The sequence below is a fragment of the Streptomyces panacea genome (genome assembly GCF_040560175.1).
Taxonomy (GTDB): domain Bacteria; phylum Actinomycetota; class Actinomycetes; order Streptomycetales; family Streptomycetaceae; genus Streptomyces; species Streptomyces panacea.
In genome coordinates this window covers 1-41,674 of the sequence record NZ_JARJHW010000053.1, presented here as the reverse complement: position 1 = coordinate 41,674, position 41,674 = coordinate 1, and the positions used below count along the sequence as shown (strand labels likewise).

At 71.7% G+C, this 41,674-nt stretch carries 35 protein-coding genes; 21 read left to right on the top strand and 14 right to left on the bottom strand.

The annotated features are described in order from the left end of the window. The 3 genes from P3L51_RS15540 to P3L51_RS15530 form a co-directional block, all read left to right on the top strand. Positions 1-1,269 (top strand): S1C family serine protease (locus P3L51_RS15540; RefSeq protein WP_354605797.1); only part of this gene is annotated, 1,269 nt, incomplete at its 5' end. A 126-nt stretch (positions 1,270-1,395) separates the two neighbouring features. After that, entirely contained in the window at positions 1,396-1,872 is a 477-nt protein-coding gene (locus tag P3L51_RS15535; RefSeq protein WP_354605796.1) for a sec-independent translocase, read from the top strand. Between the two features lie 115 nt (positions 1,873-1,987). After that, positions 1,988-2,671, top strand: a complete 684-nt coding sequence (locus P3L51_RS15530; protein WP_354605795.1) for a hypothetical protein — start codon at positions 1,988-1,990, stop codon at positions 2,669-2,671. Positions 2,672-2,747: 76 nt separating this feature from the next. Here P3L51_RS15530 and P3L51_RS15525 read toward each other — a convergent pair whose 3' ends face one another. From P3L51_RS15525 to P3L51_RS15515, 3 genes are read right to left on the bottom strand one after another with little or no spacing between them, the layout of a single operon-like run. After that, positions 2,748-3,908 carry an Mrp/NBP35 family ATP-binding protein gene (locus P3L51_RS15525; protein WP_354605794.1) on the bottom strand — a complete coding sequence of 387 codons (1,161 nt, stop codon included), beginning with the start codon at positions 3,906-3,908 and terminating at the stop codon, positions 2,748-2,750. Positions 3,909-3,950: 42 nt separating this feature from the next. Further along, on the bottom strand, positions 3,951-4,553 hold the full coding sequence (locus tag P3L51_RS15520) for a DUF1003 domain-containing protein (RefSeq protein ID WP_354605793.1): 603 nt from the start codon (positions 4,551-4,553) through the stop codon (positions 3,951-3,953). Next, positions 4,543-5,817 carry a magnesium transporter MgtE N-terminal domain-containing protein gene (locus tag P3L51_RS15515; RefSeq protein ID WP_354605792.1) on the bottom strand — a complete coding sequence of 425 codons (1,275 nt, stop codon included), beginning with the start codon at positions 5,815-5,817 and terminating at the stop codon, positions 4,543-4,545. Before P3L51_RS15515 ends, P3L51_RS15520 begins: the two co-directional genes overlap by 11 nt. A gap of 343 nt (positions 5,818-6,160) precedes the next feature. On the opposite strand from P3L51_RS15515, the gene P3L51_RS15510 reads away from it, so the two are divergent. Then, the gene (locus P3L51_RS15510) at positions 6,161-6,877 is read left to right on the top strand and encodes a hypothetical protein (RefSeq protein ID WP_354605791.1); all 717 of its coding nucleotides are present in this window, start codon (positions 6,161-6,163) and stop codon (positions 6,875-6,877) included. 17 nt (positions 6,878-6,894) lie between these two features. Here P3L51_RS15510 and P3L51_RS15505 read toward each other — a convergent pair whose 3' ends face one another. Then, a complete protein-coding gene (locus tag P3L51_RS15505; protein WP_354605790.1) occupies positions 6,895-7,419 on the bottom strand; it encodes a hypothetical protein in 525 nt (174 codons plus the stop codon). Positions 7,420-7,537: 118 nt separating this feature from the next. Further along, the gene (locus P3L51_RS15500; RefSeq protein WP_354605789.1) at positions 7,538-8,653 is read right to left on the bottom strand and encodes a magnesium and cobalt transport protein CorA; all 1,116 of its coding nucleotides are present in this window, start codon (positions 8,651-8,653) and stop codon (positions 7,538-7,540) included. Between the two features lie 476 nt (positions 8,654-9,129). Here P3L51_RS15500 and P3L51_RS15495 point away from each other — a divergent pair, with 476 nt between their 5' ends. From P3L51_RS15495 to P3L51_RS15480, 4 genes are all read left to right on the top strand, one after another. Further along, positions 9,130-9,741, top strand: a complete 612-nt coding sequence (locus P3L51_RS15495; RefSeq protein WP_354605788.1) for a suppressor of fused domain protein — start codon at positions 9,130-9,132, stop codon at positions 9,739-9,741. Between the two features lie 200 nt (positions 9,742-9,941). Continuing rightward, positions 9,942-10,580: a DUF6758 family protein gene (locus P3L51_RS15490; protein WP_354605787.1), complete on the top strand. Its 639-nt coding sequence runs from the start codon at positions 9,942-9,944 to the stop codon at positions 10,578-10,580. A gap of 141 nt (positions 10,581-10,721) precedes the next feature. Continuing rightward, the gene (locus P3L51_RS15485; RefSeq protein WP_354605786.1) at positions 10,722-11,591 is read left to right on the top strand and encodes a PHP domain-containing protein; all 870 of its coding nucleotides are present in this window, start codon (positions 10,722-10,724) and stop codon (positions 11,589-11,591) included. Positions 11,592-11,721: 130 nt separating this feature from the next. Beyond that, positions 11,722-12,327, top strand: a complete 606-nt coding sequence (locus P3L51_RS15480; protein WP_354605785.1) for a MarC family protein — start codon at positions 11,722-11,724, stop codon at positions 12,325-12,327. Between the two features lie 81 nt (positions 12,328-12,408). Here the strand turns inward: P3L51_RS15480 and P3L51_RS15475 are convergent, their stop codons facing one another. Further along, positions 12,409-12,561: a DUF8834 family protein gene (locus P3L51_RS15475; RefSeq protein WP_187280063.1), complete on the bottom strand. Its 153-nt coding sequence runs from the start codon at positions 12,559-12,561 to the stop codon at positions 12,409-12,411. Positions 12,562-12,737: 176 nt separating this feature from the next. On the opposite strand from P3L51_RS15475, the gene P3L51_RS15470 reads away from it, so the two are divergent. Then, entirely contained in the window at positions 12,738-13,649 is a 912-nt protein-coding gene (locus P3L51_RS15470; protein ID WP_354605784.1) for an NYN domain-containing protein, read from the top strand. Between the two features lie 12 nt (positions 13,650-13,661). On the opposite strand, the gene P3L51_RS15465 is transcribed toward P3L51_RS15470, so the two are convergent. Next, complete coding sequence (locus tag P3L51_RS15465; protein WP_354605783.1) at positions 13,662-14,519, bottom strand: alpha/beta fold hydrolase; 858 nt, start codon at positions 14,517-14,519, stop codon at positions 13,662-13,664. 122 nt (positions 14,520-14,641) lie between these two features. Further along, positions 14,642-16,459 (bottom strand): DEAD/DEAH box helicase, encoded by a 1,818-nt coding sequence (locus P3L51_RS15460; protein ID WP_354605782.1) that lies wholly within the window; start codon positions 16,457-16,459, stop codon positions 14,642-14,644. 530 nt (positions 16,460-16,989) lie between these two features. Here P3L51_RS15460 and P3L51_RS15455 point away from each other — a divergent pair. Then, a complete protein-coding gene (locus P3L51_RS15455; RefSeq protein WP_354605781.1) occupies positions 16,990-17,772 on the top strand; it encodes a ferritin-like fold-containing protein in 783 nt (260 codons plus the stop codon). A 55-nt stretch (positions 17,773-17,827) separates the two neighbouring features. Here the strand turns inward: P3L51_RS15455 and P3L51_RS15450 are convergent, their stop codons facing one another. The 4 genes from P3L51_RS15450 to P3L51_RS15435 form a co-directional block, all read right to left on the bottom strand. Further along, a complete protein-coding gene (locus tag P3L51_RS15450) occupies positions 17,828-18,097 on the bottom strand; it encodes a hypothetical protein (RefSeq protein WP_354605780.1) in 270 nt (89 codons plus the stop codon). A 168-nt stretch (positions 18,098-18,265) separates the two neighbouring features. Further along, a complete protein-coding gene (locus P3L51_RS15445) occupies positions 18,266-18,493 on the bottom strand; it encodes a DUF3107 domain-containing protein (protein ID WP_023538836.1) in 228 nt (75 codons plus the stop codon). Between the two features lie 135 nt (positions 18,494-18,628). Then, positions 18,629-19,279, bottom strand: a complete 651-nt coding sequence (locus tag P3L51_RS15440; RefSeq protein ID WP_354605779.1) for a TetR/AcrR family transcriptional regulator — start codon at positions 19,277-19,279, stop codon at positions 18,629-18,631. Positions 19,280-19,479: 200 nt separating this feature from the next. Then, positions 19,480-19,734 carry an Rv3202a family protein gene (locus tag P3L51_RS15435; protein WP_354605778.1) on the bottom strand — a complete coding sequence of 85 codons (255 nt, stop codon included), beginning with the start codon at positions 19,732-19,734 and terminating at the stop codon, positions 19,480-19,482. A 172-nt stretch (positions 19,735-19,906) separates the two neighbouring features. Between P3L51_RS15435 and P3L51_RS15430 the strand changes: the two genes are divergently transcribed. The 7 genes from P3L51_RS15430 (at position 19,907) to moeZ (ending at position 28,763) form a co-directional block, all read left to right on the top strand. Continuing rightward, the gene (locus tag P3L51_RS15430; RefSeq protein ID WP_354605777.1) at positions 19,907-20,962 is read left to right on the top strand and encodes an alpha/beta fold hydrolase; all 1,056 of its coding nucleotides are present in this window, start codon (positions 19,907-19,909) and stop codon (positions 20,960-20,962) included. A gap of 8 nt (positions 20,963-20,970) precedes the next feature. Then, entirely contained in the window at positions 20,971-22,365 is a 1,395-nt protein-coding gene (locus tag P3L51_RS15425; RefSeq protein WP_354605776.1) for a DUF3152 domain-containing protein, read from the top strand. A gap of 209 nt (positions 22,366-22,574) precedes the next feature. Continuing rightward, positions 22,575-24,452, top strand: a complete 1,878-nt coding sequence (locus tag P3L51_RS15420) for a DUF3492 domain-containing protein (RefSeq protein ID WP_354605775.1) — start codon at positions 22,575-22,577, stop codon at positions 24,450-24,452. Beyond that, positions 24,445-25,593, top strand: coding sequence for a hypothetical protein (locus P3L51_RS15415; RefSeq protein WP_354605774.1), 1,149 nt, complete (start codon positions 24,445-24,447; stop codon positions 25,591-25,593). Before P3L51_RS15420 ends, P3L51_RS15415 begins: the two co-directional genes overlap by 8 nt. A gap of 181 nt (positions 25,594-25,774) precedes the next feature. Further along, on the top strand, positions 25,775-26,764 hold the full coding sequence (locus P3L51_RS15410; protein ID WP_354605773.1) for an SDR family oxidoreductase: 990 nt from the start codon (positions 25,775-25,777) through the stop codon (positions 26,762-26,764). Continuing rightward, the gene (locus P3L51_RS15405; protein ID WP_354605772.1) at positions 26,752-27,513 is read left to right on the top strand and encodes a spherulation-specific family 4 protein; all 762 of its coding nucleotides are present in this window, start codon (positions 26,752-26,754) and stop codon (positions 27,511-27,513) included. The genes P3L51_RS15410 and P3L51_RS15405 overlap by 13 nt, the downstream gene beginning before the upstream one ends. Positions 27,514-27,584: 71 nt before the next feature. Continuing rightward, complete coding sequence (gene moeZ / locus P3L51_RS15400) at positions 27,585-28,763, top strand: adenylyltransferase/sulfurtransferase MoeZ (RefSeq protein ID WP_354605771.1); 1,179 nt, start codon at positions 27,585-27,587, stop codon at positions 28,761-28,763. Positions 28,764-28,861: 98 nt separating this feature from the next. Here the strand turns inward: moeZ and P3L51_RS15395 are convergent, their stop codons facing one another. Next, a complete protein-coding gene (locus tag P3L51_RS15395; protein ID WP_435594451.1) occupies positions 28,862-30,532 on the bottom strand; it encodes an alpha/beta hydrolase in 1,671 nt (556 codons plus the stop codon). Between the two features lie 79 nt (positions 30,533-30,611). Further along, the gene (locus P3L51_RS15390) at positions 30,612-33,401 is read right to left on the bottom strand and encodes a lysylphosphatidylglycerol synthase domain-containing protein (RefSeq protein WP_354605770.1); all 2,790 of its coding nucleotides are present in this window, start codon (positions 33,399-33,401) and stop codon (positions 30,612-30,614) included. A 206-nt stretch (positions 33,402-33,607) separates the two neighbouring features. Here P3L51_RS15390 and P3L51_RS15385 point away from each other — a divergent pair, with 206 nt between their 5' ends. From P3L51_RS15385 to P3L51_RS15370, 4 genes are all read left to right on the top strand, one after another. Then, positions 33,608-34,012 carry an MGMT family protein gene (locus tag P3L51_RS15385; protein ID WP_435594450.1) on the top strand — a complete coding sequence of 135 codons (405 nt, stop codon included), beginning with the start codon at positions 33,608-33,610 and terminating at the stop codon, positions 34,010-34,012. A 230-nt stretch (positions 34,013-34,242) separates the two neighbouring features. Continuing rightward, positions 34,243-37,659, top strand: a complete 3,417-nt coding sequence (locus P3L51_RS15380; protein ID WP_354605768.1) for an ATP-dependent helicase — start codon at positions 34,243-34,245, stop codon at positions 37,657-37,659. A 131-nt stretch (positions 37,660-37,790) separates the two neighbouring features. Then, entirely contained in the window at positions 37,791-38,726 is a 936-nt protein-coding gene (locus P3L51_RS15375; protein ID WP_354605767.1) for a hypothetical protein, read from the top strand. A 231-nt stretch (positions 38,727-38,957) separates the two neighbouring features. Further along, the coding region (locus P3L51_RS15370; protein ID WP_354605766.1) for an ATP-dependent helicase at positions 38,958-41,674 on the top strand (2,717 nt) is incomplete at its 3' end.

Sequence of the window (41,674 nt, the reverse complement as noted above, 5' to 3'; positions counted from 1 at the left end):
CAGCCTCTCGCGCACCCGCAGACGGGGACCCAGCAGCTTCCCCCGCCCCAGGGCGCCCACCCGCAGCATCCCCAGCCCACCCAGTGGCTCCAGTACGACCCCTGGAGCACCCCCGGGCAGCAGCAGACGCTGTCGTACCCCGACCCGGGGGAGCCCCGGAAGCAGCGCCGGGGCATCGGCTTCGTGGGCGCGCTGGCGCTCGCGCTCTGCATCGCCGTCATCGGCGGTGGCGTCGGCGCGTACATCGAGCGCAACGGCGGCCTCACCAGCGTCGAACTGCCCCAGGCGGGCAACGACGGCGGGGGCCGCCCGGCCGACAGCGTCGCCGGGATCGCCTCCAGCGCCCTGCCGAGCGTCGTCACCCTCCATGTCAGCGGCGGCGGCGAACAGGGCACGGGCACCGGCTTCGTCCTGGACCGCACGGGCCACATCCTGACGAACAACCACGTGGTCGACCCCGCCGGTGACTCCGGCGACATCTCGATCACCTTCAGCGGTGGCGAGACCGCCAAGGCGAAGCTCGTCGGCAAGGACAGCGGCTACGACCTCGCCGTCGTGAAGGTCACCGGAGTCTCCGGACTCAAGCCGCTGCCGCTCGGCAATTCCGACAACGTCCAGGTCGGCGACCCGGTCGTCGCGATCGGCGCGCCCTTCGACCTCCAGAACACCGTCACGGCGGGCATCATCAGCGCCAAGGAGCGCCCGATCACCGCCGGCGGCGAGAAGGGCGACGGCAGCGACATCAGCTACGTCGACGCCCTCCAGACCGACGCGCCGATCAACCCCGGCAACTCCGGTGGCCCGCTGGTGAATTCGAAGGCGCAGGTCATCGGAATCAACAGCGCGATCCGCGGCGCCGACGGCGGCGGTACGCCCGACGGTGCCCAGGCCGGTTCCATCGGCCTCGGCTTCGCGATACCGATCAACCAGGGCAAGCGCGTCGCCGAGGAGCTGATCAACACCGGCAAGGCGTCGCACCCCGTGATCGGTGTCACGCTCGACATGGAGTACACGGGCGACGGCGCCAAGGTCGGTGCGAAGAGCGCCGGCGGCGGACCTTCGGTCGAGGAAGGCGGCCCGGCCGCGAAGGCGGGCATCAGGACCGGCGACATCATCACCGAGGTGGACGGCCAGCGGGTGCACAGCGGCGAGGAGCTGATCGTGAAGATCCGTTCGCACCGCCCGGGTGACGAACTGGAGCTGACACTGACCCGCGGAGGTAAAGAGCGGACCATGACTCTGGTTCTGGGCAGCGCGGAAGGCAGGTGAGTGTCGAATGAAGGTACCGTCCGGCCAGGTCCGCCGGGTACCGTGGAGCGGCCCGGGCCTCGACCCATCACAGGCCAGGCCGACAAGGTCTCGCCTGCGGGCACGGAGAACACAAGGAGCAGCTAGGTGTTCAATGACATAGGCGCGCTCGAGCTGGTGACGCTCGTGATTCTCGCCGTGCTCGTCTTCGGCCCGGACAAGCTGCCCAAGGTCATCCAGGACGTTTCCCGTTTCATCCGGAAGGTGCGCGAGTTCTCCGACAACGCGAAGGAGGACATCCGCTCCGAGCTGGGACCGGAGTTCAAGGACTTCGACTTCGAGGACCTCAACCCCAAGAAGTTCGTCCGAAAGCAGTTGTCGGAGCACGAGGACGACCTGGGGCTGAAGGAGATCCGCAGTAGCTTCAACCTCAAGAAGGAAATCAACGACGTCGCGGACTCGGTCCACGACAAGGGCGGCGACACCGCCGCGAGCGGGGGCGGCGCGAGTGACGCCGTGGCGCCGAGCCTGACGAAGAGCCCTTCCGGCACCTCTGACCTGCTCAAGAAGCCGGAAAAGCCCCAACAGGCCGATCGCCCCCCGTTCGACGCAGACGCCACCTGAGCCCACCCTGCCCGGCGAGTTGGTAACGGGTGGCTATCCTCCATCTGTCCGGTAGTGAGACGTCCGTGAGGGCGGGCCGCTCCGGACTCCGAGATAGAGGAGGCGGTCCGGACAGATGGAGACGACAAGTCGGGTAGGGGCCCAGGGCGCGGCCGGCACGGCGGACGGGGTGTCGGGTGCCCGGCGCACGGTCGAGGGCTATCTGCGGGCCACCTTCCCCTGGTACGGACTGGACGACGCGTTCACCGGCCCCAGATGGCTGATGCAGGTGGGCACGGCGGCGGACGGCACCGTGCAGCACGGCTCCACGGGACACGGCGAGGAGCCGTCGATAAGACCGGACGCGTCAGGCGCGGAGAAGGAACGCTTCGCGGCCGTCGTCACGGTCGTCGCGAGCCCCGTACGGCACAGCGGTGACGGCACGGGCGTCCTGGACGCCACGACGGTGTCCTCCGCGGCCTGGCTGGCCGGTTCGGCGCTGCTGCAGTCGACCTGGCCCGCGCAGCTCGACCACACGCTGCGCGACGACTGGCTGGACCAGCAGACCGAGACGGCCTTCGAACTGGCCGACGACCTGGAGGGCTCCGCCTGGTCGGTTCTCTCGCTCCCCGTGGACGGCGTCCCGACGCCGTTCCACTATCGCGAATCCGAATTCGGCTGGGTCCTCGCGGGCTCGACGGGCCCTACCGACCCGGCCGGGGGCGGCGGGGTGCACATCGGCGCGTACGGGCGTGGCATGAGCGCGTACGGCCTCGGCTTCTCGGTGATCGAGGACATCAACTCGTACGTCCCCCAGTAACCGGGGAACACCGCCCGGCGCACGGGTAAGGGGCGTCTGCCATGGCAGACGCCCCTTACCCGTGCCGTCAGAACAGTCAGAACTTGTTACGCGGCGTCAGACCCAGCGTCATGCCCGCCAGGCCGCGCTGCCGCCCGCCCAGCTTGCCCGCGATCGACCTCAGCGCCGCGCCCGCGGGGGAGTCGGGGTCGGAGAGCACGACGGGCGTGCCGTCGTCGCCGCCCTCCCGCAGCCGTACGTCGATCGGGATCGCGCCGAGCACCGGCACCGAGGCGCCGGTCGTCCGCGTCAGCCCGTCGGCGACCCGCTGGCCGCCGCCCGTCCCGAACACGTCGATGATCTCGTCGCAGTGCGGGCACGGCAGGCCCGCCATGTTCTCGACCACGCCGACGATCTTCTGGTGGGTCTGTACGGCGATGGACCCGGCCCGCTCCGCGACCTCGGCGGCGGCCTGCTGCGGCGTGGTGACCACCAGGATCTCGGCGTTCGGCACGAGCTGCGCCACCGAGATCGCGATGTCGCCCGTCCCCGGCGGCAGGTCGAGCAGCAGCACGTCCAGATCGCCCCAGAACACATCGGCCAGGAACTGCTGGAGCGCGCGGTGCAGCATCGGTCCGCGCCACACCACCGGGGAGTTGCCGGGAGTGAACATGCCGATCGAGATGACCTTCACGCCGTGCGCCGACGGCGGCATGATCATGTTCTCGACCTGGGTGGGCTTCCCGTCGGCCCCCAGCATGCGCGGCACGCTGTGCCCGTAGATGTCCGCGTCGACGACGCCGACCTTCAGACCGTCGGCGGCCATCGCCGCTGCCAGGTTGACCGTCACCGACGACTTGCCGACGCCGCCCTTGCCCGAGGCGACCGCGTACACGCGGGTCAGCGAGCCGGGCTTGGCGAAGGGCACCTCGCGCTCGGCCGTACCGCCGCGCAGCGACGAGGCCAGCTCCTTGCGCTGCTCGTCGCTCATCACGTCGAGCGTGACGTCGACCCGGGTGACGCCGGCGACGGAGGCGACGGCCTCCGTCACGTTCGTGGTGATCGTCTCGCGCATGGGACAGCCGGACACCGTGAGATAGATCGTGACAGCCACCGCGCCGTCCGCCCCGATGTCGACCGATTTGACCATGCCGAGGTCGGTGATCGGCCGGTGGATCTCGGGGTCGTTCACCGTCGCCAGTGCTGCGCGTACCGCGTCTTCCGCGGGAGCGACGGTTCCGTGCGTGTCGGTAGCCATAGGGAGATGGTACGGCGCGGCGCGCACGCTCCGGAAAGCGCGTCAGCGCTCCGGGCGGTCGGATTCGTCACGTCGCCGCGTCGGTTCGGCGGGCGGCAGGACATGTTGCTCGGCCAGCTCACGCACCAGGTCCTGGAGCTCCGAGCGGATCCAGTCACGGGTGGCGACCTCACCGAGCCCCATCCGCAGCGAGGCGATCTCGCGGGTCAGATACTCGGTGTCGGCGATGGAGCGCTCGTTCTGCTTGCGCTCCTGCTCCTGGGTGACCCGGTCCCGGTCGTCCTGGCGGTTCTGCGCCAGCAGGATCAACGGGGCCGCGTACGAGGCCTGGAGGGACAGCGCCAGCGTCAGGAAGATGAACGGGTACTCGTCGAAACGCACCGCCGGCGGCGCGAAGATGTTCCACAGAACCCACACGATGATCGTCAGCGTCATCCAGACGATGAAGCGACCCGTCCCGAGGAACCGCGCGATCCGTTCCGAGAGCCGGGCGAAGGCCTCGGGGTCGTAGTCCGGCAGCAGCCTGCGCCTCGGCGTGCGCGGCTGATCGAGCCGTCCGCGCGGCCCACGCGCCACGGCGCTCGCTCCCGGGACCGCCGTGGCCCTTTCCCTCGACGGGTCCTTGTCCGGGCGCTCAACCGCCACTCGTGGCCTCCTCCAGGCCGTGGAACCCGGTCTCCCGCCAGTCGTCGGGCAGCAGGTGGTCCAGGACGTCGTCGACGGTCACGGCGCCGAGCAGCGAGCCGCTCTCGTCGACGACCGGCGCGGCCACCATGTTGTACGTGGCGAGATACCCGGTGATGTCGGGCAGCGGCGTATCGGGCGCCAGCGGCGGCAGGTCGCTCTCCACGATCGAGCCGACCAGAGTGAACGGCGGGTCGCGCAGCAGCCGTTGGAAGTGCACCGTGCCCAGGTACTTGCCCGTCGGTGTCTCGTCCGGCGCCCGGCACACGTAGACCTGCGCGGCCAGCGCGGGCGAGAGCGTCTGCCGGCGTACCCGCGCCAGCGCGTCGGCGACCGTCGCGTCCGGCCGCAGCACGATCGGCTCGGTCGTCATCAGGCCGCCCGCGGTCCGCTCCTCGTACGCCAGCAGCCGGCGCACGTCGGCGGCGTCGTCGGGGCGCATCAGCGCCAGCAGCCGCTCCTTGTCCTCCTCGGGCAGCTCCGAGAGCAGGTCGGCCGCGTCGTCCGGGTCCATCGCCTCCAGGACGTCGGCGGCCCGGTCGTCGTTCAGCTTGCCCAGGATCTCCACCTGGTCGTCCTCGGGCAGCTCCTCCAGGACGTCGGCGAGCCGGTCGTCGTCGAGGGCCGCCGCCACCTCCGCGCGCCGCTTCGGCGTCAGATGGTGCAGCACGTTGGCCAGGTCGGCGGGGCGCAGCCGTTCGAAGGTCGCGACGAGATTCTCGGCGCCCTGGCCGTCCTCCTCCAGCGTGAAGCCGGTGACCGCCGACCAGTCGACGGTCAGCGTCTCGCCGCGCCGCCGCAGCGCGCCGGCCTTGCCGCGCCGGACGAAGACCTTCCCGATCTCCCACTCGCGGCGGGCGGGCAACTGCTGGACGGCGACATCGAGGACGGTCACCTGCTCGTCGCTCTCCACGAGCTGTACGCGACGGTCGAGCAGCTCGCCCAGGACCAGCCGCTCCGTGGGACGTTGCTCGAAGCGCCGCATGTTGACCACGCCGGTCGTGATCACCTGACCCGAGGCGACGCCCGTGATGCGCGTCATCGGCAGGAAGATCCGGTGCCTGCTGAGCACTTCGACGACCATGCCGAGCACCCGGGGCGGACGGCCGCCGACGCGCAGCATCGCCACGAGATCGCGTACCCGTCCCACCTGGTCGCCGTTGGGGTCGAAGACCGGCACGCCGGCGAGGTGCGAGACGAAGACCCGGGAGGCGCCCGACGCCATCACGCGCTCCTCCCTGTCCGCGACAGTCTCTGTCTGTCGGTGTCTGTCTCTGTCTGTCCGTATGTGGTGTCTCCGGCCTTGACCGTGACGCCCGTGACTGTCCCCGTATCGACCGCGACAACGGGTTCAGGCTAGCCCGTACCGCTCCGTGCCGCCCTGGCGGATCCGTCCGTACGGTACGGGCGATCCGTCGCCGGGGCTCGTTGTCGATGGGCGTGGTCGGCACGGGTACGCTGCGGTCTGCCGTCCCCCCTCACGTATGAGAGGCAGTGCGTTCGTGACCCTTCTTCGGTCCTCCGCCCGACTTTGCCGGGCCGCGATTCCCGTGGCTCTCTGCGTCGGGATGACCGTCGCGCTCACGGCGTGCGGCAGCGACGAGGATCCGGACGCGGGGACGAACGGCGTCGGCAAACTGTCGGCCGCCGGGATCGAGAAGAAGGCGAAGACCGCCGCCGAGAGCGCGGACGCGGTGCGCCTGGCCGGCACGGTCGTCACCGACGGGCAGACGTACAAGCTCAACATGTCGCTCAAGGAGGCCGGCGGGACCGGGTCGGTCAGCAGCAAGACCGGCGGCACCTTCGAGCTGCTGCGCGTCGAGGACGAGCTGTTCCTGAAGGCGGACGCGGGCTTCTGGAGCCACGCGGACGACAAGGGCGGCGACGGCGGGTCGGGCGAGGCGCCCAGCGAGGCCGACTCCGAGGCCGCGGAGAAGCTCGACAACAAATACGTGAAGGTCCCCGAGGACGATCCGGCCTACGACCAGCTGCGGGGCTTCACCGACAAGAGCGTGCTGCTCGACGGGCTGCTGGGGCTGCACGGCAAGCGCGGCAAGGGCGACCGCGCCGAGATCGGCGGCGTACGCACGATCACGGTCAACGGCGACGGAGGCGCGGGCGGCTCGCTGAACGTGTCGCTGGAAGGCACGCCGTACCCGCTGCAACTGGCCCGCGCGGGTGACGCGGGGACGCTCACGCTCACCGACTGGGGCAAGGACTTCCCCCTGGAGGCGCCGGCCGAGGGCGAGATGGTGGACTACGGCAGCACGCTGCCGAGCACCTGAGTCCCGCCCGGCGGCCGTCAGTCCTTCTTCTTCCGCTTGAACAGCAGCCGCGGCACGGCCGCCGGGGCCGGCTGACGCGTCGTCGCCGATGTCGGCAGCGGCGTCGCTGCCTGCGAGTCCTGCGGCAGGTCGGTGATCGCGTCGCGCGGCTCCAGGCGCAGCACCCGTGACTCGCGCGCCCAGCGGTCCGTCATCTCGTCGAAGTCCGGCGCGTTGAGCCGCTTGCCCTTCAGCTCGGCCACAGCGCTCTCCCACGCCTCCGTACGAGGAGCGAGTTCGGTGACGGACGCGGTCCAGGCCACCAGCCGCCCGCCCTTGTCCTTGCTCCGTACGGTCACCTCGGCGGTGGAGCCGTCGACCAAACCCGGCAGGGGCTGCTCGCCGGCGCCGTCCCCGACGATCAGCGCGGCGCCGTCGAGCCAGACGTGCCACAGGGCGCGGGCGGGCCCGCCCGCCCGCACCCAGATGAGGCCGGACTTCTTGGTGGCCTCCTCGACGAGCGCCTTGCCGAGGAGCGATGAGCCGGGAGCGGTTTCTGTCATACCCGGCAGCCTAGGCCGTGTCTTCGAAGTCCCGCTTGGCCCGCGGGCGGACGGCGCTACTTTGAAGACACGACCCAGGGGGTGCGGTCGAACCGGCCCCGGGCCGTGCCCCGGAGCCCTACAGCCACCCGTTGCGCTTCAGCGTCCGGTGGATGGAGAGACAGATGACGGCGATGCCGCACAGCACCATCGGGTAGCCGTACCTCCAGCCGAGTTCCGGCATGTGCTCGAAGTTCATGCCGTAGACGCCGCAGACCGCCGTCGGTACGGCGATGATCGCCGCCCAGGAGGTGATCTTGCGCATGTCCTCGTTCTGCGCGACGGTCGCCTGCGCCAGATTGGCCTGGAGGATCGAGTTGAGCAGCTCGTCGAAGCCGATGACCTCCTCGTGCACCCTGGCCAGGTGGTCGGCGACGTCGCGGAAGTACTTCTGCACGTCCGGTTCGACCAGCCGCATCGGACGCTCGCTCAGCAGCTGCATCGGGCGCAGCAGCGGCGCCACGGCCCGCTTGAACTCCAGCACCTCGCGCTTGAGTTGGTAGATCCGCCCGGCGTCCGAGCCCGGCGGGCTGCCCTTGGCGGGCGCCGAGAACACGGCGATCTCGACCTCGTCGATGTCGTCCTGCACGGCGGCGGCCACCGCGATGTAGCCGTCGACCACATGGTCGGCGATGGCGTGCAGGACCGACGAGGGCCCTTTGGCGAGCAGTTCGGTGTCGTCCTCCAGCCGGTGCCGCAGCGCGCGCAGCGAGCCCTTGCCGCCGTGCCGCACGGTGATGACGAAGTCCCGGCCGGTGAAGCACATGACCTCGCCGGTCTCCACGACCTCGCTGGTCGCGGTCAGTTCGGCGTGCTCGACGTAGTGGATGGTCTTGAAGACGGCGAAGAGGGTGTCGTCGTACCGCTCCAGCTTGGGCCGCTGGTGGGCGTGTACGGCGTCCTCGACGGCGAGCGGGTGCAGCCCGAACTCCTCGGCGATACCGGCGAATTCGGCCTCGGTCGGCTCATGGAGGCCGATCCAGGCGAAGCCGCCGCCCTTGCGCACCTCCAGCATCGCCTCGTGCGGGGTGAGGCACGGCTCGTCCTTCATCCGGCGGCCGTCGCGGTAGACGGCGCAGTCGACGACGGCGCTGGACGCCGAGGGGTCGCGGGTGGAGTCGTACGTGCTGTAGGCGGTGTTGCTCTTGCGCAGGGACGGACGGACCGCCGCACGCAGGTCACGGATCATCGACATGGCTGGCTCCTCACGGAGAGGCCGTCGGCGGGGCGTGGCGCAGCCCGGAACGGGGACGTGACGCGCGTACGTGCTGACACGAGATCGGAACGGCGTGACATGACGTGCCACGACGCTGCGCGTATACGTCCGCAAAGCGGGCGGCACCGCGAGGACGCGGTGACGGCGTTCGCTACAGACAGGCAAAACAGTGCTGGTGCAGTGCTCTTCCGTCGTGCGACAAGCCGCGGGCCTGTACGGGGCAGGGCCTCAGACGAGAGAGGCGGTACAGCGCGAGGAAGAGCGGCTGGTACTGGCCGGGTGACTTCGATCCACCGCAGCCCCACCTCCTCCGGCCGGTCCCCCGTAGGGGATGACGTGTGTCGGGACTGGAGAGCGACGCTTCGGCGCGCTGTCCCGACCGGCGGCCCAGACTAGCAGTCGATCGGGGCCAATTTGGTCTCTTGCCCGTTAAGGCGGCGTTCTATGCTCACCGGATGGCAGAAGTTCTTTCTCTGGTCGAGGCCCGGTTGCGTACCGCCCTCGGCGAACCGGACGCGCGCGCCGCGATGACGTTCGTGGGCACGGACCGTGTCGAGGTGCTGCGATTCCTCGACCCCGGGGAGTCACCGGGCTCCGACGTCGGCGCCGTCGTGCGGTACGCCACGCTGGGGATGTCCGCGCGGCCGATGGCCGACCCGACGGTCGTCGTCCCCGACCCGGCGCGGGGGCCGCGCGCCGAACTGGTCCTGTCCGTACGCGCCGGGCTCGCCGACACCGACAAGGTGCTGCACCCCCTCGCCGTGCTGGCCGTGTCGCCCCAGGTCGAGGGCCTGGTCGTGTCCGCGGGGGCCTCGCTGGAAGTCGGTGAACCCCTGTGGCCGGGTGCGCCGTTCAGCTCCGTGCTCGTCGGGGAGTCCGGCGGACTGGTCCCCGATCTGGAACTGGAGGCGCCGCTCGAACCCGTACGGTTCCTGCCGCTGCTCCCGATGACGCCCAACGAGGCCGCGTGGAAGCGGGTCAAGGGCGCGCAGGCGCTCCAGGAGCGGTGGTTGGCGCACGGGACGGACCTGCGCGACCCGCTGCGCGGCTCGGTCCCGCTGGACTGACGATCCGCCGTATCGACGTCGTGCCGCACAGGCGTCGTGCCGGACCGAGGAGTACGTGTAAGCGCCCGGGAACCCCTGAACCCCGTACGCCGCCAAGAGGAGTACCCGTCTCGTACAGGCCGCCGGTATTTGCCGCCGTTCTGTGCCGGACGGGTGATCGTCCTTGACGGGGCGCCGACCGGGGAGGACCGTTGGGCGGCATGAGGGGCGAACCAGGTTGCCCGAAGTGCGGTGGCCGGGTCAGGGCGCCCGGTCTCTTCGCCGACTCCTGGCAGTGCGACACCCACGGCACGGTGCATCCGCTGCAGCCGGTAATACCGCCCAGCGTCGAAGCCCTCGGGGTCGTGGTGAACCGCGCCCGCGTCCCCGTCTGGATGCCCTGGCCGCTCCCCGTCGGCTGGCTCTACACCGGCGTGGCGTACGCGGGCGACGACCGCAGCGGTGGCCGGGCCACCGCCGTCGCGTGTTCGGGCCCCGGCCCGCTCGGCGGCTCGGGAGAGCTGCTGCTGGTCGCCGAGGAGCTCGGTGTCGGACTCGGGGCGCGGTACGCGGGGATCGACGGGCCCGACCCGGGCCCGAGCATCTGTGTCGACAAGCCCCCGCACGCCAAACTGCTGGCCGCCGGCCGCCCCACCCCGCTCTGGCACGTGCCAGAGGCCCCACCGGACCGCGCGGTCTTCGCGGGCGAGGCGCTCGGGCTGTGGCTCTGGGCGATCGTCTGGCCGGAGCAGACGGGGCTGCTGATGTACGACGAGCTGGTGCTGACCGATCTGCGTGACGCGGGCGCCGAGGTGGACCTGCTGCCGTGCGGGGCGCTGTCCCAGCGCCTGCTGAGCTGAGAGTCCGCGCGGCACAGGACCGGGCGCTGACGGACCCGGGGCGGACCATGGGCGGACCAGGGGCCCGACCGTCCGGGACGGTCTTGCGCGCCCGTTATCCTGGAGCGTCCCCTGCCCGTCCGAGCCCTTGGAGTACGCGTCGTGCGCATTGATCTGCACACCCACTCCACGGCGTCGGACGGTACGGACACCCCGGCCGAGCTGGTACGCAACGCCGCCACCGCCGGTCTGGACGTCGTCGCGCTCACCGACCACGACACGACCCGGGGTCACGCCGAGGCGCTCAAGGCCCTCGCCGAGCTGGACAGCGGCCTCACCCTCGTCACCGGCGCCGAGCTCTCCTGCCGGGCCGACGGTGTGAGCCTGCACATGCTGGCGTACCTCTTCGACGCCGACGAGCCCCAACTGCTGCGCGAGCGTGAGCTGGTGCGCGACGACCGGGTGCCGCGCGCGCGGGCGATGGTGGCCAAGCTCCAGGAACTGGGCGTGCCGATCACCTGGGAACAGGTCGCCCGCATCGCCGGGGACGGTTCGATCGGCCGCCCGCACGTCGCGTCGGCGCTCGTCGAGCTGGGCATCGTGGGCTCGGTCGACGAGGCGTTCACCTCCCGGTGGCTCTCCGACCACGGCCGGGTGTACGTGCCCCGGCACGAGTTGGACCCCTTCGAGGCGGTCCGGCTGGTCAAGGCCGCCGGCGGCGTCACCGTCATCGCGCATCCGCTGGCCGTGACCCGGGGCGCGGTCGTGGCCGAGGCGGCGCTCGCGCGGCTGGCCGAGGCGGGCCTCGACGGCGTCGAGGTCGACCACATGAACCACGACGAGCCCACACGCGCACGGCTGCGCGGACTCGCCGCCGAGCTGGGGCTGCTCACCACCGGCTCCAGTGACTACCACGGCACCCGGAAGACCGTCCGGCTCGGGGAGTACAGCACCGACCCGGAGATCTACGGCGAGATCGTCCGGCGCGCCTCGGGCGCGTTCCCGGTCCCCGGCGCGGGCGGACACGCGTAAGCGACCCGTGCAGGCGTGTAGGCACGCACCTCGCGTACCGCCCGCCCATCGCTTGCCGCCCCGTGCCGCCCCGTAAGCGGTCGCGTAGCGCGTCCCCGCTCCATCCACCCACTCCTCGCAAGGCCACACCGTGTTCGACGCCGCCGTTTTCGGTTCCCTCTTCCTGACCCTCTTCGTGATCATGGACCCACCCGGGATCACGCCGATCTTCCTCGCCCTCACCTCCGGGCGCCCCGCCAAGGTCCAGCGCAGGATGGCCTGGCAGGCGGTGGCCGTCGCCTTCGGTGTGATCACCGTCTTCGGCATCCTCGGCCAGCAGATCCTCGACTATCTGCATGTGTCCGTCCCCGCGCTGATGATCGCCGGCGGACTGCTCCTCCTGCTCATCGCGCTCGACCTGCTCACCGGCAAGACCGACGAGCCCAAGCAGACGAAGGACGTCAACGTCGCCCTCGTACCGCTGGGCATGCCGCTCCTGGCGGGCCCCGGCGCGATCGTCTCCGTCATCCTCGCAGTGCAGCACGCCGACGGCGCGGCGGCGCAGGTGTCGGTGTGGGCGGCGATCGTGGCGATGCACGCCGTGCTCTGGCTGACGATGCGCTACTCGCTGGTGATCATCCGGCTGATCAAGGACGGCGGCGTGGTGCTGGTGACCCGGCTCGCCGGAATGATGCTCTCGGCCATCGCCGTGCAGCAGATCATCAACGGCGTCACCCAGGTCGTGCAGGGCGCGTGACACCAAAGCGCCCCCGCACGGATGGTCCGTACGGGGGCGTCTCGACAGGTGCCGATCAGTGGATCACGTGGATCCCGGAAACTATGAGGCCGTGGTGACGGCCGGTCGGATATAGAGGCGCTGCCCTGTTGAGGCGGCCTGCTGCACGATCTGATTGACGGAGGCGGCGTCCACGACGGTGCTGTCGACGGCGGTGCCGTCAGCATCGTTCAGTCGCATGATCTCGAAGCGCATATCGCTTCTCCCTTCGTCTGATCCTCCGTAGGAGAACTGTGTGTGACGGGTAGCCCGTCGTTGATTACATAAGGCCACAACGCCTTGCCCTCTGCAAACATTCCCTACACTAAGGAAATTTTTCGGTTGGCTAACTACTGGCGGGTACGGTCGCGCCCCCGGACAATGGACCCCGTATGAGCGAGGCAGAGATCAACCCCGACATCGCCGAGGTCGGCGCCCGCCTGGAGCACACCAACGAACTGCTCCAGCGGATGCTCGCCGAGGTCGCCAAGACGCCCTCCACCCACGCCATTTTCGTCGACGCGGGTTACGTCTACGCTGCGGCCGGATTACTTGTAGCGGGGACCGAGGACCGGCGGGCCTTCGATCTCGACGCCGAAGGGCTCATCGAGGCGTTCATCGACAAGGCGCGCACGATATTCGCGGACAGCAGGTTGCTGCGGGTCTACTGGTACGACGGCGCGCGGCGGCGTATCCACACGCCCGAGCAGCAGTCCATCGCGGAGCTGCCCGACGTCAAGGTCCGCCTCGGCAATCTCAACGCCAACAATCAGCAGAAGGGCGTCGACTCACTGATCCGCACGGATCTCGAATCGCTCGCCAGACACCGCGCCATCAGCGACGCCGCGCTGGTGGGCGGTGACGAGGACCTGGTGTCCGCCGTCGAGGCCGCGCAGGGGTACGGCGCCCGCGTCCATCTCTGGGGCATCGAGGCCGGCGACGGGCGCAACCAGGCCGAGCCGCTGCTGTGGGAGGTCGACAGCCAGCGCACCTTCGACCTCGACTTCTGGAAGCCGTACGTGACACGGCGGCCCGTCACCACGTACGAGAACGAGGGCGATCCCCCGCCCTCGCGCGAACAGGTGCGCTTCATCGGCGCGCAGATCGCCGCGACCTGGCTGGTCGGGCGCGGGCGGGTGGCGATGGCGGAGCTGCTGCCGGGCCATCCGTATCTGCCGGGGCCCGTGGACCAGGACCTGCTGATCGAGGCGGAGAAGCTGCTGCAACGGTCGCTGCGCGGCCACGCCGTACTGCGACGGGCCCTGCGGGACGGGTTCTGGCAGCACCTGGAGGCGCAGTTCTGAGCGCCTTGGCTCTCAGCTACGGGTGTCGTCCCAGAAGGCGCTGAGCGCGGCGGCCGTACGCAGCGGCTGATCGGTGTTCGGTGAGTGCTCGGCGCCCTCGATCACCGTCCGGCGCGCGTCCAGCCGCCGCGCCATGTCGTCGAGCAACGGCACCGGCCAGGTGTCGTCCCGCTCGCCGGAGACCACGTGCTTGGGCAGCGGCCGTACGGCGGCCAGCTCGGCGACCCGGTCCGGCTCGACCGTCAACTGCCGCCCCGTAGCGATCAGTTGGACGGGATTGTGGCGCAGCCAGCGGCGGCGCAGATCCGCGCCGTCGCCGTCGACATCCGTCTCCTCCGGCGGGTCCATCGCGCGGATGCCCTCCCAGACCTGCTCCATGTCCATGTGCGTGAGCACCAGGGCCTCGCTCAGCAGCCGTACCCGCTCCTGCTGGGAGGGGGCGATGCGGGCGGGGCCCGAGGAGATCAGCGTCAGCGTCAGAAACGGCTCGGCGTCCGTGAGCACGGCCGCGCGGCTGATCTGCCCGCCCAGCGAGTGCCCCACGAGATGGACCGGCGCTCCGACCGCCTCGGCCTGCGCCAGCACATCCGCCGCCAACTCCTCCTGGGCGTACGCCTCTTGGGAGTCGGGACCGTCGGACTCGTACTGCCCGCGACCGTCCACGGCGACGGCGCGATAACCGGCCGCGGTGAGCGGTACCAGCATCGCGATGAAGTCCTCCTTACTGCCGGTGAATCCGGGCAGCAGGAGGGCGGTGCCCCGCGGCGTCCCCTCGGGCCGCGCGTCGAGCACGGCGAAGTGCCCGCGTCGCGTCGACAGCTGGAGCGCGCGGGTGCGGGGCGGGGGAACGAACGTGGGCGGCCGGCTCATGCGACGAGCGTAAGACCCCGCGCCCACCGCCGCCTCACCCGGCCGGGGCGCCTCCTACCGAGGGCGGCACACACGCCGATGGCCCGGCACCCCTGCGGGGCCGGGCCATCGGTGTTGAAGCGTCAGCTCTCGGGCTGGGCGACCGCCGCGCGCGTACGGCGGCGGCGCGGCTTGGCCTCGGCGGCGGGGGCGTCGGCCTCCGCGGCGTCGGCGGCCTTCACCGTCTCGGCCTCGACCGGGGCCTTGGCGGCGCGTGTACGGCGCCGGGGCTTGGTCTCGGTCTTCGTCCCGGCGTCCACGTCGGCGACCGCGCCATCGGTGACCGCGGCCGGAGCCGCGCTCTCGACGGTGTCCACGGCCTCGACCGCGGGCTTGGCGGCGCGCGTACGACGACGGCGCGGCTTGGTGGCCGACTCGGCGTCGGCCGCGTCCTCGGGCTGGGCCATCGGCTCGACGAACACCTCACGCGCGGGCTCGGTGACGGTCGTGGCGACCGCCACCGCCGCGTCGGCGGGCACGCTCACGCGCGTACGCCGACGACGACGCGGGATACGCGGCTCGTCGGCGCCCTCGACGGTGTCGGCCACGTCGGCCGCCGTCGGGACCGTCTGTGCCTCGCCGGCCTCCAGGGACGTCCCGCCGCGTGTACGGCGGCGCTGGCGCGGTGTACGCGTACGCGCCGGGCGCTCCTCCTGTACGACGGCGGCCGTACGCGCCGGCGGACCGGCGGACTTGCGGCCGCGACCGCCCGTCTCGCCCAGGTCCTCGACCTGCTCCGCCGACAGACCGGCACGCGTCCGGTCCGTACGCGGCAAGATGCCCTTGGTCCCCGCGGGGATGTCGAGCTCCTCGAAGAGGTGCGGCGAGGTGGAGTACGTCTCCGGCGGGTCCGGGAAGCCCAGGTCCAGCGCCTTGTTGATCAGCTGCCAGCGCGGGATGTCGTCCCAGTCGACCAGCGTCACGGCGATGCCGGACGCGCCCGCGCGGCCGGTGCGGCCGATGCGGTGGAGGTAGGTCTTCTCCTCCTCGGGCGACTGGTAGTTGATGACGTGCGTCACGCCTTCGACGTCGATACCGCGGGCGGCGACGTCGGTGCAGACGAGGACGTCCACCTTGCCGTTGCGGAACGCGCGCAGCGCCTGCTCACGCGCGCCCTGGCCCAGGTCGCCGTGGACGGCGCCCGAGGCGAAGCCGCGCTGGGCCAGCTGGTCGGCGATGTCGGCGGCCGTACGCTTCGTACGGCAGAAGATCATCGCGAGCCCGCGGCCCTCGGCCTGGAGGATGCGCGCGACCAGCTCCGGCTTGTCCATGGAGTGGGCGCGGTAGACACGCTGGGTGGTGTTGGCGACCGTCGCGCCCGCGTCGTCGGGCGACGTGGCGCTGATGTGCGTCGGCTGCGACATGTAGCGACGGGCGAGACCGATGACCGCGCCCGGCATGGTCGCCGAGAACAGCATCGTCTGGCGCTTCGGGGGCAGCAGCTGGATGATCCGCTCGACGTCGGGCAGGAAGCCCAGGTCGAGCATCTCGTCGGCCTCGTCCAGGACGAGTCCGCGCACGTGCGACAGGTCGAGCTTGCGCTGGCCCGCCAGGTCGAGGAGCCGGCCCGGTGTGCCGACGATCACGTCGACGCCCTTCTTGAGGGCCTCGACCTGCGGCTCGTAGGCGCGGCCGCCGTAGATCGCCAGCACGCGCACGTTGCGCACCTTGCCGGCGGTCTGGAGGTCGTTGGTGACCTGCTGGCACAGCTCGCGGGTGGGGACGACCACGAGGGCCTGCGGGGCGTTGGTCAGCTGCTCGGGAACGGCCCGGCCCGCCTCGACATCGGCGGGGACGGTGACGCGCTCCAGGAGCGGCAGGCCGAAGCCGAGCGTCTTGCCGGTGCCGGTCTTGGCCTGGCCGATGACATCCTTGCCGGACAGTGCGACCGGGAGGGTCATCTCTTGGATGGGGAACGGAGACATGATGCCGACGGCTTCTAGTGCTTCGGCTGTCTCGGGGAGGATTCCGAGGTCTCGGAAAGTCGTAGTCAGGGTGCTGCCTCTTCTGTGAGACGCGACGCGAGGCGAACGCTGGGGGTCGTACCGCACCTGGGTACTCGGCCGGCCGTGGATTGGCCGGATGGCGCGGGACCACTGCCGTCGCTCGAGCGCTCGTGCCGCTGAGGGGGCCCCTCATCTGCAGGTCGTACGCAGCTGTGCATACGGTCCGCGCGGAGGGCGGTCGGGGTCGGAGCCGATCGGGCCACCGACCGGGCATCCTCATGGGGCCTGTCCGGGACAGATCTCCCGGTCAAACACTGCGATGGCCCACCGAATACTCGGCAGGCGCATTACCACTGTACCTCGGAATCGCGCATGTGTGTTGGACGAATTCGTCGGAACAGTGTGAGGGCACTTGCCGGCCGGGCCCTTACCCCGTGCGCGGAGCGGGCTCTGCGCCGTGCGGCGAGCGGGCTATTGTGCGCTGCATGGAGACGTCTGACAACGCCACTGCGCCCGAGTCCACACCGGGGTCCGCGCCCGGATCCACGGCCGGATCCGCCCCCGCAGAACACACGGGGATCGCCGCCCAGGACTGGGCGACCGCCTCCGCCGATCCGAGGTACCGGGCCGCGGTCGTGGATCTGCTGGGAGCACTCGCCTACGGCGAACTGGCGGCCTTCGAGCGGCTCGCCGAGGACGCCAAACTCGCGCCGACGCTGGACGACAAGGCGGAACTCGCGAAGATGGCCTCCGCGGAATTCCACCATTTCGAGAGACTGCGCGACCGGCTCGGCGAAATCGACGCCGATCCGACGGGCGCGATGGATCCTTTCGCCGCCGCGCTGGACGACTTCCACCGCCAGACCGCGCCGTCGGACTGGCTGGAGGGTCTGGTCAAGGCGTATGTGGGCGACTCGATCGCCAGTGACTTCTACCGTGAGGTGGCCGCGCGGCTGGATTCCGACACCCGCGGTCTGGTGCTCGCTGTGCTCGATGACACAGGGCACGGCAATTTCGCGGTGGAGAAGGTCCGCGCCGCGATCGAGGCGGAACCGAGGGTCGGCGGGCGGCTCGCGCTCTGGGCGCGGCGGCTGATGGGTGAGGCGCTGTCGCAGGCGCAGCGCGTGGTGGCCGACCGGGACGCGCTCTCGACGATGCTGGTGGGCGGGGTCGCCGACGGCTTCGACCTGGCCGAGGTGGGCCGGATGTTCTCGCGGATCACCGAGGCGCACACGAAGCGGATGGCGGCGCTGGGACTGGCCGCCTGAGACCGGTTGCCTCGGGCCGGTTGCCCGAGGCCGTCCGTCCGAGGCCGCGGGAGCGTCAGGAGGGCATCGGCCGGCGCAGGACATGGCCCGCGGGGCGGAGCAGCAGCGAGAGCAGGACCGCCCCGACAACCACCGCGCCGATCAGTGTCGCGACGAAGTGACCGGGGCCGAGCGCCGCGTGCGTGAGCATCGCGCCGAAGAGGGAGCCCAGGGACCCCGCGGCGAGCACGGGGCGGCGGGAGGGGAGCCGGTGGGGCAGCCGCTGGAGCGCGGCCCACGAGGCACCCAGTCCGAGCAGGACCGCACCGAGAGCTTCCAAGATCACCGCTGATCACCTCACCACGTGCGCTGGCCGATCGAGTCGTAGCCCGGTCTACCCGGAGTGCGCGCGGGGCAACCCTCCGCGATCCGAAGACCCAGCAAAGGAGTGGCCCGGCGGGAGATCCCGCCGGGCCACTCCTCTGTCTCTGTGGTGCTGTTCCGCCGTTTCGAACTAGAGAGCGCCGAAGCCCACCCGTCGGGTCGTCGGCTCGCCGATCTCCACGTACGCGATCCGTTCGGCCGGTACGAGCACCTTCCGCCCCTTTTCGTCCGTGAGGCTGAGCAGCTTCGCCTTGCCGGCGAGTGCGTCGGCCACGGCGCTCTCGACCTCCTCGGCGGACTGCCCGCTCTCCAGAACGATCTCGCGGGGCGTGTGCTGCACGCCGATCTTGACCTCCACCGCTATGTCCCTCCGAACGGTCAGTGCGTTGCGCGGTCAACCGCGCGGTACCCAGCACACATTAGCCCGGAGAGACGGCGCTCAGGACGGTGGCCGGGCACGCCCGCAGCGAACACGGACCGCGCCGGGAGCCCGTCAGGCGCCGGGGTGCTGCTCGCTGCCGTGCAGCGGGAATCCGGCGATGCCGCGCCAGGCGAGCGAGGTGAGAAGTTCCACTGCCTTGTCCCGCGGGATGACCGACTCGCTGGAGAGCCAGTACCGCGCCACCACCTGGGAGACGCCGCCGAGTCCGACGGCCAGCATCATGGACTCCTCCTTGGAGAGGCCCGTGTCCGACGCGATCACGTCGGAGATCGCCTCCGCGCACTGGAGCGCCACCCGGTCGACGCGCTCGCGCACGGCGGGCTCGTTCGTCAGGTCGGACTCGAAGACCAGCCGGAACGCGCCGCCCTCGTCCTCGACGTAGGCGAAGTACGCGTCCATCGTGGCCGCGACCCGGAGCTTGTTGTCGCTCGTCGACGCCAGGGCCGTACGCACGGCGTTCAGCAGGGCCTCGCAGTGCTGGTCGAGAAGGGCCAGGTAGAGGTCCAGCTTTCCCGGGAAGTGCTGGTAGAGGACGGGCTTGCTGACGCCGGCCCGCTCCGCGATGTCGTCCATCGCCGCGGCATGGTAACCCTGTGCGACGAAGACTTCCTGAGCCGCACCCAGAAGCTGATTGCGTCGAGCGCGGCGTGGCAGGCGCGTGCCTCGCGGGCGCGCCGCCTCGGTCTGCTCTATGGCTGTCACGCCGCCTCCCAGAATTGTTCCGTGCGCGCTGTGCGCCGCCTTGCCATCGTACTTTTGGGTAACCCGGCTGTGCGTGGTCAGGCCGCAGAATTTCACGGACCGGACAGCCGGGGGAGCCTGATATCCGGCCGGCCGCGAGGGCGGCGGCGGAAAAAAGTATCCAATGCCGACAAAAGGCGAACCCGGTCCCGAGCGGCCGCTCAGCGGTAGTCGTCCTCGTCGAGAGAGACGATACGCGCCTGTTCGGCGGCGTCGGTCTCGTCGGCCTCGGCCGTATCGACGGGGGCCGGCGGATCGTCGTCGGACGGTTGGACGTCCGTGTGCTGCTCGGCGGCGTCGGCCTCCGGGGTCTCCTCGCCGAGTTCCTCGAGTTCGCCGGAATCCGCCCCCGCGCCGCGATCTTCCTCGTCGATGTCGTTCGGGAATGTGTCCGGGTCGCTCGGGTCCGCCGACATGGGGCGCCCTTTCTTCTCCGGTCGTCTTCCGTCTTCTTCCGCCGTCCATTCGCGAAATGAGGCGAATACGTACGCGTACTTACGAGGGTAGGAGGTCCGCACCCTCGACGCTATGCGTCCTGTGACGGTGAACACGCGAAACGGCGTGTGATCGTCTCGTAACATTGCCCGCATGTCTTCGACCGAGCTGCCGGAAACCCTCGCCGCCGTTGTCCCGCGCGTGAGCACCGTCCGGGTCGCCGACGGCGAGCGGCTTCGTTCGCTGGCCCTGCCGGGGCTGACCCTGAACGTGCGCTCACGGCCCCCGACGCGCCCCGGAGCGCCGCGCGCGCTGTACGTGCACGGCCTCGGCGGCTCCTCGCAGAACTGGTCCGATCTGATGCCCCTGTTGGCCGACGTGGTCGACGGCGAGGCGGTCGACCTGCCCGGCTTCGGCGACTCCCCGCCGCCGGCCGACAGGAACTACTCGATCACGGCCCACGCGCGGGCCGTGATCCGGCTGCTCGACGCGGGCGGGCACGGCCCGGTACATCTCTTCGGCAACTCCCTGGGGGGCGCCGTATCGACCCGGGTCGCCGCCGCCCGTCCCGACCTGGTGCGCACCCTCACCCTCGTCTCGCCCGCGCTGCCCGAGATCCGCGTGCAGCACAACGCCCTGCCGACCGCCCTGCTCGCCGTGCCCGGCGTCGCCGCGCTGTTCGGGCGCATGACGCGCGAGTGGACGGCCGAGCAGCGCACCCGCGGGGTGATGGCCCTCTGTTACGGAGACCCCGGCCGGGTCTCCGAGGAGGGGCTGCGGAACGCGGTGGAGGAGATGGAGCGGCGGCAGGGTCTTCCGTACTTCTGGGAGGCGATGACCCGCTCCGCGCGGGGCATCGTCGACGCGTACACCCTCGGCGGCCAGCAAGGGCTGTGGCGCCAGGCCGAGCGGGTCCTCGCGCCGACACTGCTGGTGTACGGAGGGCGGGATCAGCTTGTTTCGTACCGTATGGCACGAAAGGCGTCCGCCGCTTTCCGTGATTCCCGACTCCTGACGCTTCCGGACGCCGGGCATGTTGCCATGATGGAGTACCCGAAGGTGGTCGCGGAGGCCGCGCGGAGTCTCATCCAGGAGTCCGACGGGGTGACAGGTGAGACGAACGGGCGTGCCGGTCGTAATGACGGTGGAGACGCCAACACCTTCGGCAGTAGTGGCGACAGCGGTGACAACGACAGTGGCGGGAGCTGATCCGGGGCGTGGGACGACACAGCCGTAAAGGCCCCGCACCCCAGGGATCCGACAGCAAGAAGCGCGCCCCCGCCGCGAGCGGCCCACCGGCCGGTGAGCGGGAGACACGGCCCGTCCCGCCTCCCGGAGAGCGGGGACGCGCGGCGCCGCCGTACGGCACACCCGCGCACGGCGTGCCGCAGGTGCGCGGCGGGCATCCCGAGCACCGTGAGCCGGGCGGTGGCTGGGGCGATCAGCAGGGGTACGGGGACCGGCAGGGCGAGTCGCAGGGACCCCCGTACCCGCAGGGGCCGCGCGGGCAGACGCGTTCGGCCACCGGGCGGCGCCGAGTGCCCGGACCGCGCCGCGAGTTCGTCGACGCCTTCGACGCGCCGCCCCCTCCGTACGGATCCGGCGTAGGCGCCGACTTCGGTACGGACGCCGACTCGTCGCGGTGGCGGCCCGATCCGTACGCCCCCGTGACCGACTGGGACGACGAGGGCAGTCGTCCCCGCGTGGCCTCCGCGGCCGACTCCGGCCGTGGCTCCGTCCGGGGCGATCCCGAGGCCGCCCCGGACGCCGAGGGCGAGGGGGAGCGGCCCGCCAAGGGCGGTCTGGGGCGCACCTTCACCGGCATCGCCGCGGCGGCCGTGACCACGGTGCTCGTCGTCGTGGTGGCCGGTCAGGTCACCGGCGGCCGTGACTCCCGGACCGACGCGCTGCCCTCCGGCGGGCTCGCCCGCGACGGCGAGGACGCCGCCTCGCGCTCGGACGGCAGGCCGACCCCGAAGGAGCCCGTGGTGCAGGCCCCGGCGCTGCCTCCCACCTACGGTCAGTTGATGGCCAGGCAGTTCCCGCTGGCCGCCGACCTCAAGGGCTCGGGCGAGTTCGACGCTGTCCCCGGACTCGCCGAGGCACCCGGTGAGGGCCGCAAGGTCCGCTATCGGATCGACATCGAGAAGGGCCTCGGCCTCGACCGCAAGCTGTTCGCCGACGCCGTACAGAAAACCCTGAACGACGACCGGAGTTGGGCCCACAACGGGGCCATGACCTTCGAGCGGATCGCCGGTGGCTCACCGGATTTCGTTATCACGCTGGCCAGTCCCGGGACGACGGCCGAGTGGTGCGCCAAGTCCGGTCTGGACACCACCGTCGACAACGTCTCCTGCGACTCCGCCGCGACCGATCGCGTCATGATCAACGCGTACCGCTGGGCGCGGGGGGCCAAGACGTACGGCTCCAAGGCGATGCTCACCTACCGGCAGATGCTGATCAACCACGAGATCGGGCACCGGCTCGGGTACGGCCACGTGAGCTGCCGGACCCCGGGCTCGCTCGCGCCCGTGATGCAGCAGCAGACCAAGACGCTCGATCTCGACGGCGTGAAGTGCAAGCCCAACCCGTGGGCGTTCCCCGGCAGTTGAGGCGTCGGCCGCAGCTTGACGCAGTGTGACGGGATAGGTCCTTACCGCGACGGAACGCTACCGCGGTGGGAAAGTTACGTGCATTCACCCCTTCTGGTGGTGCGACGGACAACCGTCCGCCGTTCCACCGTCATGTCCGCTTACGGTCGTCCCGCTGTGAGTCGCCGATCCAACGGCGGCTTCCCACAAGGGAGATCGGGGGGGTGCTCGTGCGGATCGGACTACTCACGGACGGTGGCTACCCGTATGCGACGGGTGAGTCCAGGCTGTGGTGCGACCGGCTCGTACGCGGGCTCGGACAGCACGAGTTCGACATCTACGCGCTCAGCCGCAGCGCCGACCAGGAGGGCAACGGCTGGATTCAGCTGCCGCCCTCCGTACAGCGGGTCCGCACCGCGTCGCTCTGGTCGGCGGAGGGTGACGGGAGGGCGTACGGACGGCGTGAACGACGGCGCTTCGTGGGGCACTTCGGAGATCTGATCACCGCCGTCTGCACCCCGGACCAGAGCCGGGACGAGACCCAGGACAGGGGCGCCACCGAGGGGGCGGGCGGCGACGGCGCGCGCGGTGTGAGCGCCTTCGCCGAAGGGCTGTACGGGCTCGCCGAACTGGCGCGCGAGCGCGGCGGCCTGTCCACGGCCCTGCGTTCGGAGACCGCCGTACGGATCCTCGAATCCGCCTGCCACATCCCCGGCGCACGCCGGAGCGTGCGCGGTGCCACCGTCCCCGACTACCTGGTCTTCGCGGAGCAGCTGGAGCGCGCGCTGCGCCCGCTCTCCCTCGACTGGTACGACGACGACGGCCTCGGCGCCGTCGATCTGTGCCACGCCACGACGGGCGGATCCGCCGCCCTGCCCGGACTGCTGGCCAAACGCCTCTTCGGCGCCCCCCTGCTGGTCACCGAGTACGGCGTCCAGCTCCGCGCCCACTACCTGGCCGCCGGGCCCGGCGGCGACGCGCCCCTGCGCGCGCCGGTGCGCGCCCTGCTCGCGGCCTTCCAGGGTCGCCTCGCCGCCGAGGTCTACCGGCAGGCCACCGTCATCACCCCCGGCAACACCCACGCCAGACGGTGGCAGGAACGCTGCGGCGCGGACCGCGCGAAGCTGCGCACCGTCTACCCGGGAATGGAGACGGAGCGCTTCTCGGCGCTGGGCGAGCGCAATGAAGGCGGATTCGGGGGCGACGGCGGCGACGGTCGTGACGGTGGCGATCCGCACACCCTTGTCTGGGTCGGCCGGATCGAGCCCGCCAAGGACCTCATCTCCCTGCTGCACGCCTTCGCCGACATCCGTAAGGAGGAGCCCGAGGCGCGGCTGCGGATCATCGGCGCCGCGGCGCAGGGCGCGGAGGCGACGGCGTACCTCGCGCACTGCCGGGCGCTGGCCGCGCAGTTGTTCCCCGACGAGGCGGCCGACGCGCACGCCGTGGGCGACAACTGCGTCTCCTTCGAGGAGGTCGGCGGGCCCGGGGCGCCGGAGCTGGTGGACGCGTACGCGGCGGGCGGGGTGATCGTCCTGTCCAGCATCGTCGAGGGTTTTCCGGTCAGTCTGGTCGAGGCGATGTTCTGCGGGCGCGCGACGGTCTCCACCGACGTCGGCGCGGTCGTCGAAGTCATCGGTGGTACGGGGCTGGTGGTGCCCCCGCGCAATCCGCGGGCGCTCGCCGACGCCTGTGTCGCGCTGTTGCGCGACCCGGAGCGGCGCGAACGGCTGGGCGCCGCCGCGCGGGCCCGTGCCCTCGAACTCTTCACCGTCGAGCAGAACCTGGCGGCGTTCCGCGGCATCTATCTGGAGCTGATCTCGCACGCCCCGGTCCGGCGCCCCGCCGACACCGTGGACGCGCACGGCGAACCGCTGCCGTTCGCCAACCCGGCGGAGGCGTACGTACCGGGTCACTGGACCGCCGGACAGGCCAGGACCGTACCGATACCGGTACCGACGCCGGCGCCGGTACCGATGGTGCCTCCCGTGTCGATGCCCCTCCCCTTACCCGTGGCCGGGTCCTCACCGGCGGTGCCGCGAGCGTCGCGTCCTACGGAGGCGGTCGGCGTGGGCGCCGGACAGGCCCTGGGGGAGAGCGATGTCTGACCCGGGCACCGCATCCACGACCACCCCGTCGGGGACGACGAGACTCGCGCGGCGCGCGGGCCCGGCCGACCCCGTCAAGACGCTGATGCACAGCCACCGCGAACTCTGCGAACGCGCCGTCGACCCGCTGGAGATCGCCGCCGGACTGGAGGCGCACGGCGTCACCGACCGCGCTGCCGCGCGCTTCCGCCACCGGGACGTCTTCTCGCTCGCGGAGGAGCTGTACGCGCGCGTGCCGCGCGCCGCAGACAGCGGCCCGGACGCCGTCGGAGCGACCACGCCGCATCCGGCGCGTTCCACCGATCCGCGCGCCGGATGGGCGCTGCGCGCCCTGCTCCCGGGCGCCGTGTGCGCGGTCGCGCTCGTCGTCCTGCGGCAGGTCGACGCGCCGGACGGCGCCGGCGCGGCAATCCGTCTCGCGACCGGCGCGGCGGGGGCCGTCGCGCTCACCGTCGCACTCCGGCGCGGCCCGCTGCGCGTCGAGGGCCACACGGCGCGCGTCTCGCGGCTGTGGGTGTGCTGGCTGCTGGCGTACGCGCTGTACGGCGACGGGCTGCTGCACGCAGGGACCGGCGCCGGGCCGCCCGGGACGGCGCCCCCGGACGAGACGGCGGCGCCGCTGGTGGCCCTGGCGTTCGCCGTGGTTCCCGCCGCCTGGTGCGCGCATCTGCTGTCCGTCCAGGCACGGCGCAGGCTCACCGACAGCCGTGGACTGGCCGAGTTCGCCTCCCGGACCCGGCCGGTGCTGCTCGCTCTGCTCGCCCTGTACGCCGTCGCGCTGACGGCCCTGGCCGTCCTCGCCGAACTCGTCTTCGGCGGCGGCCGGGGCACGGGCGCCGGTCACCCCGTCGCGACCGTGGCCCTCGGCTGTCTGCTGCTCCTCGCCCGGCTGCTCACCGTCCACGGCTTCCCCAAGGCGGCGGCGACCGGCCTCGTCACCGCCTGCGCCGCCGAGGCGTCCGCCCTCGTCCTCGCCACGGTGGGCCGTGTCCCCGGCCTGGAGACCGTCTCCGCCCCTGTCCGGGCCCTGGTCGACGCGGGGGGAGCCGGAGCCGTACCGGCCGTCGCCTGCGGCGCCGCCGCGCTCGGGCTGCTGACCTACGCCGCGGTCGCCCTGTCCCGGGCCTCGGCCCACACCTGACCGGCGGCCGGCGACCACCGGCGCACGCCCCCGTCCGGGCCGCACCTCCGGACCCACAGACCTCCCGCGGAGCCGACGCCGCGGGCGTAACCCGAAGCACACGGAAACACCCTCTAAGGAGACGACAGAACATGACCCGTCAACCCCCAGTACCGGCACGTCGGAAACAAGGGGCCGCGCGATGAGGGTTCTGCTGCTCGGTGCCAACGGTTTCCTCGGGCGCTTCGTCGCCGACCGGCTGCTCGCCGATCCGGCCGTGCATCTGACCGCACTCGGCCGCGGCGACGACGCCGACGTACGGTTCGACCTCGCCGGCGGCAGTCCCGGAGCGCTCACCCGCTTCCTGGACGCCGTCCACCCCGGAGTCGTCATCAACTGCGCCGGCGCCACCCGGGGCGGCGCCCGCGACCTGACCCGGCACAACACCGTCGCCGTCGCGACCGTCTGCGAGGCGCTGCGCCGCAGTGGCTGCGGCGCCCGCCTCGTCCAGCTCGGGTGCTCCTCCGAGTACGGGCCCTCCCAGCCCGGCTCGTCCACCGCCGAGGACGCGGTGCCACGGCCCGGCGGGCCGTACGGCGTGAGCAAGCTGGCCGCCAGCGAGCTGGTGCTCGGCGCGGGGCTCGACGCCGTCGTGCTCCGGGTCTTCTCGCCCGTCGGACCCGGCACGCCCGCGGGTTCCCCGCTCGGCCGGCTCGCCGAGGCGATGCGCCGCGCCATGCAGTCCGGCGACGGCGAGCTGAAGCTCAGCGGCCTCGGCGTGCAGCGCGACTTCGTCGATGTACGCGACGTGGCCCGCGCGGTGCACGCCGCCTCGCTCTCCGCCGCCCAGGGCGTCGTCAACATCGGTACGGGGCGGGCGGTCCGGCTCAGGGACGCCGCCGCCGTCCTCGCGAGGGTCGCCGGGTACGGCGGCGCCCTGCACGAGCTGGACGCGCCCACCGGCCCGCAGCGCCCCGCGCACGGGCACGCCCCCCACGCCACCCTCGGACCGCAGCGCGGCGAGCATCCGTCGGAGCAACTGGGCAGCGGACCCTTCCCGTACCCCGACGGCTGCGGCGGCTGGCAGCAGGCCGACGTCCGCACCGCGCGCGACCGGCTCGGCTGGCGGCCCCGGATCAACCTGGAGGAGTCGCTCGCCGACATCTGGATGGAGGCGGCATGTCGCATCTGACGACGACCGGGGGCAGCCTGTCGGCCACCGGCGCCGCCGGGCTCGGCTTCGGCATCCCCGGTTACGCGCATCCGCTGCTCGCCCCGGTCGAATGGGCCGAACTGACGCGCCCCGGAACGCCGTTGCACTGGGCCGTGCTCAACGTCGCGGACGGGCCGGGCAGTAGGCCCGACCCGCACTGCCTGGAGGCCGCGGGCCGGCTCAGGAACGCGGGCGTACGGGTGCTCGGGCATCTCGACCTCGCGTACGGCGCGCGGAGCTTCGGCGAGATCATCTCGGAGGCGCACGACTTCCACGACTGGTACCGCGTCGACGGCTTCTACCTGGACCGGTGTCCGGCGCAGGCGTCGTACCTCCCCGACGTCAGGCTCATGGCGGCGACGCTGGACACCATCTCCCACAGCGGGCATCTGGTCCTCGGCCACGGGACGCATCCGTACCCCGGATACGCCGAGATCGCCGACCAGTTGGTCACCTTCCGGGGGCCGTGGACCGACTACCGCTGGTCACAGGTGGCCGAGTGGACGGCGGACCATCCGCCCGAACGCTTCGTGCATCTCGTCCACGGGGTGCCCCGCAGCCATCTGGACGAGGCGACACGGATCGCGCGCTGGCAGGGCGCGGGCACGATCTTCTTCACCGACCGGAGCGATCACGACGACCGGATCGGACAGAACAGCCCATTCGCGGCCCTGCCCGGCTACTGGGACGAAATCGTCTCGCAGATCGGACCGGGTGTCTCGGAATGAGAAGGCGCGTGGCAGTGTTACCGGAAGAACAAACGTACTGACCAATCGACCAATCCCCTGTTGAGGTCCCTGTGTCGCTGCCACCCCTGGTAGAGCCCGCTGCCGAGCTCACCGTCGACGAGGTCCGCAGGTACTCCCGTCACCTGATCATCCCGGACGTCGGGATGGACGGGCAGAAGCGGCTGAAGAACGCGAAGGTGCTCGTCGTCGGCGCGGGCGGGCTCGGCTCGCCCGCGCTGATGTATCTGGCCGCGGCCGGTGTCGGCACGCTCGGCATCGTGGAGTTCGACGAGGTCGACGAGTCGAACCTCCAGCGGCAGATCATCCACAGTCAGGCGGACATCGGCCGCTCGAAGGCCGCTTCCGCGCGTGATTCCGTCCTCGGTATCAATCCGCTCGTGGAGGTCGTCCTCCACGAGGAGCGGCTCGAGTCCGAGAACGTCATGGAGATCTTCTCCCAGTACGACCTGATCGTGGACGGCACGGACAACTTCGCCACCCGCTATCTGGTCAACGACGCGTGTGTGCTGCTCGGCAAGCCGTACGTATGGGGCTCGATCTACCGCTTCGACGGCCAGGCGAGTGTCTTCTGGTCCGAGCACGGGCCCTGCTACCGCTGCCTCTACCCGGAGCCGCCGCCCCCCGGCATGGTGCCGAGCTGCGCCGAGGGCGGTGTCCTCGGCGTGCTGTGCGCGTCGATCGGGTCCATCCAGGTCAACGAGGCGATCAAGCTCCTCGCGGGCATCGGTGAGCCGCTGCTCGGCCGCCTGATGATCTACGACGCGCTGGAGATGCAGTACCGCCAGGTCAAGGTCCGCAAGGACCCCGACTGCGCGGTCTGCGGCGAGAACCCGACCGTCACCGAGCTCATCGACTACGAGGCCTTCTGCGGCGTCGTGTCCGAGGAGGCGCAGGTGGCGGCGGCCGGTTCGACGATCACTCCGAAGCAGCTCAAGGAGTGGCTCGACGACGGCGAGAACATCGAGTTGATCGATGTGCGGGAGCCGAACGAGTTCGAGATCGTCTCCATCCCGGGCGCCAAGCTGATCCCGAAGAACGAGTTCCTGATGGGGAACGCGCTCCAGGATCTGCCGCAGGACAAGAAGATCGTCTTGAACTGCAAGACGGGTGTCCGCAGTGCGGAGGTGCTCGCGGTACTGAAGTCGGCCGGTTTCGCCGACGCCGTGCACGTCGGCGGCGGAGTGGTCGGCTGGGTCAACCAGATCGAGCCGGAGAAGCCGATCTACTGAGTGACCTGCTGAAGGACACACATACGTAGGAGGCCGGTCCACGCAGCTCGTGGACCGGCCTCCTACGTATGTGGGGCGCGCGCCGCCGCCCCACGGGGTCACTTGCAGACCGTCCCGGCCTTCGGCACCTTGCCGTCCAGCAGATAGCCGTTCACGGCGTTCTGCACGCACTCGCTGCCGCTGTTGTACGCGCCGTGCCCCTGGCCCTCGTACGTCAGCTCCACGCCGACGCCCTTGCCGAGCGCCTTCGCCATCGCCTGCGCGCCCTCGAACGGCGTGGCCGGGTCACCGGTGTTGCCGATGACCAGGATCGGGGCCGCGCCCGGCGCGCTGACGTCCGGCTTGTCCGACTCGCCCGGCACCGGCCACTCGGAGCACCCCAGCAGGCCCCAGCCGAGGAAGTCGCCGAAGACCGGTGACACCTGGCGGAATTCGGGGAGCTTCGCCTTTGTCTGCGCGAGCGTGTAGCGCTGCTTGGAGTCCACGCAGTTGACCGCCGCGTTGGCCGCCTGGATGTTGCTGTACTGGCCCTTCTCGTTGCGGCCGTTCATCGCGTCGGACAGGACGAGCAGCAGCGCGCCGCTGCCGCCGTCGGCCTCGTCCAGACCCTGTTCGAGCAGCGGCCAGTACTCCTTCGAATAGAGCGCCTGGGCAATGCCGTTGGTGGCCTGGGTCTCGGTGAGCTGCCGGCCGCCCAGGCCGGCGATCGGCTTCTTGTCGAGCCGGTCGAGCAGAGCGACGACGAAGTTCTCGATCTCCTGCGGGGTGCTGCCCGGCAGCTTGCACGCGTCGCCGCGGCTCACGCAGTCCTTCGCGAAGTTGGTGAGGGCGAGCTGGAAGCCCCTGGCCTGGCCGAGCGAGCCCTGTTCGGAGCTCTCGGTCGGGTCCACGACGGCGTCGAAGACGGCGCGGCCGACGGACTTCGGATACAGGTGGGCGTAGACGCCGCCCAGCTCGGTGCCGTACGAGATGCCGAAGTAGTTGAGCTTGTCGTCGCCGAGGACCTGGCGCATCAGCTCCATGTCGCGTGCGGCGTTGACGGTGCCGACGTGCGGGAGCGCCTTGCCGGACTTCTGCTCGCAGCCACCGGCGTACCACTTGAGGCCGTCGACGTAGGACTTCTCCTCGGCGGTGTCGTCCGGGGTCATGTCCTTCGCGTAGTACGCGTCGAGCTGCTTGTCGTCCTTGCACTCGACGGGGTCGCTGCGGCCGACGCCGCGCGGGTCGAAGCTGACCAGGTCGTAGCGGGTACGCAGCTTCTCGTAGTCCTTGCCGAAGGAGGGCAGTCCGGTCACACCGGAGCCGCCGGGCCCGCCGAAGTTGAAGACGAGCGAGCCGAGGCGTTTGCCCGGGTCGCTCGTCCTCGCCCGGATGAGGGCCAGCTCGATGGTGCCGTCCTCGGGCTTCGCGTAGTCGAGCGGGGCGGCCATGGAGGCGCACTCCCACTTGGTGCCGCCGGGCAGTGGCGACGGAGCCGTACCGCCGCCCTCGGCCGCCGACGGGGTGGGGCACGCCTTCCAGTCCAGCTTCTGGGAGGTCAGGTTCTTGGGCGCGGCGGTCTTGTCGCTCTCGTGCTGACCGTCTTGCGCGTCCTGGTTGTTCTGGCTGGTCTGCCCGTCCTGGCCGCTGCTGCCCGAGTCGGAGCCGTCGGAGCCGGAGCATCCGGCGGCGGCCAGCAGGGTGGCGACGGTGACGGCGGTCGCGGCGACCAGCGCCGGGCGGCGCCGTCCGGCGGGTGCGGTGGACGAGGAGAAGGAGGGCATCGGCATCTCCCCATGGTGCGTCGTGCCGGGGAGCGGCGCGCGGCCCGGGGTCCAGCCGGGTGGTGACGGGGCTCCGGGAGCCGCGTCAAAGGGCTCCCTTGCGGGTGAGGTGGTTGAAGCAGATCCACCCGGGCAGCACCGGCAGCCACAGGGTCATCATCCGGTACAGCAGCACCGCCGGGGCCGCGACCTCCTTGGGAACGCCCGTCGCGATCAGACCGATCGTCAGCGCGCCCTCGACGGCGCCCACACCGCCCGGCGTCGGCGCCGCCGACCCCAGCGCGTTGCCCGCGAGGAACACCACGGCGATGCTCGCGTAACTCAGCTGCTGATGACCGTCGTTGAAGGCCCGGATCGACGCGTCCAGGCACATCACGAACAGACCGGTCAGCAGCAGCATCCCGCCGATGCCGGTGAGGAGTTTCATGGGCCGCTGGAGCACGTCGAGCATGCGCGGCACCACACCCGCGAACAGCGAACGCAGCCGCGTCACCACGAACTTCCGGAGGAACGGGATCGCGGTGACGACCAGCACCAGCACGGCGACGGTCAGCAGCCCCGCGATCACCGTCCTCGACGGGGTCAGGGAGGTCGTCTTCTCCGTACCGGTCAGATAGCCGAAGGCGAGCAGCAGCAGGATGTGCGCGCCGAGTCCGAACAGCTGCGAGGCGCCGACGCTGGCGACGGCGAGCCCCGGGCGTACGCCCGCGCGTTGCAGGAAGCGGGTGTTGAGCGCCACCCCGCCGACCGCCGCCGGGGCCACGAGCTTGACGAAGGAACCGGCGACCTGCGCGACAACCGTACGCAGGAAGCCCACCCGCTCCGGGACGAAGCCGAGCAGGCTCATCGCGGCGGCGACGTAGCTGAGCGCCGAGAACAGGACCGCGGCGGCCACCCAGCCCCAGTGCGTCTTGGCGAAGACGTTGCCGAAGTCGATCCCGGCGAGCTGCGTGAGCAGGAAGTACGCGGCGATCGCGCCGGCGATGAAGCTGACGAGGGTGCGGGGTCTGATGCGCTCCAGACGGACCGGTTCGACCGGCGCCTGCGGTCTGATCAGCAGCACCTGGCCGCGGATCTGGGAGAGCAGATCCTCCTCGCGCACCTCGTCCAGCGCGTCGTCCAGGGCCTTCTTCTCGGCCTGCTTCTCCGCGCGCAGGGACCTGCGGGCCGCCTTGCGGTCGGCGTCGTTGGTCGCCGCCGCCACCTCCGCCGTACGGGCGTGCTTGGCCGCCTCGGAGGCCCGGAGCACCGCGTCGCGCTCACGCTGGGACCGCTCACGGGCGAGCCGGCGCAGTGTCGTGCGCGTGGAACGGCTGAGCGCGATCGGCTGGAGCAGCGGCAGACAGTCGGCGACGGCGTCGGGGCCGAGGACGTCCACGGCGGTGGCCACCGCCCGCTCGGCGCCGATCCGCAGCCCGACCGTGGTGAGGAGCTGCGCGGTGTCCATCCGCAGCACCACGTCGCCCGCCGCGATCTCACCGCCGCGCAGATCCGTGACGATCACATTGCCGTCCTGGTCGACCAGCAGGGCGTCGCCGGTGAGCCTGCGGTGGGCGATACGGCGCGACTGGAGCGCCTTCACCTGCTTCCAGGCGCCGCGCACCAGCTCGTCGGTGATCTCGTCGTCCGGCATCGAGTCCAGGGAACGGCCGCCCATGTGCTCGTACACCAGGATGACCGCGTCGGGGCCGAGTTCGGAGGTGGCGATCAGCTTGGGGGCGTTGGCGCCGGCGGCGATGGCGGCGTACGCGAGGAGCGCTTCCTGCTCCAGCGCCTGGCGCAGGGAGGGGATCGAGCGGCGGGTGCTGATCGAGCGCAGGGTGAGGCGGCGCCAGACTCGGTAGAAGAAGCCCTGCGCCTGCTGTTCCCGGTCGACGACGGTGACGTCGAGCGGTGGACCCTCGTCGAGGGTCACCAGATAGCGGCGGCCCCGTTCGCCCTGCTCGGCCGAGTCGCCGGCCTCCTCCGGCTCGGCGCGCATCGCGCTGACCGGGCGGAAACCCACATGGCGAAGTCCCGCCATCAGTGTCTGGCCGGTGGGCCTTACGTTGGGAGAGCCGACCGTGTAGAGCGTGCCGTACGCCACGGTCCAGCCGATCAGCACGGTGAGGATGATCGAGAACGGTGTGGTGTAGCCGGCGACCAGCATCGCGAACGCGTCGAGCAGCAGCACCACCCACAGCACGACGCGCCAGCGGGGTCTGCGGGCCATGCCCACGGCGGTCATATAGGCGATGACGGGCGCGAGATAGCCGTGTACGGGGTCGGTGAGCCCTTCACCCGGCTGTGCGCGGGTGAGCGCGTCCTGGATGGATCCGGGCGCCGCGCGGGCGACCCACAGATCGGTGGCGAGCGTCACGCCGTGCGCGAGGACGGCGGCGAGTACGCCGTCCGCGATCCGCAGGCCGTCGCGTTTGATCAGCCGCTCGATCGCGAAGGCGACCGGGACGAGCAGTACGGCGATGCTGGAGATCAGACCGGCGACCTTGACGAGCAGGTCGGGGGCCTGTCCGGTGCCCTTGCTGATGTCCTGTTCGAGACCGGACGTGGTGCCGTGGGCGAAGGCGGAGAGGCCGATGACGACGGCGATGGCGAGGACGCCGATGAGCAGACGCAGCAGGTCGGACGGGCGGTGCACGCGGGCGGCGAGCAGCGGCTCGTCTCCGGAGAGCGGGTCGGCGTGGCTTCCGGGAGGGGCGTCGCGGCGGACTGTCTCGTCGGTGTCGGCGTCCGTGTCGGCGTCGGACTTGGCGGCGGCGTCAGGGGCGGGGGCGGTGCCGTTCTCCTCGCCGGCTTCGGTCTCCGCACCGCCGTCGGGGCCTGATTCCGGGCGCGACCCGGCGTCAGGGGTGCCCGCCACCGTCGGAGGCTGCACGCCCTGCTCCTTCGTCGAATCCGTGTCTTCTTGATCTCGTATCACCAGTCACCGCCCGCATGATGGTGGCACGCCAGGGTGACAGAGGGGGGTATCAGGGTGCATTGAGGAACGCCGCGTCGGCCGTGCCCGGGCGTGCGGGCGGCTCGTCGCGCCGGGACCGGTGGCCGGGCGGACTGTCGGTGGTGTGCGGCAGGATGGGACGGATGAGGAGCGACGAACCCGACGAGATGTCCGGAGATCTGCCCGAGTACGCGGAGCGGGTGCTCGACGTGGCCGACCTGATCCCGTCCGGCCGGGTCATGGCCTACGGCGACGTCGCCGAATGGCTCGGTGAGGGCGGCCCACGTCAGGTGGGCCGGGCGATGGCGCTGTACGGCGGGGCCGTGCCCTGGTGGCGTGTGGTCCGCTCGGACGGTGTGCTGCTGGCCGGTCATGAGCTGGAGGCCCTGGCCCGCTACCGCGAGGAGGCCACCCCGCTGCGGGAGGCCCCGCGCGGTGCCGAAGGCCATCTGCCGCGCCTCGATATGAAACGGGCGCGATGGGACGGCCGGTCGTCGGAAACCGGCACCGACGGGGGCACTGATACGGGCGATGTCGCTCACAACTGACAGTTTCTGACATTCCGCTGCGCTGCGGGAGGTCCCGCGAGTCTGCTGAGGACCGTACGGATGACCGGACGGCGCGATCACCGTGTCCGCCGCACCCGCGAGAGCGGTCGGACCAACAGGCGGACTCCACGCTTCCGCGCCGCCCCTCCGCGTACCCTCGTCAGCTCCCGACCCACACACCTCAGAAACCCCCGTCACCACCAGCATCCCCTCCAGGACCGGCGATCCACGTGAGCTCCTCCTCTTTCACCGGGCGTACCCCGCACCGTCGGGTACGGCAGCGGACCTCCGGTGCGTACCGACTGCTGCGCACGGCGCCGGTCGCGGTGGATCCCCCTGTGCTGGACGCAGCGCAGCGCCCGGTGGTTGACCATGGCCGCGGGCCGCTGCTCGTCCTCGCGGGTCCGGGCACCGGGAAGACGACCACGCTGGTCGAGAGCGTCGCCGCGCGGGTCGCGCGGGGTGCCGATCCGGAACGGATGCTCGTCCTCACCTTCAGCCGCAAGGCGGCGGTCGAACTGCGCGACCGTACGGCGGTCAGGCTGGGCGGCGCGCAGGGACCGCAGGCGACCACCTTCCACTCATTCTGTTACGCGCTGATCCGTGCCCACCAGGAGGCCGACCTCTTCACCGAACCGCTGCGGCTGCTCTCGGGGCCGGAGCAGGACGTCGCCGTACGGGAACTGCTCGCCGGCCAGCTCGACCTGGAGCGCCGGGGGCTGGCGCACATCCGCTGGCCCGACGAGCTGCGCGCCTGCCTCACCACGCGCGGCTTCGCCGACGAGGTACGCGCGGTGCTCGCCCGCAGCCGTGAGCTGGGGCTCGGTCCGCACTCCCTGGCCGTCTTCGCGCGGCGTACAGGCCGCCCCGACTGGACGGCCGCCGCCTCCTTCCTCGCCGAATATCTCGATGTCCTGGACATGCGGGGCGTCCTCGACTACGCCGAGCTGGTCCATCGGGCGGTGCTGCTCGCCGAACGGCCCGAGGTCGCGGCGTGGCTGGCCGACCGTTACGACGCGGTGTTCGTCGACGAGTACCAGGACACCGACCCCGCACAGGTCAGACTGCTCAGGGCGCTCGCCGGGAATGGCCGCACACTGGTCGCGTTCGGCGACCCGGACCAGTCGATCTACGCGTTCCGGGGCGCCGACGTGAACGGCATCCTCGACTTCCCGGACGCCTTCCCGCGCGCGGACGGGCGCCCGGCCCCGGTGGAGGTGCTGACGACCTCCCGGCGCTCCGGCGCGGGGCTGCTCGCCGCGACCCGGCTGCTGACCCGCCGGATGCCGCTCAACCGGCTGCCCGCCGAGAAGGTGCGGGCGCACCGCGAGCTGGCGGCGGTCCGCGAGGGCGGCCGGGTCGAGACGTACACCTACCCGACCGCCTCGACCGAGCTGGAGAACGTCGCCGACATCCTGCGGCGCGCGCATCTTGAAGAGGGCGTGCCGTGGAGCGAGATGGCGGTGCTGGTACGGGCCGGAGGCCGGACCATCCCGGCCGTGCGGCGGGCCCTGACCTCGGCGGGCGTGCCCCTGGAGATCGACGGCGACGATGTGCCGCTGCGTCACGAACCGGCGGTGTCGCCGCTGTTGACGGCGCTGCGCGCTGTCGCGACGGCGGCGGTCGGGTCGGCGCACGGAGAAGCGGAGGGGGAGACGGCTGACTCGGTCGGGGCGGAGACGGACGGCGCGGAGGCCGAGGAGGGGTCGGACGACGCCGACGCCGACACCGGCGCGGGTGCGGGTGCGGCGGACGACGCCGGGGTCGCGGGCGGCCGGCTCGATGTCGAGACCGCGCTCACGCTGCTCACCTCGCCCCTCGGTGGCATGGACGCCGCCGACCTCCGCCGCCTCGGCCGGGCTCTGCGCGACGAGGAGCGGGCCGCCGGGAACCGCGTACCGCCCCCCTCCGACACGCTCCTGGCCCGCGCGCTCGCCGAACCGGAGCGGCTCGTCACACACGACCCCGCCCACGCGCGCGGCGCGCAGCGGCTCGGCGCGCTGCTCGCCAAGGCACGTGACCTGCTGGCGGGCGGCGGCACCGCCGAGGAGGCGCTGTGGGAGCTGTGGAACGGCACTCCCTGGCCGGCCAGGCTGGAGCGCTCGGCCCTGCGCGGCGGCGCCGCGGGCCGTAACGCCGACCGGGACCTGGACGCCGTGTGCGCCCTGTTCGACGCCGCGGCACGGGCCGAGGAACGCACCGGCGGGCGGGGCGCTCTCAACTTCCTTGAGGAGATCGCCGCCCAGGACATCGCCGCCGACACGCTCAGCGGCAGATCCGTACGGCCCGACGCCGTCCGTCTGATGACGGCGCACCGCTCCAAGGGCCTGGAGTGGCGACTCGTCGTCGTCGCGGGTGTCCAGGAGGGGCTGTGGCCCGACCTCCGGCGTCGTGGCTCTCTTCTGGAGGCGGACAGGATCGGCCGTGACGGTCTGGCGGAGCCCCTCACTCCCGGCGCCCTCCTCACAGAGGAGCGACGCCTCTTCTACGTGGCGGCGACCCGCGCCCGCGAAAGGCTCGTCGTCACGGCGGTCAAGGCGCCCGCCGACGACGGCGACCAGCCGTCCCGCTTCCTCACCGAACTGGGCGTCGACCCCAAGGACGTCACCGGCCGGCCGCGCCGTCCGCTCGCCGTCGCCGCGCTCGTGGCCGAGCTGCGCGCCACCACCGTGGACCCGCAGGCGACACCCGTGCTGCGCGACGCGGCGGCCCGACGGCTCGCCCGGCTCGCCGCGCTCAGCGACGAGGAGGGCCAGCCACTCGTCCCCGCCGCCCACCCGCACCGCTGGTGGGGCCTGTACGAGCCGACGCACAGCGCCGTCCCCCTGCGCGACAGGGACCAGCCCGTCGCCCTGTCCGGCAGTGCGCTGGACCAGCTCGCCAACACCTGCGCGCTCCAGTGGTTCCTCGGGCGCGAGGTCAAGGCGGACGAACTGTCCACCGCCGCGCAGGGTTTCGGCAATGTCGTCCATGTCCTGGCCGACGAGGTGGCCTCCGGCCGTACCCCCGCCGACCTCGCCGTCCTCATGGAGCGCCTCGACTCCGTCTGGGACGCGCTGGCCTTCGACGCGCCCTGGAAGTCCCAGCAGGAGAAGCAGCACGCGCGCGTGGCGCTGGAGCGTTTCCTGCGCTGGCATGTGATGGACCGCGCCGGGCGCACACCGGCGGCCACCGAGCACGCCTTCGACGTCACCCTTGAGGCGGGCGCCTACGAGGTACGGATCCGGGGCTCCATGGACCGGGTGGAGCAGGACGCCCAGGGGCGGGCCTACGTCGTGGACTTCAAGACCGGCAAAGCGGCTCCTACCAAAGAGGAGGTCGCGCACCACCCGCAGCTCGCCGTGTACCAGCTCGCTGTGGGGGAGGGCGCCGTGGACGAGGTCTTCGACGGGCGGCGGCCGGAGGCCGGGGGAGCCGAACTCGTACAACTGAGGCAGGCGGCGGCCAAGAAGGAGGGCGGTGAGGACCTGCCCAAGATCCAGGCTCAGGAGCCGCTCGCGGGGGAGTGGGTCGGCGATCTGCTCGCGACGGCGGCCGGGCGCGTACTGGACGAACGCTTCACGCCGAGCGCCGGCCAGCACTGCGCGCACTGTTCCTTCCGCGCGTCGTGCAGCGCGCGGCCGGAGGGGCAGCAGATCGTGGAGTGAGCGCCTCTCCCGGATGAATCCCCTCGTGCACCTGCACCCTTCGCGCTCCTCGGGCGGTCGGAAAGGGAACGGCACGTCAGGCACGGAGTACGAGACGTGCCAGAGGTGCCAGATGCGCGAGGAGACGACAGATGACCGCGATCAAGCGGAAGTTCCTGATGCCGGCGCTGGTGAGCGTGGTCACGGCGGCCGGTGTGGCGAGTTGTTCCACCGGCGGCGCCGCCGAGGTGGCGGACGGCGGGGTGCGGAAGGAGGCGGCGGCCGCCGCGAAGCGGGTGGCCGCGTCGTCGACGGCAGCCACGTCGGCCGATCCGTTCGCGGGCCTGGGCGCCGTACAGATCGCCCGTCGGGCCGTGGCGGCGACCAAGGGCGCGAAGTCCCTGCGGCTGACGGCGGAGAGCACGGACGACGGGCGACGCCTCAAGGTCGACTTCTCGTTGGACGAGCGGGGCACCTGCGTGGGAGGTCTGCGCCGGGACGACACCGAGGCGGAGTTCACCGTGGTGAAGGGGGTGACGTACGTCAAGGGCGACGACGAGTTCTGGCGGTCGATCGGCTCCGACGCGAACGAAGCCAACAACGGGACCGACAGGACTGACAGCACCGACCGCATCGCCCCGGACGCCGAGAGCGCCGGTACCGACCGGAGTCCCGACACCGGCGCGGCTGATGAACTGGTCGAGCTGCTCCGGGGCAAGTGGCTCAAGATCCCCGCCGGCGCGGGCGCCTCCGCGCGGGCGCTGGGCGGCGCGTGCGACCTCGACGCGACGCTCGACGACCTGGAGACCGCCGACGCCAAGGGAGCGACCAGGGGCGCCGCCGCCGTGGTCGACGGCCGAAAGGCGGTGACGCTGGTGAAGCGGGAGACCGACGGGACGCGGACGACCTTCGTGGCGGCCGAGGGAACGCCCTATCTACTGAAAGCGGTCGGCGAGGGCGGCCAGGAGGCGGGCACGGTCCTCCTCAGGGACTTCGGCGTACCGGTCATGGCCTCGGCCCCGCCCGCCGCCGAGGTCGTCGACCTGCGGGACCTCCGGCGGTCGGCGAGCCCGGCATCCGGCCTCTGAGGTAGTGGGACCACTGACGACAGACCACCGACCACTGACCACCGGCCACCGGCCACCGGCCACCGGCCACGGAGGGGCGATCGGCGCGTGGCAACCGGGCGGTTGACGCGCGGCGACCGACAACCCCTCCGCCCGGCGGCGGTGACGTGCGGCACCCGGCGGTCGTGACGTCCCGGTCTGTCCGATTTGTCCGGCGTCCGCCTGTCAGTGGTCCCCGATAGCCTCTCTGAAGTGTCCGCACGTATCACCGACCCCGCGCAGCTCAACGAACTCCTCGGCATCCCGTTCACCCCGGAGCAGACGGCGTGCATCACCGCACCCCCGGCCCCGCAGGTGATCGTCGCCGGGGCGGGCTCGGGCAAGACGACGGTGATGGCGGCCCGCGTGGTGTGGCTGGTTGGCACCGGCCAGGTCGCGCCCGAGCAGGTCCTCGGCCTCACCTTCACCAACAAGGCGGCGGGCGAGCTGGCCGAGCGGGTCCGTAAGGCGCTCGTACGGGCCGGGGTGACCGACCCCGATCTGCTCGACCAGGACAACCCGCCCGGCGAGCCCCGCATCTCCACCTACCACGCGTTCGCCGGCCAGCTCCTCACCGACCACGGCCTGCGGATAGGGCTTGAGCCGACGGCCCGGCTGCTGGCCGACGCCACGCGCTTCCAGCTCGCCGCGCGGGTGCTGAAGGAGGCCCCGGGCCCGTATCCCTCCCTGACCAGATCGTTCCCCGCCCTGGTTGGCGATCTGCTGGCACTCGACGCCGAGTTGGCCGAGCACCTCGTCCCTACCGGCGAACTCGCCGCGTACGACACCGAACTGCTGCACACCCTCGAAGGCGCCCGGCTCACCAACGCCGACCTGCGCAAGGTGCCCGAGACCGCCACCGCCCGGCGCGAACTGCTCGATCTGGTGGGGCGGTACCGCGCGGCCAAGAGCGCCCGCGATCTGCTCGACTTCGGCGACCAGATCGCCCTCTCGGCGCGGCTGGCCCTCACCAGGCCCGAGGTCGGCCGCATCCTGCGCGAGGAGTTCCGCGTGGTGCTGCTGGACGAGTACCAGGACACGTCGGTCGCCCAACGCCTGCTCCTGTCGGGCCTCTTCGGCGCGGGCACCGGCCACGCGGTGACCGCAGTCGGCGACCCCTGCCAGGCGATCTACGGCTGGCGCGGCGCCTCCGTCGCCAACCTGGACGACTTCCCCTCCCACTTCCCGGGCGCCGACGGTTCCCCGGCCACCCGCTTCTCGCTCAGCGAGAACCGTCGCAGCGGTGGCCGCCTGCTCGATCTCGCCAACGGTCTCGCGGGGCCGCTGCGTGCCATGCACGAGGGTGTGGAGGCCCTGCGCCCCGCGCCCGGCGCCGAACGCGACGGCATCGTGCGATGCGCCCTCCTCCGTACCCACGCCGAGGAGTTGGCCTGGCTCGCCGACTCCATCGCGCATCTGGTGCGCACGGGCACGGAGCCCGGCGAGATCGCGGTGCTGTGCCGCACCGCCGGTGACTTCCCCGAGATCCAGAGCGCGCTCGTCGCCCGTGACGTGCCCGTCGAGGTCGTCGGCCTCTCCGGGCTGCTCCATCTTCCGGAGGTCGCCGACCTCGTGGCGATGTGCGAGGTCCTTCAGGACCCGGGCGCCAACGCCTCCTTGGTACGGCTGCTCACCGGCCCGCGCTGGCGTATCGGCCCCCGCGATCTGGCCCTCCTCGGCCGCCGCGCCCGCCTGCTGGTCCATCGCGCGAGCGGCGCCGACGCCGACGATCCCGACGAACGACTGGCGGCGGCGGTCGAGGGCACCGACCCCGCCGAGGTGATATCGCTCGCCGACGCGCTCGACACCTTCCTGGAGTCGGCCGGCGGCAAGGACGACGGCCTGCCGTTCTCCGCCGCCGCGCGCGTCCGTTTCGCCCGGCTCGCGGCCGAACTGCGTGATCTGCGCCGCTCGCTGGCCGACCCGCTGATGGACGTCCTGCACCGGGTCCTCGCCACCACCGGCCTGGAGGTCGAACTCTCGGCGTCGCCGCACGCCCTGGCCGCGCGACGGCGCGAGACCCTGGGCAACTTCCTCGATACGGCGGCCTCCTTCGCCGCGCTCGACGGGGACGCCACGCTCCTCGCCTTCCTCGCCTTCCTGAGGACGGCGGCGCAGTACGAGAAAGGGCTCGACAACGCGCTGCCCGGCGGCGAGAACACGGTCAAGGTCCTCACCGCGCACAAGTCCAAGGGACTGGAGTGGGACGTCGTGGCCGTCCCCGGCCTGGTCACCGGACAGTTCCCCAACAGCAAGGCCCGCGAGGCATGGACATCCCAGTCGAAGGTGCTGCCGCACGCCCTGCGCGGCGACGCCCCGACGCTCCCGGGGGTGCCGGGGTGGGACGCCAAGGGCCTCAAGGCGTTCAAGGACGAGATGCGTACGCACCAGCACACGGAGGAACTGCGCCTCGGCTACGTGACGTTCACCCGTCCGCGCTCGTTGCTGCTGGGCTCGGGCCACTGGTGGGGCCCGACGCAGAAGCGCGCCCGGGGCCCTTCGGACTTCCTGCACGCCCTGCACGACCACTGCGCGGCGGGCTTCGGCGAGATCGAGGTGTGGGCCGACGAGCCGCCGGAGACGGAGGAGAACCCCGCGCTGCTCGCGGCGGCCGAGACGCGGGCGTGGCCGCTCCCGCTGGATCCGGAGTCCCTGGCCCGCCGACGCACCGCGGCGGACACGGTCCTGGCGCACCTGGACGCGCTGACGGCCTCACCCTGGGCGGAGGAGACGCCGCACGACGAGCCGGCGCCCCAGGGGGACGCCCCGGCGCCGGACGACACGTACGACGACCCCGCGGACGAGCCCGACGCACCTGACACGCCCGACGCACCTGACACGCCTGACGCACCCGACGACCTCGACGCCCCCGACGAGTGGGAGCACGACGATCTGGCGGACTGGGACGACTGGGAGACGGAACGCGACGA

Bases quoted from the DNA above. Each gene is read 5' to 3' on its own strand.
- P3L51_RS15525 (WP_354605794.1), bottom strand. From the start codon at position 3,908: ATGGCTACCGACACGCACGGAACCGTCGCTCCCGCGGAAGACGCGGTA.
- P3L51_RS15490 (WP_354605787.1), top strand. From the start codon at position 9,942: ATGAGGGGCGAACCAGGTTGCCCGAAGTGCGGTGGCCGGGTCAGGGCG.
- P3L51_RS15460 (WP_354605782.1), bottom strand. From the start codon at position 16,459: ATGACCCTCCCGGTCGCACTGTCCGGCAAGGATGTCATCGGCCAGGCC.
- P3L51_RS15470 (WP_354605784.1), top strand. From the start codon at position 12,738: ATGAGCGAGGCAGAGATCAACCCCGACATCGCCGAGGTCGGCGCCCGC.
- P3L51_RS15510 (WP_354605791.1), top strand. From the start codon at position 6,161: ATGACCGTCGCGCTCACGGCGTGCGGCAGCGACGAGGATCCGGACGCG.
- P3L51_RS15385 (WP_435594450.1), top strand. From the start codon at position 33,608: ATGAGGAGCGACGAACCCGACGAGATGTCCGGAGATCTGCCCGAGTAC.
- P3L51_RS15530 (WP_354605795.1), top strand. From the start codon at position 1,988: ATGGAGACGACAAGTCGGGTAGGGGCCCAGGGCGCGGCCGGCACGGCG.
- P3L51_RS15405 (WP_354605772.1), top strand. From the start codon at position 26,752: ATGTCGCATCTGACGACGACCGGGGGCAGCCTGTCGGCCACCGGCGCC.
- P3L51_RS15495 (WP_354605788.1), top strand. From the start codon at position 9,130: ATGGCAGAAGTTCTTTCTCTGGTCGAGGCCCGGTTGCGTACCGCCCTC.
- P3L51_RS15515 (WP_354605792.1), bottom strand. From the start codon at position 5,817: ATGGCGTCGGGCGCCTCCCGGGTCTTCGTCTCGCACCTCGCCGGCGTG.
- P3L51_RS15375 (WP_354605767.1), top strand. From the start codon at position 37,791: ATGACCGCGATCAAGCGGAAGTTCCTGATGCCGGCGCTGGTGAGCGTG.
- P3L51_RS15455 (WP_354605781.1), top strand. From the start codon at position 16,990: ATGGAGACGTCTGACAACGCCACTGCGCCCGAGTCCACACCGGGGTCC.
- P3L51_RS15500 (WP_354605789.1), bottom strand. From the start codon at position 8,653: ATGTCGATGATCCGTGACCTGCGTGCGGCGGTCCGTCCGTCCCTGCGC.
- P3L51_RS15415 (WP_354605774.1), top strand. From the start codon at position 24,445: ATGTCTGACCCGGGCACCGCATCCACGACCACCCCGTCGGGGACGACG.
- P3L51_RS15465 (WP_354605783.1), bottom strand. From the start codon at position 14,519: ATGAGCCGGCCGCCCACGTTCGTTCCCCCGCCCCGCACCCGCGCGCTC.
- P3L51_RS15435 (WP_354605778.1), bottom strand. From the start codon at position 19,734: ATGTCGGCGGACCCGAGCGACCCGGACACATTCCCGAACGACATCGAC.
- P3L51_RS15395 (WP_435594451.1), bottom strand. From the start codon at position 30,532: ATGCCGATGCCCTCCTTCTCCTCGTCCACCGCACCCGCCGGACGGCGC.
- P3L51_RS15505 (WP_354605790.1), bottom strand. From the start codon at position 7,419: ATGACAGAAACCGCTCCCGGCTCATCGCTCCTCGGCAAGGCGCTCGTC.
- P3L51_RS15430 (WP_354605777.1), top strand. From the start codon at position 19,907: ATGTCTTCGACCGAGCTGCCGGAAACCCTCGCCGCCGTTGTCCCGCGC.
- P3L51_RS15410 (WP_354605773.1), top strand. From the start codon at position 25,775: ATGAGGGTTCTGCTGCTCGGTGCCAACGGTTTCCTCGGGCGCTTCGTC.
- P3L51_RS15475 (WP_187280063.1), bottom strand. From the start codon at position 12,561: ATGCGCTTCGAGATCATGCGACTGAACGATGCTGACGGCACCGCCGTC.